This window comes from Caulobacter sp. 17J80-11 (genome assembly GCF_014349105.1).
Taxonomy (GTDB): domain Bacteria; phylum Pseudomonadota; class Alphaproteobacteria; order Caulobacterales; family Caulobacteraceae; genus 17J80-11.
In genome coordinates, this window is the sequence record NZ_JACSJI010000003.1 from 217296 (window position 1) to 274053 (window position 56758).

Consider the following 56758-nt stretch of genomic DNA (forward strand, 5'->3'; position numbering starts at 1 on the left):
CGCCGCCTGGCGCGCCGGCTGGTCGACGTGGACCTGCTGAAGCCGGCCGCCGAGCTGCTGCAGTACCAGGTCGACAACCGCCTGGACGGGGTGGCCAAGGCCCAGGTCGCGGCCGACCTCGCCACCGTCCACCTGATGGACCGCGATCCGGAAGGCGCGCTGAAGGCGATCTGGGGCACCCGCACCACCGTCCTGCCCAACGCCCTGCTGGCCGAGCGGCGCGGCATCGAGGCGCGGGCGCTGATGGAGCTGGGCCGCTACGACCACGCCCTGGAGGTTCTTGGCCGCGACGCCACGCCCGAAGCCACCGACGTGCGCGCCGAGATCGCCTGGCGCGAGAAGGACTGGGCCGGCGCCGCGCCCATGCTGGAACGCCGCCTCGGCGACCGCTGGAAATCCACCGCCGAGCCGCTGTCGGGCGACGACGAGAGCCGCCTGATCCGGGCCGGCGTGGCCTATTCGCTGGCCGGCGACGGCAAGGCGCTGGCGCGCCTGTCTGAGCGGTTCGGCGGCTTCATCGACCGCGCTCGCGCGCCCGACGCCCTGCGCGTCGCCCTGTCGGGCCTGGACGGCGAGAATCTTAAGCCCTCCGATTTCGCAAGGGCGGCGGCTCAGGCCGACAGCTTCGCCGGCTGGGTGGCCACCGTTAAGAAGAAGCTTCGCGACAAGACGCCTCCGCGCACTACGGGGCTTGGCCTTCCCATCCGCGGAACCGCGCCGGCGGCCCAGCCCGCGCCGGCGCGTACGGCGGCGCTTCAGCCGTCCGGGAAGCCTTCGCCGCAGGGCGCCAAGGGCGAGAATCTGTTCTTCTGATCCGACCGGGAGGGGGCGCTGCGACGCCCTGTCGCGGGAGTCGCGGGGCGAGCAATCGTCGTGTGGAGAACATCCACAGAACAGACTCACCTCTCGTTAACTAAGCGGTGGTCGACTTCGCGACTCGGCTTAAGGCCCGGTAACGGTCCCTTAAGGTTGGTGGTTTTCCATTAACTCTCGCCCGGAGAGCGCGCCGAATCAGGCGGCGGCTGGCCACGGGCAGGGTGTCTAGAGGTCGGTGATGGCTATTCATTTGTCGGCGCCCCGCGCCACGGAATTGAAGCCCCGCATCGTGGTGTTCGGCGTCGGCGGCGCAGGCGGCAACGCCGTGAACAACATGATCGAGGCTGAGCTGGAGGGGGTGGAGTTCGTCGTCGCGAACACCGACGCCCAGCAGCTCCAGTTCGCCAAGACCGACCGACGCATCCAGCTCGGCGTGGAGATCACGCAGGGTCTGGGCGCCGGCGCTCATCCCGAAGTCGGCATGTCCGCCGCCCAGGAGTCCGAAGCCGAGATCGGCGAGCACCTGGAAGGCGCGCACATGGTGTTCATCACCGCCGGCATGGGCGGCGGCACCGGCACCGGCGCGGCCCCGGTCATCGCCAAGTGCGCGCGCGAGCGCGGCATCCTGACCGTCGGCGTCGTCACCAAGCCGTTCACCTTCGAAGGCCGTCACCGCATGCGTCTGGCCGACGCCGGCATCCTGGAGATGCAGCGGTACGTCGACACCCTGATCGTCATCCCGAACCAGAACCTGTTCCGCGTCGCCAACGAGCGGACCACCTTCGCCGAAGCCTTCGGCATGGCCGACCAGGTGCTGCACTCGGGCGTGCGCTCCATCACCGACCTGATGGTGCTGCCGGGCCTGATCAACCTCGACTTCGCCGACGTGCGCACGGTCATGTCCGAAATGGGCAAGGCCATGATGGGCACCGGCGAGGCCGGCGGCGAGGACCGCGCCCTGATGGCGGCCCAGAACGCCATCCAGAACCCGCTGCTGGACGAGACCTCGCTGAAGGGCGCCAAGGCGGTGCTGGTGAACGTCACCGGCGGCCTGGACATGACCCTGCTGGAGGTCGACGAGGCCGCCAACGCCATCTCGGCCGAGGTCGACCCGGAAGCCAACATCATCTTCGGCGCGGCCTTCGATCCGTCGCTGGAAGGCAAGATCCGCGTGTCGGTGGTCGCCACCGGCATGGACTCCGCCGCCATGCAGAAGCCGGTCCCGCAGGCCCCGGCCCAGCCGACCCGCGCGGTCGGCGGCTCGACCCTGTCGCGGCAGCCCGAGCCGGTTCGCCAACCGGAGCCGGTCCGTTCGGCCTTCGGCGCCCGTCCGGAGCCGCGCGTGGAGGCCGCCCCGGCCGCCCGTGAGCCGATGTTCGCCCGCCCGGCCGAACCGGAGCGCACCCTCGACACCGGCGGCCGCCGCGTCGACATCCGCGAGCCCCGCGTCGAGGAGCCGCGCATCGTGGCCGCCGACGCCGAGCGCGCGATCGCCCGCATCGTCGACCCGCTGGTCGCCGACGAGGACGACGCCGGTCAGCCTGACCTGTACTTCGACGCTCCGGCCCCGCAGCCGGCCCCCCGCGCCATGGCCCCGCGCCAGCCGGAGCCGCGCATGGAGCCCCGCGAAGAGTACGCCGAGCCCGAGCGCAAGGGCGGCTGGCGCAGCCTGTTCGGCGGCCGTCCGCGTTACGAAGCCCCGGCCCAGCCGGCCCCGAGCTTCGGCCGCAGCCAGCCCCAGATGCGCCAGACCCAGCAGGCGCAGCCGGCCCCGCAGCCGGAAGCCGAACCCCAGGACGACTTAGAAATCCCGTCGTTCCTGCGGCGTCTGGCGAACTGACGTTCGCGACTGACATCGCCTAGAGAGAACGGGCGCGGGGGCTTCCCCCGCGCCCGTTTCCGTTTCGGCGTGAAACAAAGCGAAACCCGACTTTAGTTGAGCTGGCCCCGCCTGGGGCCTAGTGGTCCGATGGGCCAAAACTCCCGCGTCAAGTCGGGCGAACTAACCAGGATTTTCGTCTTGATCGCATCGTCGGATCTCAATGAACACACCCTCGCCGCGCCGGCCATCTGCGCGGGCGTGGGCGTGCACACGGGCGTCCGAGTGCGCCTGTCGATCCGTCCGGCCGCGAGCGGGACGGGCATCGTGTTCGTGCGCACCGACATCAAAGACCGTGACAACCGCATTCCGGTTTCCGGCGACGCGGTGGTCAAGACCCAGCTCGGCACGGTGATCGCCAACGCCGCGGGCGCGACCGTCTCCACCATCGAGCACCTGATGGCCGCCCTGGCCGCGCTCGGCGTCGACAACGCCGTGGTCGAGCTCGACGGTCCCGAAGTTCCCATCATGGACGGCTCGGCCCTGCCGTTCGTGCAGCTGCTGGACCGCGCCGGTTTCCGCCGTCAGGAAGGCCCGCAGCGTTACATCGAGGTTCTGGAGCCGATCCTGGTGGAGGACGGCGACAAGTTCGCCGCCCTGCTGCCGTGCGATCGCTTCGAGGTGTTCTTCGAGATCGAGTTCGCCAGCCCGGTGATCGGCCGCCAGGCGGTCGACCTGGTGCTGACCGAGGACAGCTTCCGCGAGGAGCTGGCCGCGGCGCGCACCTTCGGCTTCGCCCACGAGGTCGAGGCCCTGCGTCAGATGGGCCTGGCCCGCGGCGGCTCGCTGGAGAACGCCGTGGTCATCGACGGCGAGCGGATCCTCAACCCGGAGGGCCTGCGCTTCGTCGACGAATTCGTGCGTCACAAGGCGCTGGACGCCATCGGCGACCTGTACGTCCTGGGCATGCCGCTGCTGGCCCGGTTCGAAGGCCGCAAGGCCGGCCACGCCATGAACAACGCCCTGGTTCGCGCCCTGCTGGCCCGCCCGGAAGCCTGGCGCGTGCGCATCCCGGCCGCCGAGCTGGCCGAGGCGGTCTGACGCGCGACATCCGCCGTGTTGGCCGTCGCGATCACGTCGTGTAGAACCGATTAACGAGCTTCGGGGGGAAGCCTCCCGGGGGCGCTCAATCGAGAGGTCGCATCGGTGCGTCGAGAACTCTTCCGCCGCGGTTCCATCATCGCGGCCGTCCTGGTGGCGGCGGCTCTGTCGGGCTGCGCGGGCAAGCAGAACAAGCCGAAGCTGGCGTACGAAGAGCGTCCGGTCGAACTGCTGTACGCCACCGGCGCGCAGCGCATCGACCAGGGCCGCTGGTCGGAAGCCATCGACTATTTCGAAGAGGTCGAGCGCCAGCACCCGTATTCGGAGTGGTCGCGCCGCTCGATCCTGATGCAGGCCTACGCCTATTACGAGGGCAACCAGTACGCCGACGCCGTCGCCGCGTCGGAGCGCTTCATCCAGCTCTATCCGGGCAGCCCCTCGGCCTCCTACGCCTATTACCTGAAGGCGATCTGCTACTTCGAACAGATCGTCGACGTGGGCCGCGACCAGGGCTCGGCCGCCAGCGCGCTGGTCGCGCTGCGCGAAGTGGCCCAGCGCTATCCGAACAGCGACTACGCCCGCGACGCGCGGGTGAAGATCGACATGGTCAACGACCAGCTGGCCGGCAAGGAAATGGCGGTGGGTCGCTGGTACCTGCGCCGCAACCAGCCGCTGGCCGCGGTGAACCGCTTCAAGACCGTGGTCGACAAGTATCAGACCACCTCGCACACGCCGGAGGCCCTCTACCGCCTGGTCGAGGCCTACCTGACCCTGGGTCTCAACGAAGAGGCCGAGCACAACGGAGCGGTGCTGGGCGCCAACTTCCCGGGCGACCCCTGGTACAGCGACGCCTACAAGCTGCTGACCGCCAAGGGCCTGGAGCCGGTGGCCCCGACCGAGACCGCCGAGAAGGCGAAGAAGAAGGAAGGTTGGCTCGGGAAGATCATCCCGGGCTGATCCGCCCCGAATCCCGCTAAACCGCGGTCATGCTCATCGGCCTGACCATCCGTGACGTCGTGCTGGTCGAGTCCCTGGACCTCGTCGTGGGTCCGGGACTGACCGTCCTCACCGGCGAGACCGGCGCGGGCAAGTCCATCATTCTCGACAGCCTGGGCCTGGCGACCGGCGCGCGCGCCGACGCAGGCCTCGTGCGCGCGGGCGCCGACCGGGCGGTGGTCACCGCCGGCTTCGCCCTGCCGGCCGGACACCCGGCCTGGGCCGTGCTGGCCGAAAAAGAACTCGACTTCGATCCGGGCGAGGACCTGGTGCTGCGCCGCCAGCTCGGCGCCGACGGCCGCTCGCGCGCCTTCGTCAACGACCAGGCGGTCAGTGTCGGCGTGCTGAAGGAGCTGGGCGAGGCCCTGCTCGAGGTGCACGGCCAGCACGAGACCGTGGGCCTGCTGGACGCCCGCACCCACCGCAGCCTGCTGGACGCCTACGGCGGCCTGGAGCCGAAGGTCGCCGCCGTCCGCGCCGCCTGGAAGGCCTGGCGCGACGCTGTCAGCGCGGCCGAGAGCCTGCGCGAGCGCGCCGCCAGGGCCGCCGCCGAGGCCGAGGAACTGACCGCCCGCCTGGCCGAGCTGGATCGCCTCGACCCCAAGGTCGGCGAAGAACTGCAGCTGGCCGAGGAGCGCGCCATCCTGGGCGCTTCGGAAAAGGCCCTGGCCGACATCGCTTCGGCCCGCGAGGCGCTGGGCGGCGACCAGCTGTCCAGCCGCATGGCCCAGGCCTTCCGCGCCCTGGAGCACGCCCGCACCCGCGCCGTGCAGGCCGGTGCGGGCGAAGACAACGTCGTCGTCCAGCGGCTGCGCGCCGCCGCCGAGGCCGTCGACCGCGCCCTGGTCGAAGCCCAGGAGGCGATCGCCGCGGTCGACAACGCCGCCGACGCCTTCGACTTCGAACCGGGGCGGCTCGACAAGGCCGAGGAGCGGCTGTTCGCCCTGCGCGCCGCGGCCCGCAAGCTGGGCGTCCTGACCGACGACCTGCCGGCCGAGCGGCTGCGCATCGCCGAGGCCCTGCGCCTGATCGAGGACTCGGAGACCGCCCTGAACCACGCCGCCGCCGCCGCGGCCGCCGCCGAAGGCGCCTATCGCGACGCCGCCGGCGCGCTGTCCGCGGCCCGGGCCGAAGCGGGCGCGCGCCTGGCCGAAGTGGTGATGGGCGAGCTGACGCCGCTGAAGCTGGAGAAGGCGCGCTTCCGCGTGGCGGTCGAGCCCCTGGCGCCCGAACGCGCCGGGCCCGACGGCGCCGACCGGATCGAGTTCGAGATCGCCACCAACCCCGGCGCGCCGTTCGGCGGCCTGGGCGCGATCGCCTCCGGCGGCGAACTGGCCCGCTTCGCGCTCGCCCTGAAGGCGGCCCTGGCCGGCCGTGGCGCGGGGGCGACCATGATCTTCGACGAAGTGGACCAGGGCGTCGGCGGCGCCGTGGCCGACGCGGTGGGCCTGCGCCTGAAGCGCCTGGCCGGCGCTGGTCAGGTGCTGGTGGTCACCCACTCGCCCCAGGTGGCGGCCCGTGGCGACGCCCACTGGAAGGTGGCCAAGCGCGAGGCCTCGGGCGTCGTGCGCACCTCGGTGGCCACCTTGACCGCCGAGGAACGCCTCGAGGAGCTGGCGAGAATGCTGGCCGGCGCCGAGGTCACCGAAGCCGCGCGGGCGGCGGCGCGGGCGTTGATGGCGTGAATTCCTTCTCCCCCAAGGGGAGAAGGAATTAGAATTTCGGCCGGAACAGCGGGCTGGCGGTGAAGATCTCGATCCCGTCCTCGGTCACGCCGACGGAGTGCTCGCACTGGGACGACAGCGACTTGTCGCGGGTGACCGCGGTCCAGCCGTCGTTCAGCACCTTCACCTGCGGCTTGCCCAGGTTCACCATCGGCTCGACGGTGAAGAACATGCCCGGCTTCAGCACCGCGCCTTCGCCCTTGCGGCCGAAGTGCAGGACGTTCGGATTGTCGTGGAACACCCGGCCCAGGCCGTGGCCGCAGAAGTCGCGCACCACCGAGCAGCGCTGGCTTTCGACGTACTGCTGGATGGCCCAGCCGATGTCGCCGAAGGTGTTCCCGGGCTTCACCTGAGCCAGGCCCAGGTCCAGCGCTTCGTAGGTGATGTCGATCAGGCGGCGCGCCTTGGGCGCGATCTCGCCGACCGGGTACATGCGGCTGGTGTCGCCGTGCCAGCCGTCGACGATGACGGTGACGTCGATGTTGACGATGTCGCCGTCGCGCAGGTTCCGCTCGCCCGGAATGCCGTGGCAGACTACGTGGTTGGGGCTGATGCAGACCGTGTGGTTATAGCCGCGGTAGCCCAGGCAGGCGGGCAGGCCGCCGTGGTCCAGCACGAACTCGCGGGCCAGCTTGTCGAGCGCCTCGGTGTTCGCCCCCGGCACGACGTGCGGGGTGAGCATGTCCAGGCACTCCGCCGCCAGTTTGCCGGCCCGGCGCATGCCCTCGAAGTCCTCGGGCTTGTGCAGCTTGATCCCGTGGGTGCGGGTGGTCGCTTCGGCGGACGCTTCGACGGTTTCCATGACGGCTTCCGGTGACTTACGGGCGCGACCGCCAGCGGAGCGGACGCTCCAGGCGGATGGCTTCGGGGCTCAGATGGCATCCGTAGCACAGAACTTCCACCCCCCGCGCGGCCGCGTCGCGCAGGGCCGGGCCGTAGGCGCGGTCGATGTCGTCGGCCGTGTCGAACAGATCGCAGTCGGTGCGCTGCACGACGAACAGCATGACCGCCCGGTGGCCCGCCTCGACCATTCGCTCCAGCGCCTTCAGGTGCTTCACGCCGCGCACGGTGACGCAGTCGGGAAACTCCGACACGCCCGGCTCGCGCAGGAAGTGGCTGTTCTTGATCTCGACGTAGCAGGGGGCGCGCGCGTCGTCCTCCAGCAGGATGTCGATGCGGCTGTCGCCAGCGTACTTCACCTCGCGCCGTAGCCGGGCGTAGCCGGCCAACTCGGGGATCAGGCCGGCGGCGATGGCTTCGGCGCCCAGCCGGTTGGGATGCATGGTGTTGACCCCGACCAGCCCGGGGCCGGCCTCCACCATCTCCAGCGTATGGGCCAGCTTGCGTTTAAGATCGTCGGACTTCGACAGCCAGACCGCCTGGCCGGGCTCCTTCAGGCCCAGCATGGCGCCCGGGTTGGGGACGTGGGCGGTGACCAGCCCACCGGCGTCCAGCTCGACGTCGGCGAAGAAGCGCTTGTAGCGCTGGACCAGGCGGCCGCGGACCAGGGGGGAGGCGAATTGCATGGCTGGGTGTTAGCCCCCCCTATTCGTCCCGTCATCCCCGCCTGACGACGCGGCCCGGCGTCGCCCCGACCTCTCCTTTGGCCGCTACCCCCGCTTCGTCGAGGGGGGCGTGAAGCGGGTGGTCGGCGGCCGCGACCCCGCGGCGGTGGACGCGGCCACCCGGGAACTGCTCGACCTGCTTCGCGAGGCCGGCAACCCGCCGCGCTCGATTGCGGTTGAGCTCCTCGCCGACGGGACTGGAGGAGCGGACATGGCCCAGGGATCACGCCGGGCTGCGGCCGCCCTCGCCGTGAGCCTCGCCGCCTCACCCGCCCTGGCGGGAGGCTTCTACACGCCCGAGGCGTCGGCGCGGGCCGTCGGCCGCGCCTTCTCGAGCGAGGCCGCCGACAGCGGCGCCGCCTCGCTGTGGTGGAATCCGGCGTCGATCGGCCCGAGCGGGGGCGAAATCGCCGGCGATCTTTCGGCGATCGTGGCGGACTCGCAGGCCGACGACGGCGGATCGACCCTGACCCGCTTCCTGCCGCGCGGGGGGCCCGCCTTCACTATTCCAGTCCGTGGCGAGCCCCGCGTGTTCGGCCCTGTCGATAACGCGTGGCTCGCCAGTGCGGCGGCGGCCGTGCCGGTCGGCGACCGGTTCGTGCTGGGCATGTCGGCGACACAGCCCTTCGGATTCACGACCAATTATCCGGTCACCTCGTGGGCCCGGTTCGGCGCGGCGAAGTCGCGACTCGACACCGTCGACGTGCAGGCGACCGCAGCGTGGAGGATCAACGGCCGTTGGACCCTCGGCGCGAGCGCCGACGCCCAGTACGCCGACCTGCGCCTGACTCGTCTCCCCTTCATCTTCGGTCCGACCGAGGATCGTCTGGAGACGTCCGGGGACGGATGGGCCTGGGGGTGGAGCGCCGGCGTCCTGGGCCGGGTCGGCGACGTCCACCTCGGCGTGAGCTACAGATCGAGCCTGGATCACGAACTCAAGGGCGACTTCGCCTTTTCGGGGGTTCCTCGAGAGCTGTCTGTGACCAGCGGCACGCGTCCCGCCCGGATCGCCTTCTCGACACCCTGGATCGCCACCGCCGCCGTGCGCTGGGCTGTCGACGACAAGGCGACGCTAGGCCTTCAGCTCCAGCGGTTCGGCTGGAGCGAGTTCGAAGGGTTCGACGTGGACGCCGATTTCGTGGAGGACGGGGACAAAGGGTTCACGGACACCACCTCGGTGGCGTTCGGCGTGGATTACGTGCTCTCGCCGGGCGTCACGGGCCGGGCCGGCGTGCAGTACGACCCGACGCCGACGTCGGGCGGGATCACCAGCCTGCAGGCGCCCGACGCCGACCGTTGGGCCTTCGGCTTGGGGGCCGGTTTCACCGTCCAGCCCGCCTTCCTGGTCGACGTGTCCGTGGCCTATGTCGCCTTCGACGACCTGGAGATCGACGCCACCACGGTGTCGTTCGGATCGACGCCGCTGCAGGCCACCCTCGACATGCGGGGCGAGGGCGACCTGGACGAGGTGTTGATGTCGGTCGGCGCGAGCTGGCGGTTCTGAGCGCCGCGCCGTGTGCGTCCGTCGCGCAACAGGCGACCCGCCTCCGACGTACTCACGCGCAACCGGCGCCGAGTCGCGGAGGTTTGTACCTCACTGCGAGCGTAGGGGGCGCGCCCGGCCATAGGATGGAGCGCCCCTGTGTCTCGTCTCGTACGTCGATCCGTCTGCGTCGCCGCTCTGATCGGCGGCGCGACGCTTCTCGCCGGTCAGGCCCACGCGGCCGGCTTCTACATCCAGGAACAGTCGGTACGCGGCCTCGGTCGGGCCTTCTCCGGCGAGGCGGCCGACGCCGGCCCGGCCTCGCTGTGGTGGAACCCCGCCGCGATCGGCGGCGCTCCGCGTGAGGTTTATGGCGGCGTGCACGCCGTCCTGCCGGACACCGAGGTCGACGATCGCGGCTCGACCATCGACCGGCCGGTCGTGCCGGTGGCCCCGGTGGGCGGCGAGCCGCGGGCGTTCGGGCCGCTCATGAACGGCCTCGTGCCGAACCTGGCCGTCTCCACCCCGGTCGGCGACCGGTTCGCGCTGGGCCTGTCGGTCAACGCGCCGTTCAATTTCACCACCAAGTACAATTTCCAGTCCTGGGCCCGCTATGAGGCGGTGAAGTCGCGCCTGAACACGGTCGACATCCAGATGACCGGCGCCTGGCGGATCACCGACGCCTGGACCGTGGCGATCGCGGCCGACGCGCAGTACGCCGACGCGACCCTGTCCAACGCCTCGCCGAACCTGCCGCAGCTCGTGCCGGGCCGGGGCTTGGTCATCCCCAACGACGCCTTCGTCGAACTGTCGGGCGACGGCTGGGAATGGGGCTGGACGGCCGGCGTGATGGGCAAGATCGGCTCGGTGGACGTGGGCGCCAGCTACCGGTCGAGCCTGGACCATGAGCTGGACGGCACGGCGACCTTCGCCGGCTTCGTGGGGCAGCTGGCCGGCCAGAACGGCTCTCGCGCGGCGACCGCCACCTTCTCGACCCCGTGGATCGCCACTCTGGGCGGCCGCTGGGCGGCGACCGACCAGGCCACCATCAGCCTGCAGGTGCAGGAGGTCGGCTGGAGCGAGTTCGACGCCATCCGCATCGACCTGGGCACGATCCAGCAAATCTCGCCGCAGGATTACGACGACACCACCACCGTGGCGCTGGGCGTCGACTACGCCTTCACACCGACGGTGACTGGCCGCGCCGGCATCCAGTACGACCCGACCCCCACGCCCGACGGCAATCGCTCGCCCCGCGTGCCGGACGGCGATCGCGTGCTGTTCGGCGTCGGCGGCACCTTCACGCCGGTCGAGAACGTGCTGGTCGACGCCGGCCTGGCCTACGTCCACTTCGACGAGTCGAATATCAACCGCGAGACCACCTTCTACGCGGGCACGCCGGCGGCCACGCCGGTCGTGCTCGCCGGCGACGTCGAGGGCCACGCCGTGGTCATGGCGGTGGGCGGGCGCTGGCGGTTCTAGGCGGTCGCCCCAGGCCAAAAGAAAAGGCGGCGAGATCGCTCTCGCCGCCTTCTCATTTTCAGCAGGGGATCAGTCCGCCGCGGTGCGACGGCCTTGGCCGCCGCCGCCGCCGCCGCCGCCGCCTTGGCCGAAGCGCCGGCGCTTGGGACGGTAGCTGCCGCCGCGCTTGGGCGCGCGTTGGCCTTCGGGACGCCCGCCTTCCGGCTTGGCCGCGCCGAACTCGCCGGCCATCGGGTCGTACTTGGCCCGCGGGGCGCCCTCGGCGTGGTGGGTGCGGTCGCGCTTGGGACGGCCGTGGCCGCGCGGTTGCTCGACCGGCTCCGGCGTCTTGGCCTTGCGGCCCGGGTTGGCGGCCAGGATGGCCGCGTCCAGGGCGCCCAGCGCGCGGTCGTTGCGACGATCCCACGAAGGGATGGTCTGGCGGGTGACGCGCTGGATGTCCTTCAGCAGCTTGCGCTCGTCGTCGGCCACCAGGCTGACCGCCACGCCCGAGGCGCCGGCGCGCGCCGTGCGGCCGATGCGGTGGACGTAGGCTTCCGGCACGTAGGGCAGCTCGAAGTTGACCACGTGGGTGACGCCGTCGACGTCGATGCCGCGGGCGGCGATGTCGGTCGCCACCAGGGCGCGGACGCGGCCGTCCTTGAACGCCTGCAGGGCCCGCTCGCGCTGGCTCTGGCTCTTGTTGCCGTGGATGGCCGCCGCCTCCACGCCGCCGGCCTCGAGATAGGCGGCGACCTTGTCCGCGCCGTGCTTGGTCTTGGTGAAGACCAGGGTGCGGGTGAACTTCGGATCCGAGAACAGCTCCGACAGCAGGGCGCGCTTGCGCACCTGCTCGACGAACAGCACCTGTTGCTCGACCTTCTCGGCGGTGGTGGCGGCCGGCTTCACCTCGACCTTGGCCGGGTCCTTCAGGAGTTCGGCGGCCAGCTTGCCGATCTCGCCCGGCATGGTGGCCGAGAAGAACAGGTTCTGGCGGTTCTTCGACAGCTTCGAGACCACCTGGCGGATCGGCTTCACGAAGCCGAGGTCCAGCATCTGGTCGGCTTCGTCGAGCACGAAGATCTCGGTGGCCGACACGTCGATGGTCTTTTGCGACATGTGGTCGAGCAGGCGGCCCGGGGTGGCCACCAGCACGTCCACGCCGCGGCTCATGGCGCGCTCCTGCGGGCCGTACTTCACGCCGCCGAACACCACCGCGACGCTCATGCCGAGGTTGCGGCCGTAGGACTTGAAGCTCTCGGCGATCTGGCTGGCCAGTTCGCGGGTCGGCGACAGGATCAGCGCCCGGCAGGTGCGCGGCAGCGGCGCCTTACGGTCCGCCGCCAGCCGGTGCAGCATCGGCAGGGCGAAGGCCGCGGTCTTGCCGGTGCCGGTCTGGGCGATGCCCAGCAGGTCGCGGCCGGAGGCCACCAGCGGGATGGCCTGGGTCTGGATCGGGGTCGGGGTCTCGTAGCCTTCCTGGGCCAGGGCCTGGAGGATCGGCTTGGACAGGCCGAGGTCTTGGAACGTTTTCAAATCAATGTCTTTCGCATCGCCGAACGCGCACGCAGGCGCGCCGGCGTCCCCGCTGGCTCGCAATCTGCGGGCGTCGGGGCGTTTCGGGGCGACGCCCCGCGTGCATGGGCGATCGAAGCTATGGGACGAATACGGGGCTCGACAGGCAAGTCGACGATACGTCGTCGACCCTCACGCGGCTGGAGCACCGAAGGCTCGCAAAATGCGATGGACGGCCAAATGGACCCTGCAGCTCGAAAAGTCAAGGAAAGCGCCGCCTGCGCGCTCTCGGACGCTTGCGGCGCAGGCTGAAGGGCATAGGTTGCCGTCCACCAGATTCCTAAGGGGGAGGGCCCAGGTGTCCGCTTTCGTTTCCCGTCTCGCCCTGGCGCTCGCCGCCGGCGCCGTGCTCGCCGTTCCGGTCGCCGAGGCCAAGCCGAAGAAGACCGCGCCGGCCGCGGCCGCCGCCCCGGCGCCGCTGCCCTACGTCGAGACCGCCAGCCAGCTGCGCGACAAGGCCATGCAGGGCTCGATCGCCTATTCGCTGGTCGAGGAGATCACCACCCGCTTCGGCCCGCGCCCGGCCGGCGGCCCGGCCGAGCGTTCGGCGGCCGAGTGGGGCGCCCAGGAGCTGAAGAAGCTGGGCTTCACCAACGTCGAGATCCAGGACTTCCCGCTGCACACCTGGGTGCGCGGGGCCGAGCACGGCGAGATCGTCGCGCCCTTCCCGCAGCCGCTGGTGATCACCGCGCTCGGCGGCTCGCCGGCCACCCCGGCCGGCGGCATCGAGGCCGAGGCCGTGCTGTTCGACACCTACCAGGCCCTGCTCGACGCGCCGAAGGGCTCGCTCACCGGCAAGATCGCGGTGGTGCTGCAGCCGATGGCGCGGGTGACCGACGGCGCCGGCTACGGCCCCATCTCCAACATCCGCTCCAACGGCCCGGAAGCCGCCCGTGAGCGCGGCGCGATCGCCTTCGTGCTGCGCTCGGCCGGCACCGAGGACCACCGCTTCCCGCACACCGGCTCGACCAAGCGGGTCGAGGGCGGCATTCCGGCCTTCGCCGTGTCGCCCCCGGACGCCGAGCAGCTCGCCCGCGTCGCCGCCCGCGGCGGCCCGGTGAAGCTGCGCCTCTACTCCGAAGCCAGCTCCCCGGCCCAGATCGGCCGCTCGCAGAACGTCGTGGCCGAAATCCGCGGCCGCGAACGTCCGGACGAGGTGATCGTCATCGGCGGCCACCTGGACAGCTGGGACAAGGGCACCGGCGCGATCGACGACGCCTCGGGCGTGGCCATCACCACCGCCGCCGCCAAGCTGATCGCCGAGCTGCCGCAGGCGCCCAAGCGCACCATCCGCGTGGTATGGTTCGGCTCCGAGGAACTGAGCCAGCCGTTCCCGCTGCCGGGCCTGTCGGGCGGCAACGCCTACGCCAACATGCACAAGGACAGCCTGGGTAAGCACGTCGCCGCCAGCGAGAGCGATTTCGGCGCTGACGTCATCTACAGCTTCGGCCTGCCGGCCGGCGCCCCGGCCGACTTCGCCAAGACCGCGGCCCAGGTGCTGGCTCCGATCAAGGTGATCCCGAGCAACGAGCCGGGCGAGGGCGGCGGCCCCGACATCGGCCCGATGGCGAAACTGGGCGTGCCGGCCTTCCGTCTCAACCAGGACGGGTCTGACTATTTCGACGTACACCATACGCCCGACGACGTAATCGACCGGGTCGATCCTAAGTCTCTGGACCAGAACGTCGCCGCGTGGGCCGCCCTGTTGTGGCTCATCGCCGACAGCGACGTGGACTTCCGCAATGCGGCGCCAGCCCCGGCGGCTGGGCACTAGAAATCGCAGGTAATCGCGGAACGCTCCGAGCCGTCGGGCGTTCTGAGGGCGCTGTGCATAAACTCTCCGAGGCTCCGGCGCCCTAAGCGTATCGGGCCTCTTTTTTTGCCCGGGCTTCAGCCGTCGCCCCGCTTCCGCCGGGCGGGCCGTCCTGCTAGCGTCCGCGCCGCACGGCTCCGGTGTGATCACCGGAGCCGTGGGCCTCAGCGGACGTGGCGAAATGGTAGACGCAGCGGACTTAAAATCCGCTTCGCGTAAGCGAGTGTCGGTTCGAGTCCGACCGTCCGCACCACCTGAGAACTGAGCGCTATTTCGCCCGCCGCGCGGCGCGTAGCGCCTCGTCCATGGCCGCGGCCAGCACCTCGACCTGGGGCGACTTGAGCATGGAGCCGTGGTCGCCGGGCAGGTCCAGCGCGGAGTAGGGGCCGCGCACCAGCGGCGCCCAGGCCCGCCCGGGATCCTCGACGTCGGGCCGCTCCTCCGGAATGAACAAGGCGACGGCGCCATCGTAGGCTTGCGGTTCGTAGCGCAGGCAGGCCTTGCCGATGGTGGCGCCGAAGCGCGACTGCTGGCCGACCTCGGCGGGATCCAGCGCCTCCTCCAGGCGGCCGACCGCGCCGTCCAGCCGGTCGCGCAGATAGGCCCAGCGCTCGGCGCCGCGCCGGCGCGCGATCTGGCCGGCGTGCAGGCGCAGCTTGCTGGCGGCCATGGCCATGCGGCTCACGGCGCGCCGCTCGCCCGGATGCGGCGGGTCCAGCATCAGTACCAGCCCGACCTCCTGGCCCTGCGCCTTCAACTGGCGGGCGGTCTCGTAGGCCAGCACGCCCCAGGCGCACCAGCCACCGACGAAGTAGGGGCCCTGTGGCTGGATCGCGCGCATGGCCTGGATCATCTGCGGGGCCAGGTCGGCCAGGCTGAAGTCGTCAGGCAGCGGCACGGCGGTGTCGCGGCGCAGGCCCAGGAAGGGCTGGTCTTTACCCAGCGCGTTGGCCAGCGGCCAGAACAGCGCCCCCCCGTTCAGCCAGAACAGCGGCGGGCGCGTTCCGCCGGGCTGAATGTCGTTCACCCGCGGCCGCGCCGGCGCTCCGGCGGCGGCCAACAGGCCCGCCATGCGGCGCACGTCGGGCGCGCGGAACACGTCGGACAGGCTCAGCCGCTTGCCGAACGCGACCTCGATGCGGCGCAGCAGCTTGGCCGCCAGGATCGAGTGGCCGCCCAGCGCGAAGAAGCTGTCCAGCGCGCCGACCCGGGGCACGCCCAGCACCTCGGCCCAGATCGCCGCCAGCTTGCGTTCCACGGCGCCCTTGGGGGCGATGAAGTCCGCGGCCGGCGCGGCGGTCGGCTCGGGCTCGCACAGCGCCTGCCGGTCGACCTTGCCGCTGCTGGTCGTCGGCAGGGCCGGCAGCACCACGACGCGGGCCGGGACCATGTAGTCGGGCAGGGCTTCGGCCAGCCGCCGGCGCAGTTCGGCGGGGTCGGGCGTGGCGGCGCCGGGGCGGCCGGACACGAAGGCGGTGAGGCTCAGCGCGCCGCTGACGTCGGGAGAGGCCTTGATCGCGGCGGCGCCGACCTCGGGGCAGGCGGCCACCGCCGCTTCGACCTCGCCGAGCTCGATGCGGAAGCCGCGCACCTTCACCTGGTCGTCGCGGCGGCCCAGGCACTCGATGGTCCCGTCGGCGCGCCAGCGGGCGATGTCGCCGGTGCGGTAGAGCGTGCCGCCGGGCGCGACCGCGCGGGTGACGAACCGCTCGGCCGTGAGGTCCTCGCGATTGCGGTAGCGCAGGCCGACGCCGGCGCCGGCGATATAGAGCTCGCCCGGCACGCCGACCGGCGCCGGCGCGCCGCCCGCGTCGAGCACGAACAGCCGCGCGTTGGCGATCGGCCGGCCGATGGGCACGGGGCCGGCCTCGCCCGCCGTGACCCGCTGGATGGCCGAATAGACCGTCGCCTCGGTCGGACCGTACATGTTCCACAGCTCGGCGCAGCGGGGCAGCAGCAGCTCGGCCAACTCGCGCGTCAGGGCCTCGCCGCCGCAGAAGATCCGCAGGCGCGCGCCGCCGGCCCAGCCTTCGTCCAGCAGGGAGCGCCAGGTGGTGGGCGTGGCCGCCACGGTGGTCACGCCGGTGGCCTGGATCAGGGTCGCCAGGCGGGCCGGATCGGCGGCGGTGTCGCGCGTGGCCAGGATGGTGCGCCCGCCCGTGACCAGCGGCAGGAACAGCTCGGCCACCGAGGCGTCGAAGGTCAGGGGCGCCAGCGCCAGCATGGTGTCGGCCGGCCCGAAGCCCGGCGTCTCCTGCAGGGCGCGGGTCAGGTTGACCACCGCCCGGTGCGGGATCTCGACTCCCTTGGGCTTGCCGGTCGAGCCCGAGGTGAACAGCACGTAGGCGACGTCCTCCGGCCCGACATCGGCGCCAGGCCGGCCCAGAGCCGGCAGGGCGGCTCGCGCGTCACAGAGCACGGTGCGCACGGCCTTCGGGAGGTTGTCGGCCAGACTGCGCTGGGTCAGGGCGAGCGCGGCGCCGGCCTCCTCCGTCAGCAAGGCCAGGCGGGCCGGCGGCAGGGCGGGATCGAGCGGCAGGTAGGCGGCGCCCGTCTTCATCACCGCCAGTAGGCCGGCGACCTGGTCGAACGAGCGCTCCAGGCACACGGCGACGAGCTGCCCGCGCTTCGCGCCCGCCGCGGCCAGCCGAGCCGCGAGACGCTCGGCCCGGGCGTCCAGCTGGGCGTAGGTCCAGGTCGCGCCGTCCTCGAATTCCACGGCGACGGCGTCGGGCGTCCGCAGCGCCTGCGCCTCGATCGCGCCGTGTACGGTGGTCTGCGGGCAGGGGCGGGCGGTGTCGTTCCAGTCGACCAGCAGCCGCCGGATCTCCTCGTCCGGCGCAACGGGCAGGTCGCCCAGCGTCCGGTCGGGGCTGGCGACGGCCGCTTCCAACAGGGTGGTCCAGCCGTCGATCATGCGCCGCACGGTGGCCGTCTCGAACAGGTCCGCGCTGTAGACGAACCGGCCGATCACAGTCTCCGGGCGCTCCTCCACCTCAAGGAACAGGTCGAACTTCGACACCCCGGTGTCGACCTCCATCTGGGTCAGGTCCCAGCCGTCGATGCTGGGCGCCTGGGGCTGCATGGAGAACATCACCTGGAACAGGGGATGGCGGCCGGGATCGCGCTGCGGCGCCAGCTCGCGCACCACCCGGTCGAACGGCGCTTCGGCCGCGGCCATGGCGGCCAGCGCCGTCTCGCGCACCTCGCCAAGATAGTCCCGGAACGAACGCTCTCGCTGCGGGCGGGTGCGCAGCACCACGCTGTTCAGGAAGTAGCCCATCAGCCGCTGCAGCTCGGGGCGCGTGCGGGTGTCGACGACGCTGCCCACGGCCAGGTCGTCCTGGCCGGTGTAGCGGTGCAGGAGGACCTTGAAGGCGGCCAGCAGGGTCGCGTAGGCGGTGACGTTCTCGCGCCGGCAGAACTCGCGCAAGGCCGCGGTGAACTCCGGCGACAGGCTGAAGGTCTCGGACCCGCCCGCATGGGTGGTCGCGGCGGGGCGCGGCCGGTCGCCGACCAGCTCCAGCGCCGGCAGTCCCGCCAGCCGTTCGCGCCAGTAGGACAGCTGCATTTCCAGGGCGGCGCCTTCCAGCCGCTCGGCCCGCCAGTGCGCGTAGTCCCCGTACTGCAGGGGCAGCGCCGGCAGGTCCGGCTGGCGGCCGGCGGCCAGCGCCTCGTAGATGGCCGCGAATTCGGGCAGCAGCACCCGGTTCAGGGTCACGCCGTCGAACACCAGATGGTGCAGCGGCAGGAACAGCCGGTGGTCGTCGACCGCCAGCCTGACCAGCCGCGGATGCATCAGCGGCGCCCGGCTCGGGTCGATCGGACGGCGCGCGTCCTCAGTCGCCAGCCGCACGGCCTCGGCCTCGCGCTGGTTCTCGGGCAGGTGCGTCAGGTCGGTGATCGGCAGCTCGACGCGCAGCTGCGGGTGCACGACCTGCACCACTTCGCCGTCGGTGGCGACGAAGGCGGTGCGCCAGATCTCGTGGCGGCGGATCAGTTCGTTGAAGGCGGCTTCGAACACCGCGTGGTCGAACAGTCCGCGGCGATGGATGGTGATCGGCTCGTTGTAGAGCGGCAGGTGCGGGGCCATCGACCCGTGCAGCCAGACGTGGGTCTGCTCGGGCGTCAGCGGGACAGGTTCGTCGGCCGGCCGGGCCGGCAGGACGTCGGCCGTCCGCGCGCCCTCGCCGCGCCGAAGCTTCTCCAGAAGGAGGCGCTTGCCCGCCGAAAGCGCGATCGACTCCGTCATGCCAGCCCCGTCGCAAGATCCCCGGCGGCACGCCGCCCAACCTCGTACGCCACGTCAGTCCAGCTGCAGCTGTTCGACCCGCACGGCGCAGCGTCCCTGCGCGACCACGCAGGCCTGGAAGGCCGCGGCCGGTTCGAACGGATGGGTCGTCCAGTCCTGGCCGTCGGCGTCGTCCGCGCCGTCCGCCGCCGCCTCCGCCAGGCCGACGCCGCGGGCCTTGCCCAGCGCCTCCATCAGCGTCCAGTTCTCGAAGAACCGGCGCAGGCGCCCGCCCGGCTCGAGGATGTGCAGCGCCCGCGCCTCCGCCGGCGGGAACCAGCGCTCGGCGATCTCGGCCGAGGCGTGACGCGGATCGCGCCGCTCGACGTCGCAACCGACCTCGCGACCGCGCGCGACGGCGAACAGCGCCAGGCCGTGCGAATGGGAGAGGTTGAAGCGCACGTCGCTGCCGGGCAGCGACGGCTTGCCGAAGTCGTTATGGTCGAAGACCAAGCGCTCGGGGGCGACGTCGACGTAGCGCGACAGCAGCTCGCGCAGCAGGCCGCGCCGCAGCAGGAACCGGCGCCGGTCGCGGTCGAAGCGGAATCGCTCGGCCCGATCGTGTTCGTCGCGGCTGAGGCGGGCGGTGAAACGGTCGAGATCGCCGCGCATCGCGTCGAGGTCGACCCAGTAGGCGTGGACGGCGGCGGCCACCGGTCAGGCCGCGGGCAGGGCCGGGCCGAACGACACGTGCAGCGCCTTCAGCCCGCGCAGCGCCAGGTTCTCGCGCCAGTGCAGCGGCTCAGGCGCCAGCGCCAGGTCTGGCAGCCGCCGCAACAGGGTGGTGAAGGCGATCTGCCCTTCCATCCGCGCCAGCGGGGCGCCGAAGCAGAAGTGCGCGGCCCAGCTGAACGCCAGGTGCTTGTTGTCGGCGCGCGTCAGGTCCAGCTCGTCGGGATCGTGGAAGCGCGCCGGGTCGCGGTTGGCGGCGGCCATCACCGCCATCACCGCGTCGCGTTTGCGCAGCAGCTTGCCGCCGATCAACATGTCTTCCGAGACCATGCGGGCGGTGTGCTGGGTCGGGCTTTCGAAGCGCAGCAGCTCTTCGATCGCCGTCGGCATGATGGCCGGACAGTCGCGCAGCCGGGCCAGTTGGTCGGGCCGGCGCAGCAGGGTCAGCAGGCCGTTGCCGATCAGGTTGGTGGTGGTCTCCTGGCCGCCGGTCATGATCAGGATCGCGTTGGCGACCACTTCCTCTTCGCTGAGCCGCGCTCCGTCGACCTCGGCGGTCGCCAGCGCATGCAGCAGGCCTTCCCGCGGCGAGCTCTGCTGGTCGCGCAGGGCCGCGCGGAAGTAGGCGGTCATCTCCTCGATCGAGCTCAGGCTGCGTTCGGCCCGGTCTGGATTGTGCTGCAGGTTGCCGAGCACCTCGGCGAAGTCGGTGGACCAGCTCTTCAACTGCTCCCAGTCGGCGGCCGGCACGCCGAGCAGGCCGGCGGTGACGATCGCCGGCAGCGGGCTGGCGAAGTCGGCGATCACGTCCATGCGGCCCTTGCCGGCGACCTTGTCGATCAGGCCGTCGGCGATGTCCTGGACCTGCTGGCGCATGGCCGCCACGCGCTTCGGCGTGAAGGCGGCCAGGCACAGACCGCGCAGCCGGACGTGGGCGTCGCCGTCCTTGAACAGCATCTGGCGCACCAGCACCTGGGCTATCGGGGTCAGGGCGTGCAGCCCCATGCCCTCCAGCTGCTCCGGGGTGGGCGTGCGCTCGGCCGAACACTTCTGCAGGACGGTCTGCACCTCGGCGTAGGCGGTCACCACCCAGGCGTGCAGGAACGGGTCCCAGTGGACGGGATCGCGTTCGCGCAGGGTCCGGTAGAGCGGATAGGGATCGGCCAGCACCTGCGGGTCGAGCAGCTGGTAGAGGCTCAGGGCGGCGTCGTCCGACCGGGCGCGCGGGTGAATGTTCATTCGGTCCGGCTCCGTCAGTCCGCCGCCGCGAGGCGCAGGGCTTCTTCGTCGCTCATGCCTTCCAGCGCTTCGAGCAGGAGGCCCTCCACGGCCTCGGCCAGCCGGGTCACGGTCTTGGCCTCGAACAGGTGGCGGAGCGTCACCTCCACCCCGAACGCCTCGCGGGCGCGCATCACCACCTGGGTGGCCAGCAGGGAGTGGCCGCCGAGCAGGAAGAAGTTGTCGTCAATCCCGACCCGCTCCAGACCCAGCACGGCCGCGACGATCTCGGCCAGGCGGGCTTCGGTCGGGGTCTGCGGCTCCCGCGAGGGCGCGAGGCCGGCGAGGTCGCCGTAGCCCGGCTCCGGCAGGGCCGCCTTGTCGAGCTTGCCGTTGGCGGTGAGCGGCAGGGCGGAGAGCGAAGTGAAGCTGCCGGGCAGCATGTAGTCCGGAAGCAGGGCCGCCAGGAACTCGCGCAGCGCGGTCGGATCGGGCGGGGCCTGGGCCGGGACGACGTAGGCCGCGAGGCTGCGCTGACAGCCGGTCTCGCGCGCCACGACCGCGCTCGCGGCGACGGCCGGATGGCGGTTCAGGGCGGCGGCGACCTCGTCGGGCTCGACCCGGTGGCCGCGGATCTTCACCTGGTCGTCGATCCGGCCGTGGAATTCGATCTGGCCGTCGGGGCGCCGCCGGCCGAGGTCGCCGGTGCGGTAGAGCCGCGCGCCAGGCCGGTCGCTGAACGGATCGGGCACGAACCGCTCGGCGGTCAGCTCCGGACGGTTGCGATAGCCGCGGCCCACGCCCGTCCCGCCGATGAAGATCTCGCCGACCCCGCCGTCGGCCACCGGCTGGCCGTCCGAGTCGAGCAGGTGGATCTGGGTCTCGGCGATCGGGCGGCCGATCGGCGGCAGGACGGCGCCGTCGGCGTCGGGCGCGATCACGCCGGAGGTCGCCACCACCGTGCATTCGGTGGGGCCGTAATTGTTGACCACGGCGAACGGCAGGTCGGCGGGCGGGTAGCTGTGCAGGGTGTCCGCGCCGGTCAGCAGGAAGCGCAGGGCGGTGTCGGCGGGCCAGGGGTGGGCCAGCAGCGGCTCGGCCAGGGTGGTCGGCACGAAGGCGGTGGTGATCTGCCGCCGGACCAGCCAGTCTCCCAACGCCTGGGGCGAGGTTCGCACGTCGTCGTCGGCCAGCACCACGGTGGCGCCGGCGGCGAGGGCGGGCCAGAGTTCCCACACCGCGGCGTCGAACCCGAGGCCGGCGACGTGGCTGGCGCGGTCGTTCGGGCCGGTTCCGAAGGCGGCCTTATGCCAGAGCACGAGATTGAGCAGGGCGCCGTGGGTGATCTCCACGCCCTTGGCGGCGCCGGTCGAACCGGAGGTGTAGACCAGGTAGGCCAGGTCGTCGGCCTTGGGCGGGGCGGCCTCGAACGGCGGGCAGGCGTCGATCGCCGCAGCGTCGCGTTCCAGCACCACGGACGCGCGGCCCGGACCGGCCAGTTGGTCGGCGACGTACGGCTGGGCGACGACCACCGGCGCGCCGGCGTCGTCGAGGAGGGCGCGGAGCCGGTCCTTCGGCCAGGCCGGGTCGAGCGCCACGAAGGCCGCGCCGGCGCGCCAGACCGCCAGGGCGGCGACGACGCGCTCGAACGAGCGAGGCAGGCACAGGCCGATCGGCACGTCCGGCCCGGCGCCCAGGCGGCGCAGGTAGGCCGCCAGCCGGTCGGCGGCGCGGATCAGTTCGCCGTAGGACATGCGTCCGGCGTCGGACTCCAGGGCCGGCGTGTCGGGCTCTTGTCTGGAAAAGGCCGCAACCCTTTGCGGAACGGTCGCTTCGAGCGATTCAGGCGCGAACTCCTTTGGCGCCGCCGCCCGGATTCCGGCCGCGAGTCCCCCTGAAAGCATGCGGAACGCCCCTCTGTACGGGTTTGAACGCGGCCTGCGATGCGACTGAAACCGTGCTGCTAACCGTCGCTGAAAGCGGCGGGTTCCACTCTTGCGGGAGTTCATCCGTGGGGCGGCGCGGGCGCCACAGTGTTACGTGTCTTGCAGACCGTAACGCGCCCTACCGGCCGGTCGGCGCTTCAGGGGCGCTGCGCCGCGCGGCGCCTGAACGACCGCGCGGCGTAACAGTAGGCTGACGGACGGGGCGCTCAGCGCCCGGTCAGCTCCTTCACCAGACGCTGCTGGCCGTAGACCTTGTCGAGCGCCTCGGTGATGGCCGCGGCCGAGACCACGACCGAGCGGTTCACCCGCGGGTCGTAACCGAAGGCGTTGCGCTGCGTCAGGAAGGTCGAGTCGAAGTTGGCCCCGATCAGCTCGCCCTTGGCGTTGACCGCCGGCGAGCCGGAGCTGCCGCCGATGGTGTCGGTCGACACGGTCATGTCCATCACGCCGTCGGCCGGGAGCTTGCCCTTGGCCGCTTCGATCTGCTTGGCCAGCACGAAGGGCTCCGAGCCGGTGGCCCGGTCGAACAGGCCCGACCAGGTGGTGAACGGACCGATCATCCGTCCGTCCTGCTCCCAGCCTTCGATACGGCCCCAGCTCAGGCGGAGCGTGCCGGTGGCGTCCGGATAGACCTCGGTGCCGTAGACGGCGAAGCGGGCGCGGGCCAGCTGCTCGGCGGCGCGGTCGGTCGGGCCCTGGACGCGCTCCTCCCACTGGCTGCGGGCGGCGCGGGCGTCGTCCTGCATGGCCAGCGCCAAGCGGATCATCGGGTCTTCGGAGGCCTGCACGGCGGCCAGTCCGCCGTCCCACAGCGCCTTGCGGAAAGCCGGGTCGCCGACCTTGGTGCCTTGCGTGGCGCGCTGGGCCAGGGCCTCGGGCGATTCCTTGCCGAGCAGGTGGCGCACGCGCGGATCGTCGGCGGTCAGGAACTCGCGGGTCTTGGACAGCCAGAAGCCGAGCTGCAGCGCCTCCAGCTCCGGATAGGACGGCTTGGCGTCCAGCAGTTGCTTCTCGAGCAGGGGCAGGCGGGAGTCGGCGTATTCCGGCAGGCGGTCGGCCGACGGCTTGGCCCGCTCCTGGGCGGCGCGCACCAGGTCGCGCGCCTTCGCGAACAGGTCAGACCCGCCGCCAGCGCCCGACTCCAGGAAGTAGTAGGCGGGATACAGCTCGGCGTAGTCGTCCTGCACCGCGGCGATGTCCGTCCACGGGTCGCCGATCTCGGCCTTGAGCGCCGGGTCGGCCTGGACGCGGGCGATCAGGTCGGCCTCCTCGCGCGCCTTGCCGGCCATGAAGGCCGGGTCGATCAGGGCGCGCTGCTGGCCGCGGCCGCGCTTGTAGCGGTTCTCGACGCCGTCCAGCGTGTCGGCCGAGATGAAGCGGTTCTGCTCGCTTTCCTCGCGGAAGCGCAGCAGCCGGCCGCGGAACTCCGAGCGGGTGGTCTGCTCCAGAGGCAGGGTGACGTCGCGCAGGGTGGAGAGCTGGCTCTGGGTCAGCAGGCGCGAGGTGGCGCCCGGGTTGCCGGCGATGAACACCGGCTCGCCCGGCGTCGGCTTCGAGGCGTTCCACTTCAGGTGCACGGGCGTCGACAGCGGCTTGCCGTCGGCGCCGTAAATGCGCAGGAAGCCGGCGTCGACCGCGAAGCGCGGGAAGTTGAAATTGTCCGGATCGCCGCCGAAGGCCGCCGCCGCGTGCTCCGGCGAGAAGGCCAGGCGCACGTCGGTGTGGCGCTTGTAGCGATACAGCTTGAACTGGCCGCCGCGGTACAGGCTGACCACCTGGCAGCGGGTGGTCTTGTCGGCGCCGCAGGCCTCCTGCTCGATCGCGGTCATCTCCGCGTCGCGGGCCTTGGTGAAGGCCTTGCCGGTCTTGCCGGCGGCCGCGCCCTGCACCCGGGCGGTCACGTCGGTGATTTCGGTCAGCACCTCCGCGGTCATGCCGGGGCACTTGCGCTCCTCCTCGCGGGTCTTCGGCGAGAAGCCGTTCGCCACATAATCCTGCTGCGGCGTCGACAGGTTCTGGGCGCAGGAGATGACGCAGTGGTTGTTGGTCAGCACCAGGCCGTCCGGCGACACCAGCGAGGCCGAGCAGCCGGGGATACGCACCGACGAGGCGCGCACGTGGTCCAGCCAGGCCTGGTCGATCTTCGTGCCCAGCGCCTGATTCACCTTGGCGATCGGGAAGGCGTCGAAGGTCCACATGCCTTCCCCGGCTAGGGCGGGGGCGGCGAAGGCGAGCAGGGCGGCGGCGGCGGCGAGGGTGCGAACGGTCATGCCGTCTGCTTAGCGTGGCCGGACGGTCGCCGCCAGCGTGGCCGCAAACCCCCAATGCTCAAGGTGTTGCGATTGTGACGGCCAAGGAACCTGTGCTCGTCTGCTCCGGTTAGACTGCCTGCGCCGCACGAATGTGGCGGCCAAGTGGCGAACGGTGAAGCTTAAGCTTCCAGTACGGCCATGGTTCTTCGTGAATGACCTTGGTTCCTTTTCCGCTTTCAGGTGGATGGAGAGAAAGTTCATGCTGAGCCGGGAGCCGCAACTGCTCGCTCAACTCACCCAGCGGGAGTCACAGGTGTTGCGCCTGCTGGCGGCCGGCCTCTCGTCCAAGGAGGTGGCGCAGGAACTGGCGATCGCGCCCCGGACGGTGGAGCGCTACATCGACCAGGTCCGCCTGAAGACCCGCGCGCGCAACCGCACCCACATGGTGGTCGAGGCGATCCGCATCGGCCTGATCACCCCGGCCTGATCTCGACCTCTTCGCCGCCCCGACGCTAGACAGGGGCGACTGGGGGAGGCGAGGCGATGCTGGACATCACACCGGAGCGGCAGGCGAAGGCCCTGCGCCATCTCGAGGCGGCCGAGCGCGCCGCCCGCACCCTTCCCGGTTGGACCGCGCCGAAAGCGCCGCCGGTCCGGCGCGTGGGCGTGGTCGGGGCCGGCACCATGGGCGCCGGGATCGCGGCCAGTCTCCTCAACGCGGACTTCGACGTCGTCCTGCTCGACGTGGACGCGGCCGGCCTGGCGCGCGGCCAGAAGGCTGTCGCCGCGATCTTCCAGCGCTCGGTCGAGCGCGGCCGGCTGACCGCCGAACAGGCGCAGGCTCGCACGAGCCGGCTGGAGGCGACCCAGGACTGGGCGCGCTTCGCCGACGCCGACCTGGTGATCGAGGCGGTGTTCGAGGGCATGGCCCTCAAGAAGGAGGTGTTCGCCAAGCTCGAGACGGTCTGCCGTCCCGACGCGCTTCTGGCCACCAACACCTCCAGCCTCGACGTCGACGAGATTGCGGCGGCGACTGAGCACCCGGAGCGGGTGCTGGGCCTGCACTTCTTCAGCCCCGCCAACGTCATGCCGCTGGTCGAAATCGTGCGCGCGGCCAAGACGTCGGACGCCGCCCTGGCCGCGGCCTTCGCCGTCACCGAGGCGATCGGCAAGGTCGGCGTGGTCTCCCGCGTGGGCTTCGGCTTCATCGGCAACCGCATGCTGCAGCCCTACGGCCGGGAGGCGCAGCGCCTGCTGCTGGAAGGCGCCTCGCCCGCGCAGGTCGACGGCGCGCTGGAGGCGTTCGGCATGGCCATGGGCCCGCTGGCGGTGGCGGATCTGGCCGGCATCGACGTCGGCGTGCGCGTGCGCGCCGAGCAGCCGAACCCGCCGAGCGACCCCAGCTTCTTCCTGCCGGCGCGGCTGATGTTCGACCGCGGCCGCTACGGCCAGAAGACCGGCGCCGGCTTCTACCGCTACGACCCGGCCACCCGCGCCCGCACGCCGGATGCGGAGGTCGACGCCGTGCTGGCCGAGGCCGCCGCCGCTCTCGGCATCGAGCGACGCACGGTGTCGGACGAGGAGATCCGCGAGCGCTGCCTCTTCGCCCTGATCAACGAAGGCGCGCAGCTGCTGGAGGAGGGGATCGCGCTGCGCGCCTCGGACGTCGACGTCGTCTGGACCCGCGGCTACGGCTTCCCCAAGGCGCGCGGCGGTCCGATGTTTTACGCCGATACGATTGGCCTGCGGACGGTGGCGGAGCGGGTGCGGGCTTACGGCTGGCGGCTCGCGCCGCTGCTGGAACGGCTGGCGGCGGAGGGCTCGGCCTTCGAGGCGTGGGACCAACGAAACCCTCTCCCATAGGGAGAGGGAGGGGCCCAGCCGAAGGCTGGGGGGTGAGGGGTTACGCGGCTGGCCGCCTTACCCTCATCCCTCCCACCCGCTGCGCGGGCGGGCCCCTCCCTTCTCCCGACCGGGAGAAGGGACAGAGGCACTGGACGACTCGCGTGCAGATATTTTAGGCTTAAACTATCTCCACGCTCGTCGGAGCCACGGATGAAGATCGCCTGCCTCGGCGGAGGTCCCGCCGGCCTCTACTTCGCGATCTCGATGAAGCTGCGCGACCCCGGTTGCGCGGTCACCGTCTACGAGCGCAATCGGCCGGACGACACCTTCGGCTGGGGCGTGGTGTTTTCCGACCAGACGCTGGAGAACCTGCTGGCCAACGATCCGGTCAGCGCCCAGTCGATCGCCGACGCCCTGGCGCACTGGGACGACATCGACGTCTTCTACCGCGGCGCGAAGGTCACCTCGTCGGGCCACGGCTTCTCCGGGATCGGCCGCAAGCGGCTGCTCAACCTTCTGCAGGACCGCGCCCGCGCGCTGGGCGTCGAGCTGAAGTTCGAAACCGACGTCGGTCCGGACCTCTCGCAATTCGCCGACTGCGACCTGGTGGTCGCCGCCGACGGCCTGAACAGCAAGGTGCGCAACGCTCACCCCGAGGTGTTCGGCGCCGACGTCGAGGTGCGGTCCAACAAGTTCGTCTGGCTGGGCACCCACAAGGCGTTCGACGCCTTCACCTTCATTTTCGAAGAAACCGAGCACGGCTGGATCTGGGCCCACGCCTACCGCTTCGAGGACGGCGCCTCGACCTTCATCATGGAGTGCTCGGAGGCGACCTGGCGGGGCCTGGGCTTCGATCGGATGGATCAGGACGAGACCTGCCGGGCGGGCGAGCGGATCTTCGCCCGCTGGCTGGACGGCCACGCCCTGATGTCCAACGCCCGGCACCTGCGCGGCTCGGCCTGGCTGAACTTCCCGCGCGTGCTGTGCCGGACCTGGCGCGACGGCAAGGTCGTGCTGATGGGCGACGCCGCCCACACCGCCCACTTCTCCATCGGCTCCGGCACCAAGCTGGCCCTGGAGGACGCCATCAAGCTGGCCGAGGTGCTGCAGGGGCCGGGGACGCTGGACCAGAAGCTCGACGCCTATCAGGCCGAGCGCGAGGTCGAGGTGTTCAAGCTCCAGAGCGCGGCGCGCAACTCGACCGAATGGTTCGAGCACCTGGAGCGCTACACCGCGCTGCAACCCGAACAGTTCGCCTACGCCCTGCTCACCCGCAGCCAGCGGGTCAGCCACGAGAACCTGCGGGTGCGCGATCGCGGCTACCTGGAAGGGGTGGAGCGCTGGTTCGCCGAGCAGGCTACGGGAAGGCCCCCGGCGCGGCCGACGCCGCCCATGTTCGCGCCGCTCAAGCTGCGCGAGATGGAGGTGAAGAACCGCGTCGTGGTCTCGCCCATGTGCATGTACTCGGCGGTCGACGGCGCTCCGAACGACTTCCACCTGGTGCACCTGGGCGCGCGCGCCATGGGCGGAGCGGGCCTGGTGTTCACCGAGATGACCGACGTCTCGGCCGACGGGCGCATCACGCCGGGCTGCACCGGCATGTACGCGCCCGAGCACGTGCCCGCCTGGAAGCGCATCGTCGACTTCGTCCACGCCAATTCCGACGCGAAGATCGTCCTCCAGCTCAGCCACGCCGGCCGCAAGGGCTCCGTGCAGGTTCCCTGGGAGGGCGGCGCCGACGACCTGCCGCTGGCCGAGGGGAACTGGGAGCTGATCGCGCCCTCGCCGATCCCCTGGGCGCCGCACAACCAGGTTCCGCGCGAGATGACCCGCGCCGACATGGATCGGGTGAAGGCCGATTTCGTACGGGCGACCGAAATGGCCGAGCAGGCCGGCTTCGACATGGTCGAGCTGCACTGCGCCCACGGCTACCTGCTGTCGTCATTCCTGACGCCGCTGTCGAACCGGCGCACGGACGAGTACGGCGGCCCGGTCGAGAACCGCCTGCGCTTCCCGCTGGAGGTGTTCGAGGCGATGCGGGCGGTGTGGCCGGCCGACAAGCCGATGTCGGTGCGCGTCTCGGCCACCGACTGGGTCGACGAGGGCCTGAGCAACGAGGACTCGGTGGCCATCGCCAAGGCCTTCGCGGAGGCCGGGGCCGACCTGATCGACGTCTCCTGCGGCCAGACCTGGCCGGAGGCCAAGCCGGTCTACGGGCGCATGTTCCAGACCCCGTTCGCCGACCGCATCCGCAACGAGGGCGGCGTGCGCACCATGGCGGTCGGCAACATCTTCGAGGCCGACCACGTCAACAGCATCCTGGCCGCCGGCCGCGCCGACCTGTGCGCGCTGGCCCGGCCGCATCTGGCCGACCCCGCGTGGAGTCTTCGGGCGGCCGCCGAGCTCGGCTTCGACGGCCTGAAGCCGCCGGTGCAGTACGCCGCCGGCCACGCCCAGTTGAAGCGAAACCTGACGCGGGGGGCGTCATGAGCCAGCAACCACTGAAGAACAGACACGCGGTGATCACCGGCGGGGGCGGGGGGATCGGCGCGGCGATCGCGGAGCGGCTGTCGGCGCTGGGGGCGTCGGTCAGCCTGCTGGGCCGGGACCTCGCCAAGCTGGAGCGCCAGCACGCGCGCATGCCCCACGCCTTCGCGGCGGTGTGCGACGTCACCGACGGCAGCGCTGTCAGCCACGCCTTCGCCGCGGCGGTCGAGCGGTTCGGGCCGGTGTCGGTGCTGGTCAACAACGCCGGTGCGGCGCCGTCCGCGGCCTTCGCCAAGACCTCGCGCGAGACCTGGGACGAGGTGATGGCGGTCAACCTGACCGGCGCCTTCCTGTGCGCCCAGGCGGCGCTGCCGGGCATGCAGGCCGCCGGCTGGGGCCGCATCGTCAACGTCGCCTCGACCGCCGGCCTGAAGGGCTACCCGTACGTGTCGGCCTATGTCGCGGCCAAGCACGGCCTGGTCGGCCTGACCCGCGCGCTGGCGCTGGAGGTGGCCCGGAGCGGCGTGACCGTGAACGCGGTCTGCCCCGGCTTCACCGACACCGACCTGGTCGGCCGCGCGGTGGAGGCCATCGCCGCCAAGACCGGCCGCGAACCCGAGGCCGCCAAGGCTGCCCTGGCGGCGAGCAATCCGCAGGGCCGGCTGGTCGAGCCGGCCGAGGTGGCCGCCGCGGTCGCCTGGCTGTGCCTGCCGGAAAGCGCGGCGGTGAACGGCGCGGCCATTCCGGTCGCGGGCGGCGAGGTCGGCTGATGGAGGCCGCGTTCAGCCCTCCCGACAAGCTGGGCGGCGCGCCGGACGGCAAGCGCTCGCTGCGGGTGTGGCTGCGCCTTTTGACCTGTGCGTCGATGGTGGAGCGCCGCGTCGCCGCGCGCTTCCGCGACGAGTTCGACACCACCCTGCCGCGCTTCGACTTCCTGTCGGCGCTGGACCGGGCCGGACCGGAAGGACTGCCGCTGGGCGAGGTCTCGCGCATGCTGCTGGTCACCAACGGCGCGGTCACCGGCCTGGCGACCGGGCTGAAGGCCGACGGCCTGATCGAGACCCTGGAGACCGCCGACCGGCGGGTCCGGCGCGTACGCCTGACCGCGCTCGGCCGCGCCCGCTTCGCCGCCATGGCCCGGGCCCACGAGGGCTGGATCGAGGCCCTCTTCGCCGATCTGGCCGAAGGCGAGGCTGAACAGTTGATGACCCTGCTGGACCGCACCAAGCGGTCCCTGCAACGCACCACCCCCGAGGAGCTCGCCGGATGAAGGCCGCCGACTACCAGGCTGAACACTTCCTCTGGAGCTTCCAGGACGGGGTGGGGACCATCACCCTCAACCGTCCGGAGCGGAAGAACCCGCTGACCTTCGAGTCCTATGCGGAGCTGCGCGACCTGTTCCGTAACCTTGTCTACGCCGACGACTGCAAGGCGCTGGTCGTCACCGGTGCGGGCGGCAACTTCTCGTCCGGCGGCGACGTGCACGAGATCATCGGGCCGCTGACTGAAATGCGCATGCCCGAGCTGCTGCGCTTCACCCGCATGACCGGCGACCTGGTGAAGGCCATGCGCGGCTGTCCGCAGCCGATCGTCGCCGCCATCGACGGGATCTGCGTCGGCGCGGGGGCGATCATGGCCATGGCCTCGGACCTGCGGATCGGCACGCCGAAGGCCAAGACGGCCTTCCTGTTCACCCGCGTGGGCCTGGCCGGCTGCGACATGGGCGCCTGCGCGATCCTGCCCCGCATCATCGGCCAGGGCCGCGCCAGCGACCTGTTGTTCACCGGCCGGGTGATGAGCGCGGAAGAGGGGGAGCGCTGGGGCTTCTTCAACCGCCTGGTCGAGACCGACGCGGTCCTAAGCGAAGCCCAGGCGCTGGCGAAGACCCTGGCCTCGGGCCCGACCTTCGCCCACGGCATGACCAAGAACCAGCTGAACCTCGAGTGGGACATGAGCCTGGACGCGGCCATCGAGGCCGAGGCCCAGGCCCAGGCCATCTGCATGCAGACCAACGACTTCCGACGCGCCTACGAGGCCTTCGCGGCCAAGCGCGAGCCGGTGTTCGAGGGCGACTGATGGCCGACCGCAGCTTCCTCGCCTGGCCGTTCTTCGAGGACCGCCACCGCGCGTACGCCGACAAGCTGGACGCCTTTGCGGACGCCGAGATCGCGCCGCTGGAGGGCGACCACCCCGAGGCCGACCTCGACCACGCCTGCCGCGAGATTCTGGGCCGTTTGGCCGCCGGCGGCTGGCTGCAGAACGCGGTGCCCGGCGAAGGGCGGCCGCTGGACGTGCGCACCCTGTGTCTGACCCGCGAGACCCTCGCGCGCCGCTCCGGTCTGGCAGACTTCGTCTTCGCCATGCAGGGCCTGGGCTCCGGCCCGATCAGCCTGTTCGGCACGGATGAGCAGAAGGCGGCCTACCTGCCGGCCGTCGCCCGCGGCGAGAAGATCGCCGCTTTCGCCCTGTCCGAGCCCGAGGCCGGATCGGACGTCGCCGCCCTGGCCATGACCGCGCGCGACGACGGCGACGCCTACGTGCTGGACGGGACCAAGACCTGGATCTCCAACGGCGGCCTGGCCGACTTCTACGTGGTGTTCGCCCGCACCGGCGAGGCGCCCGGGGCCAAGGGCCTGTCGGCCTTCATCGTCGACGCCGACACTCCCGGCTTCAGCGTGGTCGAGCGCATTCCGCTGATCGCTCCGCACCCGCTGGCCACCCTGCGGTTCGACGGCTGCCGGGTGCCGAAGGACCGGCTGATCGGCGCGCCGGGCGAGGGCTTCCGGCTGGCCATGGCGACGCTGGACGTGTTCCGTTCGACCGTCGGCGCCGCGGCGCTCGGCTTCGCTCGCCGGGCGTTCGACGAGGCGCTGGCGCGCACCTCGAGCCGCCAGCTGTTCGGCGCGCCGATGGCCGACCTGCAGCTGGTGCAGGCCAGCCTCGCCGACATGGCGCTCGACATCGATACGTCGGCGCTCCTGATCTACCGCGCGGCCTGGGCCAAGGATTCCGGCGCCACGCGGGTCACCCGCGAGGCCGCCATGGCCAAGCTGCACGCCACGGAGACCGCCCAGAAGGCGATCGACGCCGCCGTCCAGCTGCACGGCGGGCTCGGCGTCATGGCCGGCCATCCGGTCGAGCGGCTCTACCGCGAGATCCGGGCGCTGCGGATCTACGAGGGCGCCTCGGAAGTGCAGAAGATCGTCATCGCCCGCCAGGCGCTCGCCGCCTGGGCCGGGCGGGCCTGAGGGAGAAGGTCCATGGGCGAGTACACGGCGCACGTCGACACCTTCGTCCGGGACCATCTGCCCTCGCCCGACCAGCTGCCCCAGTTCCGCTTCGACCTGCCGGAGCTCAACTACCCGCCGCGGCTGAACGCCGGGGCCTTGCTGGACCGGGCGGTCGCCGCCGGCCTCGGCGACAAGGCCGCGGTGGTCTGGGGCGACCAGGCCTGGAGCTATGCCGAGCTGCTGGTCCACGCCAACCGGATCGCCCGCGTGCTGGTCGAAGACATGGGACTGGTCCCCGGCGGGCGGGTGCTGCTGCACGCGCCCAACTGCGCCTGGGCGGTCGCGGCCTGGTTCGGAATCGTCAAGGCCGGCGGGGTGGTGGTCGCCACCATGCCCATGCTGCGCGCCGGCGAACTCTCCGTCGTGATCGACAAGGCCAAGGTGACGCTGGCCATCGCCCACGCCGCGCTCGCGGAAGCGGTCGAGGGCGCTAAGGCGCAGACCGGCCTGGAGCAGGTCGTCTATTTCGACGGCGGCGAGCTGGAGGCGCGCGCGGCGGCCAAGCCCGCCGACTTCGCCAATGTCGACACCGCCTCGGACGACCCGGTCCTGGTCGCTTTCACCTCCGGCACGACGGGCAAGCCGAAGGGCTGCGTGCACTTCCACCGCGACGTGCTGGCCATGGCCGACACCTTCTCGCGCCATGTGCTCAAGCCGCAGCCGGACGAGGTGTTCTGCGGCACGCCGCCCATGGCCTTCACCTTCGGCCTGGGCGGGGTGGTGATCTTCCCGATCGCGGCGGGCGCGACCATGGCGCTTCCGGAAAAGCCCGGCTTCGACGCCCTGGCCGAGACCATCGACCGGCACGGGGTGACCACCCTGTTCACCGCGCCGACCGGCTATCGCGCCCTGCTGAAGCTGAAGAACGGCCATCACCTGAAGTCGCTCAGGAAGTGCGTCTCGGCCGGCGAGGCCTTGCCGGCCGTCACCTCCGACGCCTGGTTCGAGGCCACCGGCGTGCGGATTATCGACGGCATCGGCTCGACCGAGATGATCCACATCTTCATCTCCGCCGCCGGCGACGACATCCGTCCCGGCGCGACCGGCCGGCCGGTGCCGGGCTTCGAGGCGCGCGTGCTGGACGAGGCCGGCCGGCCGCTGCCGCCGGGGAGCACGGGACGCTTGGCGGTGCGCGGGCCGACGGGCTGCCGCTACCTCGCCGACGAGCGGCAGAAGGTCTACGTGGCCGGCGGCTGGAACCTGACCGGCGACGTCTACCGCCAGGACGAGGACGGCTGGTTCTGGTTCGTCGGCCGGGCCGACGACATGATCGTGTCGTCCGGCTACAACATCGCCGCCGCCGAGGTGGAGAACGCGCTGCTGCAGCACCCGAAGGTGGCCGAGTGCGCCGTCATCGGCGTGCCGGACGAGGAGCGCGGCCAGATCTGCAAGGCCTACGTCGTGCTCCACGCCGGCGTCGAGCCGGGCCCGGAGCTGGCGGCCGAGCTGCAGGCCTTCGTCAAAGGCGCCATCGCCCCCTACAAATACCCGCGCGCGGTCGAGTTCGTCCGCGAGCTGCCCAAGACCCAGACCGGGAAGCTGCAGCGCTTCAAGTTGCGTGAGACCGCATGAACGCCTTCACCGTCCAGATCCCCATCCGCTTCGGCGATTGCGACGCCGCCGGCATCGTCTTCTACCCGCGCTACTTCGAGATGCTGAACCGGGTGGTCGAGGACTGGTTCGCCCAGGAACTCGGCCGGCCGTTCCGGGCGCTGCACCTGGAGGAGGGATTCAGCGTTCCGACCGCCCGCTTCGAGGTCGACTTCCGCAAGGCCTCGCGCATGGAGGACGTGCTGGACTTCGCGCTGGCGATCGAAAGCCTGGGACGCGCGTCTTGCGGCCTGCGCATCCAGGTCCGCTGCGGCGCCGAACTGCGGATCGACGTGAAGCAGACCATCGTCTTCGTCGAGCAGTCGAGCATGAAGCCCACGCCCTGGCCGGACGACCTGCGCGCCGCCATGGCCCCGTTCCTCGTCCTGGAGACCGCCTGATGCAGACCCTGCTGCCCGAGGGCTGGCCGCGGCCGAAGGGCTACGCCAACGGCGTCGCCGCCGAGGGGCGGATGATCTTCGTCGCCGGCCAGATCGGCTGGACGCCGGAAGGCGTGTTCGAGGCGACCGACTTCGCCGGCCAGTTCCGCCAGACCCTGCTCAACACCCTTGCGGTGCTGAAGGCCGGCGGCGCGGGGCCCGAGCACGTCGTGCGCATGACCTGGTACGTGGTCGACAAGCGCGAGTACCTGGCCAGCCTGCGCGAGGTCGGCGCCGCCTGGCGCGAGCTGATGGGCGCGAATTATCCGGCCATGGCCGTGGTCGAAGTGAAGGGCCTGGTCGAGGACGCCGCCAGGGTGGAGATCGAGACGACGGCGGTGGTTTAGGCGGCTCAGGCCGGGATGGCCTGCGCCCAGGCCAGGGCGGCCTCGCGCTCGTCCGGCGCGAAGGTCCGGATCTCGGTGTGGCGGTAGATCGGGTCGACTAGGCCGACCAGGGCCTTCACCCAGCCGCGGTCGGTGACCACCGCCTCACGCGGGAAGCGCTTCAGCTCGCCGAACTTGCTGAAGGCGTAGCGGATGTCCTTGATGAGGGCCTCGGCCGTCATGTCGGTGAAGTCGACCATGTCGACGTAGACGCCCAGCCTGTCGTGCCGGGCCAGGCGCGCTTCCAGGTCGACGACGACCTTGTCGTAGTCCTCCCCGGTGAGCTCGCCGCTCAGCCGATAGGCGGCGACGTGGTCGGGGGCGGGCAGGATCTCGATCATCGGGCTTCTCCGGGAGCGCTGGAGTTCGCCGCCACCCTAAGGCCGCGCCGGCCGCGGCCGCATCCCCGGAAAAACGCGTAGCTCAGCCCTTGCCCGGCAGGAACGGCGAGAAGGTGATGACCGTGAAGGTGTCGCGGATATGCGGGCGGGTCTGGACCTTCTTAGTCACGAAGGTGCCGATGTCCTCGTCCTTGGCCAGGTGGAACTTGGCCAGCAGGTCGTACTGGCCCGAGGTCGAGTAGACCTCCGACACGTTCTCGACGTTGTCGACCATGTCGGCCGCCACGTCGTTGGCCTTGCCCAGCTCGCATTTGATGAAGACGAAGATGGCCGTCATCATGACGTGTGGTTCTCCCGGTCCTGCGGGGGAACCCCTATCGCAAGGTCCGCCATGCACCAAGCCGATCCGGTCGCCGACCTGGACCTCGAGGCCGAATACAACAACCGCGCCCGCGTGCCGGAGCACCCCGGGATCATGCAGGGCTGGGCCGCCGACGCGGCCGCGTATCGCGCCGAGCGGCCGCCGGTGGCGCTGCGCTACGGCTCAGGCGAGCGCGAGGTCATGGACCTGTTCGAGGCCGGCGAGGGACCGACCGTCCTGTTCATCCACGGCGGCTACTGGCAGGCGCTGGATCGCTCTTGGTTCAGCCACATGGCGCGTGGCCTGAACGCGCGGGGGATCGGCGTCGCGGTGCCGAGCTACGACCTGTGCCCGAACGTCGGCGTCGGACGGATCGTCGAGCAGATGCGCGCCGCCGGCCAGGCCTTGGCCGCTCACACCGCCCGCTCGTTCGTGGCCGCCGGGCATTCGGCCGGAGGACACCTGTCGGCCTGCCTGCTGGCCACCGATTGGGCGGAGCTGGGCACGCCGGTGCGGCCGGTGAACGCCGCCTACGCTATTTCCGGCCTGTTCGACCTGAACCCGCTGGTGCCGACCTCGATCAACCGGGCGCTGGGCCTCGACGCCGCCGAGGCGACCCGGCTCAGCCCGTTGCACTGGTCGCCGCCGGCCGGCAGCCGCCTGGACGCGGTGGTGGGCGGGGCGGAGAGCGGCGAGTACCTGCGCCAGAGCCGCCGCATGGCCGAGCGCTGGAGCGCCCAGGGCGTGACGACCCGCTACGAGGCGATCGAGGGCGCGAACCACTTCACGGTCATCGCGGGCCTGGCGGATCCGGACTCCGCGATGGTGGCGCGGGTGGCGGAGCTGGCGGCGCACTGACTGCCCCACTGTCGTCATCCCGGCCGGAGCGCAGCGGAGAGCCGGGACCCAGCAAGCGCGAGGGTCGTTGCAGCGCGTGATCGCAGCGTTGCTCGCGAGCTTGCTGGGTCCCGGATAAGCGCTACGCGCTTTCCGGGATCACGGAATTAAGCGGCCGTCCGCGCCCAACCCCCGCCCAGCGCCTTAAACAGGGCGATCTGCTGGTTCGTGAGCTCCGCGTCGCTGCGGGCCAGTTCGGCCTCCAGCACCGCCAGGCTGCGCTGGGCGTCCAGCACGGACAGGAAGCTGTCCGCGCCTTCTTCGTAGCGCAGGCGGGCCAGGCGGGTGGCTTCGGCCGATTGGTCGCGGGCGGTCTGCAGAGCGGCGTGGCGCTCCAGTTCGTCGGCGTAGCGGGTCAGGGCCCCTTCGACTTCCTCCAGCGCGGTCAGCACCGTCTTGTCGAACTGCGCCAGGGCCATGTCGGTCCCAGCCCGCGCCTGGGCGATCCGCGAGCGCGCGACGGCGACGTTGGGGAAGCTCCAGGAGATCAGTGGCCCGGCGCTGAAGTGCAGGGCGCGGTCGTCGTTCAGGTCGCTCACGCCCGGCGCGACGCTGCCGACCGAGGCCCCCAGCACGACGCTGGGATAGAGCGAGGCGGTCGCCACGCCCACGCGGGCCGAGGCGGCGGCGAGCTGGCGTTCGGCCTGGCGCACGTCGGGCCGGCGGCGCAGCAGGCTGGCCCCGTCGCCGACGGGAAGGATGCTGGCCACCTTCGGCGCCTGGGCGCAGTCGGCGACGCCGGCCGGGACCTCGGCCGGCGGCTTGCCGGTCAGCACTGCAAGGCGGAACAGGGCCGCGTCGCGCTGGCTGTTCAGCGGCGGCAGGGTGGCGCGCGCGCTCTCCAGCTGGGTGCGGGCGCGGGCGACGTCCAGGCCCGTGCCCTTGCCGGCCGCCAGCTGGCGTTCGGTCAGGTCGTAGGTCTCCTGCTGCAGCTCCAGCGTACGCTTGGCGACCGCGATCTGGGCGTTGGCCGAGCAGGCGTCGGCGAAGGCGCGGGCGGTCTCGGCCGCGACGCTCACACGGGTGACGTCCAGCATGGCCTCGGCCGCGTCGGCGTCGGCGCGGGCCGCCTCGATCGAGCGGCGCACCCGGCCGAACAGGTCGACCTCGTAGGAGACGTCGAGCCCCGTGCCGTAGGTCTCCACCTCGTCCAGCGGCGCGGGCGCGCCAGTGGTGGTGGCCGCCGTCCGGCCCCAGTCGCCCGAGGCCGACAGGGTGGTGGAGGGCAGGCGCGCGGCGCGGCTCTCGCCGAGCACGGCGCGCACCCGGGCGAGGTTGGCGGCGGCGATCTCCAGGTCCTTGTTCTTCTGGAGGGCCTCGGCGATCAGGCCGTCCAGGGTCGGGCTCTGGAACAGCCGCCACCAGTCGTCCCGCGGGGCTTCCGCCGAGTACGGTCCCTGGGCCGCGCTGACGAAGGCGCCCTGGGCGCTGATCGGGGTGAGCGGGGCCTTGTGGTCGGGGCCGACCGCGCAGGCGCCCAGGGCCAGGACGGAGGCGGAGACGAGGGCGAAGAGGGGGCGGCTCATCGGGCGATCCGTCCTTCCTTGGTCATGCGCAGTTCGTAGTCGGGCTCGTCGTTATCGGCGGCCGGCGAGAGGTCTTCGGGCTCGTACGGAGCGTGCACCGCCTCGCCGAAGGCCGAGGGGATCTCCCGCTCCTTCGCCGCCTTCTTCGGCAGCAGGCCGGCCAGCTTGCGGCAGACCACGTAGAACACCGGCGTGAACACCAGGCCGAACAGGGTCACCCCGATCATCCCGAAGAACACCGCGGTGCCGAGCGCCTGGCGCATCTCCGCGCCGGGCCCGGTGGCGACGGCCAGCGGCAGCACCCCCAGGATGAAGGCGATCGAGGTCATCAGGATGGGGCGCAGGCGGGTGCGCGCGGCGCTGATGGCGGCGTCGAACCGGTCCTGCCCCTGATCCTCCTCGGCCTGCTTGGCGAACTCCACGATCAGGATGGCGTTCTTGGCGGCCAGGGCGACCAGCACGATCAGACCGATCTGGGTCAGGATGTTGTTGTCCATCCCGCGCAGGTTCACGCCGATCATGGCCGCGAGGATGCACATCGGCACGATCAGGATGACCGCCAGCGGCAGGGTCAGGCTCTCGTACTGGGCGGCCAGCACGAGGAACACGAACACCACCGCCAGCAGGAACACCAGGGCCGAGCCCGAGCCGGCCTGCTTCTCCTGCAGGGCCAGGTCGGTCCACTCGTAGCTCATGCCGTCGGGCAGGCGCTGGGCGGCCAGGTCTTCCATGGCCTTCAGGGCCTGGCCGCTGGACACGCCCGGCGCGGCGGAGCCTTGCAGCTCGGCGGCCGGGAACAGGTTGTAGCGAACCACGCGCGAGGGGCCGCTATCGTCCTTCAGGGTCGCCACCGAACCCAGCGGGACCATGCCGCCGGAGTTGGAGCGCACCTTCAGGGCGGCGATGTCGGAGACGTCGTCGCGGAAGGCCGGCTCGGCCTGGGCGGTCACCCGGAAGGTGCGGCCCAGGAAGTTGAAGTCGTTGACGTAGGACGAGCCCAGATAGACGCCCAGCGTGTCGAACACCTGGCCGGGCTGCACGCCCAGCAGCTGCGCCTTGTCACGGTCCACGTCGGCGGTGATGCGGGGCGAACCGGTGTTGAACAGGGTGAAGACCTGCTGGACGTCCTTCACGCCCTGGGCCGACATCATCATGTCCATGGTCGCCCCCTCCAGCGCGCGGTAGCCCGCGCCGGAACGGTCCTGGACCATCATCTTGAAGCCGCCGCCGTTACCGAGGCCGGGCACGGCGGGCGGGGCGATGACCATGATGTTGGCGGCCTCGATCGAGCCCAGCTTCTGGCTCAGGGCCTGGGACAGGGCGTTCGCGGTCAGCTCGGCCTTTTCGCGATTTGCGAAGTCGTCGAGCTTCACGAACATGGTGCCGGCGTTGGACTGCATGGAGAAGCTGGCGCCGTCGAGTCCGGCGAACACCGAGGCTTCCTTGACGCCGGGCGTCTGGCGGACCAGCGACACGGCCTGCTGCAGCACCGCGTCGGTGCGCTCCAGCGAGGAGCCCGGCGGCAGCTGCACGACGCCGATCAGCACGCCCTGGTCCTGCTCCGGGATGAAGCCGGTCGGGGTGGCGGCCAGACGCCAGCCGGTGATCGCCAGCAGGCCGACATAGACGGCCAGCACGATGGCGCCGGTGCGCACCAGCCGCGCGGTCATGCGGCCGTAGTTGTCCGACAGCCAGTCGAAGCCCGAGTTGAACTTCTGCGCGGCGACGCGCAGCGGCTTCAGCCAGCGCGGGCCGTGGTCGGGACCGTGGGCGGCGTGCGGCTTCAGCAGCAGGGCGGCCAGCGCCGGCGACAGGGTCAGCGACACCAGCAGCGAGAAGATCGAGGCGGCCGAGATGGTCACCGCGAACTGGCGGTAGAAGATCCCGGGCACGCCCGGCAGGAAGGCGCTGGGCACGAACACGGCGGTCAGCACCAGGCCGATGGCGACCAGCGCGCCGGACACCTCGTCCATGGTGCGCCGGGCGGCTTCGCGCGGGGTCAGCCCCTCGCGCATGTTCCGCTCGACGTTCTCGACCACGACGATGGCGTCGTCGACGACGATGCCGACGGCCAGCACCAGGGCGAACAGGGACAGCGAGTTCAGCGAGAAGCCGAGGCCCAGCAGCACGGCGAAGGAGCCGACCAGGGCCACCGGAATGGCCAGGATCGGGATCAACGCCGCCCGCCAGGATTGCAGGAACACCACGACCACCAGCACGACCAGGAGGACGGCCTCCAGCAGGGTGTGCTGCACCGACTCCACCGAGGCGGCGACGTATTCGGTCGGGTTGTAGGGGATGGAGTACTCGAGGCCCGGCGGGAAGTCGGCCTTGGCCTCCTCCATGCTCTTCAGCACGCGGTCGGCGGTGGCCAGGGCGTTGGAGCCCGGCTGCTGGACGATGGCCAGGGCCACGCCCCGCTCGCCGCTGAAGTAGGCGCGGATGCCGTAGTCCTGGGAACCCAGCTCGACGCGGCCGATGTCGCGCACGCGGGTGACCCGCCCTTGCGCGTCGGTCTTCACGACGACGTCTTCGAACTGGCGCGGGTCGCTCAGGCGGCCTTGCACCTGCACCGGCAGCTGGAAGGCCGCGGCGTTGGTGGCGAAGGGCGGCTGGCCGATCGCGCCGGCGGCGACCTGCACGTTCTGGCCGCGCAGGGCGGTCACGATCTCGGGGGCGGTCAGGTCGTGGGCGGCCGCCTTGTTCGGGTCGATCCAGACCCGCATCGAATAGTTGCCGCCGCCGAACACGTTGACCCCGCCTACGCCGTCCAGGCGCAGCAGGCGGTCACGCAGGACCGAGTTGGCGTAGTTGCCGACATAGTCGACGTCGAGACCCGGGTCCTTGGACTTCAGGGCCACGATCATCAGGAAGCCGGTGGACTGCTTGTTCACCGTCACGCCGATCTGGCGCACCTGCTCGGGCAGGCGCGGTTCGGCCAGGGCGACGCGGTTCTGGACCAGCACCTGGGCGGCGTCGAGATCGGTGCCGGGCTTGAAGGTGACTGTGACCGTGGCCGTGCCGTCGGAGGTCGAGGACGAGGACATGTAGAGCATGTCCTCGACCCCGTTGATCTCCTGCTCCAACGGCGCGGCGACGGTCTCGGCCAGGGTCTCGGCCGAGGCGCCCGGATAGGCGGCGCGAATGGCGATGGTGGGCGGCGCGATCTCCGGATACTGCGCCAGCGGCAGCAGCGGATAGGCGAAGGCGCCGATCAGGGTGATGAACACCGCGATCACCGCCGCGAAGATCGGCCGGTCGATGAAGAACCGTGAGAGACGCATGATTGTCCGTTCGCCTCAGATCAGAGGGCGGGCGTGGCGGAGGCGGCCGGGGCGACCGAGGCGACCGGCAGGGGCGCGTCGGCCTTGGCGTCGGCCTTCACCGCCGTCGGCTTGGGCGTGACCTTCTGGCCGGGGCGGGCGCGCTGCACGCCGTCCACGATCACCTTGTCGGTGGGGGCCAGGCCGCCGCGCACGACGCGCAGGCCGCCCGAGCTGAGCGGGCCCAACTGCAGCGGCTTGGCCGCCACCGTGCCGTCGGGACCGACCACCAGGGCCACCTTGCGGGGGCCGTCGGTGACGACCGCGGCGTCAGGGATCAGCATGGCCTTGTAGGCGCCCGAGCCCTGCAGCTTGGCGTGGCCGAACATGCCCGGCTTGATGAAGCCGCCCGGGTTGTTCACGACCGCGCGCAGCCGCACCGTGCCGGAGCTGGCGTCCAGCGCGTTGTCGGAGAAGTCGAGCTGGCCGCTCCAGCGGTAGTCGCCTTCGTCCTGCAGGCGGATGCGCACGGGCGCGGCCTGGGCGGCGCGGCTCTGGCGCTGGTATTTCAGCAGCAGGGCTTCCGACGCTTCGAAGGTGAAGTGGATCGGCTCGGTCGAGACCACGGTGGTCAGCGGCTCGCCGGTGGTGCCCACCAGGTTGCCGGCGTCGACCCGGCGATCGGACACGCGGCCCGAGACGGGGGCGACGACGCGGGTGAACTCGACGTCCAGCGCGCGCGCCTGCACGGCCGCCTGGGCGGCGGCGAGGCCGGCCTCGCTCTGGGCGACGGCGGCCTGCTTCTGGTCGACCTCCTGCTGCGACACCGCCTTGGCGTCGAGCAGGCGCCGCGCGCGCTCCAGTTCGGCGCGGGCGAGCGTCAGGCCGGCGCGGGCGCGGGCCTCCTCGGCCTTGGCGGCGGACAGCTGGGCCTGGAAGGGCCGGGCGTCCAGGCTGAACAGCAACTGGCCCTTCTTTACGAACTGGCCGTCGCGGAAGTGGATCTGCTGCAGGTAGCCCGACACGCGCGGGCGCACCTCGACGCGCTGCACCGCTTCGAACCGGCCGACATAGTCGTCCCAGTCCACCACGTCCTGCACCAGAGGGGCGGCCACGGAGACCGGCGGGGCCATGCCGCCGGCCGGCGGCCCGTCGGCCTTCTTGGCGCCGCAGGCGGAAAGGGCCGTGGCGGCGAGCAGCGCGCAGGCGATGGTGGGGAGCCGTCGCATCAGCGAAGTCCTGTATTGCAAAGGGAAGCCCGCCCGACGCGCGCTCCTTGGGGGACCCGGGGGAGGGGGCGGAGCTGTCGTTGGGCGGGCTAAGTCAACGGTTGGTGACGTAACAATTGCCGAGTGCCGCGCCGTTTGTCAACGGACGTTGACAATGCTAGAGCGCGAAACGTGAAACCGGCCGTCCCGACCGCCCGAACCCGCAATTCCGCCGAGACCCGCGCGGCTATCCTGGTCGCCGCTCGCCGCCTGTTCGCGCGCGACAGCTACGAGCAGGTGGGCCTGCGCGACATCGGGGCGGCGGCCGGCGTGGATGCGGCGCTGATCATCCGCTACTTCGGCGGCAAGGAGGGGCTGTTCGCCGAGGTGCTGTCCTCGACCGGAGATCCGGGCGAGCTGTTCTCGGGCGACCGGGACACCTTCGGCCGCCGCATCGCCCACGCGGTGGCGACCGACGACAAGGGGCCGGAGGGGCTGGAAGGCCTGCTCATCGCCCTGCGCTCGGCCTCGTCGCCCAAGGCGTCAGGACTGTTGCGGCAGTCGGTGGAAGCCCGGTTCGTCGAGCCGCTGGCCGCGTGGATGGGCGGGCCTGAGCACATGACCCGCGCGCGGCTGATCTTCGCCTACGTGATGGGGGTGGCGGTGACCAAGGCGATGATGTCGCCTGGCGCGCCGCCGACGGCCGAGCAGGTCGAGGCCTTCACGGAGCGGTTCGCCCAGGACCTGCAGGCCTTGCTGGAACGGGAGTAGCCCGGCCTCAGCCGGCGGCGCGGCGTTGACCGCGGCCGGCGTCTTCGACCTCGACTTCGGCCTCCGCCTCGCCCGCCAGGGCAAGGTTCATGGCCGCGCGCAGGCGCTCCGGCTTGATCGGCTTTTCGACCACGCAGGCCATGCCGATCGAGGTGTAGTGCTTGGCGTCGTCCGGATCGGCGTTGGCGGTCAGGGCGATGATCGGCACTTCGCGTTCCGGGCCGGTCAGGGCGCGGATGGTCTTGGTCGCCTGGACGCCGTCCATGCGCGGCATCTTGATGTCCATCAGCACCAGGTCGAAGCGGCGGCTCTTCACCGCCTCAACGGCTTCCAGGCCGTCCTCGGCGCACTCTGAGGTGCAGCCGAACATTTCGCACAGCGCCTGGGCGACCACGCGGTTGGTGGCGTTGTCGTCGACGATCAGGATGTGCGGCTGAGCCTGCAGCTGAAGCTCTTCGAGCTGGGCCACGTTGCTGTCGCCGGCCCGTTCCAGCCGCGCCAGCGGAGCGCGGGCCTCGAAGGCGAAGGTCGAGCCGCGGCCCGGGTTGGAGTCGGCCCAGATGCGCCCGCCCATGGTCTCGGCGATCTGGCGGCAGATGGCCAGGCCAAGGCCCGAGCCGCCGTACTGCTGGCCCGGCGCGTGGACGAAAGGCTCGAAGATGGTCGCCAGCTTGTCCTTCGGAATGCCCGGGCCGTTGTCGCGGACGCTGCCTTCCAGGCGCACGTCGGCACCGTCGGCCACCGCGCGCAGGCTGGCCTCGACCACGCCGTTGCGGGCGAACTTCAGGGCGTTGCCGATCAGGTTGTTGAACACCTGCTTCAGGCGGGCGGAGTCGAAGCTGGCCGCCAGGTCCGGGTCGCCGTCGAAGCTGACCAGCAGCGAGACGTTGTCCTGGGCCGCGCGCGGCGCCCACAGGGCCTGCACGTCGTCCATCAGCTCGCGCACGAAGGTCGGCTGCGGCGAGAAGGCGAGCTCGCCGGCCTCGGCGCGCGACAGGTCCAGCGCGTCCGACAGGATGCGCAGCAGGGTCTCCGAGGAGTCCACGATGGTCTGCACGTACGCCTGGGCGTCGCGGCCCAGCGGCTGGCGCTGCAGCAGTTCGGCCACCGCCAGAACGCCGTTCATCGGCGTGCGGATCTCGTGGCTCATCACGGCCAGGAACTGGCTTTTCGCCCGGGCCGAGGCCTGGGCCAGGGTCTGCGCCTCGCCCAGCGAGCGGACCACCTCGGATAGTTCGTCGGCGCGCGCGCGGCTGGCGGCGCTGGTCGCCTGCAGCAGCGACAGCACCGTGCCGACGCCCAGGTAACGGCCCTGGTCGGTGACGATGAAGCCGCGCATCAGGGTCGAAGCGCGCTCGGTCAGCATGGCGTCGCAGAAGGTGGAGATGGCGGTCGACGCCTCCACCACCACGGGTTCGACGTCCATCAGGGCGGTGATGGCTCGCTTGCCGAACAGTTCGCGGCCGAACTGGGCCGACATGCGCACGAGGAAGGCGTTGCGTTCGACCAGGCCGACCGGGCGGTCGCCTTCGACGACGGGGATGACCAGGGTGTCGGGTTCACGCTCGAAACGAGCGTAGACGTCCGCGCCGAGCGTCTCGGGCGAAATCGGCGTCGCCCGCTCCGTCAAGGTGTCGATCGTCGGCATCTACTACGCCCGCCGTTCCCCAATTACCGCCTGATCTAACTGGGACACTTTTGCAGAGTGGTTAAGTCGGCGGCCCCGACTGGTGGATTTCCCACGGAAATTCGTTCGATTTTCGACGGAAAGGATGAACGGGCGTAAATATTCGTGTGGCGGTTGTAATTTCCCCCGCTCAGGCGGCCGTGTCGTCCGGTCCGGACGCCTCGTCGAGGATCCAGTCCAGGAAGGCCTCGTGCGAGCGCGCGCGATCGACCGGCAGGGCCAGCACGCAGGGCGTCTCGTAGGGATGGCGTTCGAGCAGGCGCGCCTTCAGCGCCTCGGCCGCCGCGGCGCTGGTTTTAAGCAGCATGGGCGTCTCGACCGAGCGCTCGATCGCGCCCTGCCACCGATAAACCGAGCGTATGGCGCCGAGCACGTTGGCGCAGGCCGCCAGCCGGTCGGCCACGGCTTCGGCCGCGAAGGCCTCGGCCGTTTCGGCGTCGGGCCAGGTGGTGTAGAGGAGGACGACGTCCGACATATCCGTTTCCGCTCCGGTCCGTCCCTATATGAACGGCGGACCCGCGACTGCCCATGACCTTGCAAGCATCTGAATTCGATCCCGCCGCCGCGGCGCTCGTCCTGTTTTCCGGCGGCCAGGACTCCACCGTCTGCCTGGCCTGGGCGCTGAAGCGCTACGGCCGGGTCGAGACGGTCGGCTTCGACTACGGCCAGCGCCATTCGGTGGAGCTTGAGGCCCGCGACACCGTGCGCGCCCACATCCTCGAGGTTCTGCCCGAGGCGGCCGAGCGGCTCGGCCCCGACCATCGCATCGACATCCGCGGCTTCGGCGAGGTGGCGGAGTCTGCGCTGACCCGTGAGCGCGCCATCGAGATGGACGCGCGCGGCCTGCCCTCGACCTTCGTGCCGGGCCGCAACCTGGTGTTCCTGACCTACGCCGCCGCGCTCGCCGACCGGCGCGGGATGGACGTGCTGGTCGGCGGCATGTGCGAGACCGACTTCTCCGGCTATCCCGACTGCCGGCGCGACACCATGGACGCCATGGAGCAGTCGCTGCGGCTGGGCATGGCGCGGCCGTTCCGCATCGAGACGCCGCTGATGTGGCTGACCAAGGCGCAGACCTGGGCCCTCACCGAAGAGCTGGGCGGGCGGGCGCTGGTCGATCTGGTGCTGGAGGACACCCACACCTGCTATCTCGGCGAGCGCGGCGAGCGGCGGGCCTGGGGCTACGGCTGCGGGACCTGCCCGGCGTGCGAGCTGCGCGCCAAGGGCCATGCCGAGTGGGCGGCGGTGAACGCGTGACCTACACCGTCAAGGAGATGTTCCTGACCGTCCAGGGCGAGGGCGGCCAGGCCGGCCGGCCCGCGGTGTTCCTGCGTTTCGCCGGCTGCAACCTGTGGAGCGGGCGCGAGCAGGACCGGGCCACGGCGGTCTGCACCTTCTGCGACACCGACTTCGTCGGCACGGACGGCGAGGGGGGCGGCAAGTTCGCGACCGCCGAGGCCGCCGCCGACGCGGTCGCGGCCAAGTGGCTGGGGCCGGACGGCGAGCCGAAGCTGGTGGTCTGCACCGGCGGCGAGCCTCTGCTGCAGCTGGACGCGCCCCTGATCGACGCCCTGCACGCCCGCGGCTTCGAGATCGCGGTGGAGTCCAACGGCACGCTGAAGGCGCCGGCGGGGATCGACTGGATCTGCGTCAGCCCCAAGGCCGACGCGGCCCTGGCCCAGACCTCGGGCCAGGAGCTGAAGCTGGTGTTCCCGCAGAAAGGCGTCGATCCGGCCCGCTTCGAGGGGCTGGATTTCGAGCGCTTCTACCTGCAGCCGATGGACGGCCCGGACCGCGACGCGAACACGCACGCGGCGGTCGCCTATTGCCTCGCACACCCGCGGTGGCGTTTAAGCGTCCAGACCCACAAATACATCGGAGTTCCGTGAGCGCCGGCGCGCCCGCGGACCTGCAGACTTGAAGTTATGACCGAGCCGCTTTTCGAGATCACCAAGGCCGCCCACTTCGACGCGGCCCACCACTTCCCGAACGGGCCTGAAGAGAGCCCGTACCGGCGGCTGCATGGTCACTCGTTCAAGGTCGAGGCGACGGTGCGCGGCCCGGCCCAGGGCGTGATGGGCTTCGTCGCCGACCTGGGCGAACTGGACGCCGAGCTGCGCGCGGTGGCCGGCGAGCTGGATCATGGCCTGCTCAATGAGAAGCCCGGGCTGGAGGTGCCGAGCCTGGAGCACCTGTGCCTGTATTTCGCCGAGCGCCTGAAGCCGCGCTTCCCGGGCCTGTGCCGGGTGGTGCTGTCGCGCCCGACCATCGGCGAGAGCTGCGCGCTGAATCTGTGAGCTTAGGTCCTCCCCCTCTGGGGGAGGGGGACCACGCGAAGCGTGGTGGAGGGGGCTGAGTTCGCGCGTCGGAAGCCGCGCACTCCGCTGGAGCCCCCCACGGCGGCTTTCAGCCGCCCGCTTCCCCCCAGCGCTCCGCTCGGGGGGAGATCTACGACGCTCAGTCGTCGCCCTTTTTCTTCTTGTCTTTCTTGTCCTTGTCGGAGCCGGGCGTGACCACGTCGATGCCGGTCTCGACCACCGCGCCGGTGACCTTCACGCCGGTGACCACGACGTCGCCGGCGACCTTGACGGCCGAGCCCACCAGGCAGCCCTGCAGGCTGAGGCCCCCGCCGATCAGGGCGGCGGCGAGCAGGAGGCGGGCGAGGGGACGGTTCATGGCGGACCTCCGGCGAGAGCAGACCAGAACCTACCCGCAGAACGTTAAGGTTCGAAGGCGGCCGATCCGCGCGCCCTAGACCCGGCCCGGAACGAAGCTCGCCCCGCCGGTCTGGGCCCGGTGGCGCAGCCAGGCGTCGGCCAGCACGCAGGCGGTCATCGCCTCCATCACCGGGGCGGCGCGCAGGCCCACGCAGGGATCGTGGCGGCCCTTGGTCACCACCTCGACGTCCGAACCGTCCTCGTCGATCGAGCGGCGCGGGGTGAGGATGGAGGAGGTCGGCTTGAAGGCGGCGCGGGCCACGATCGGCTGGCCGGTGGAGATGCCGCCCAGCACGCCGCCGGCGTTGTTGGACAGGAACAGCGGGCCGGTCGGGCCGGCGCGCATCTCGTCGGCGTTGTCCTCGCCGGACAGCTCGGCCGAGCCGAAGCCGGCGCCGATCTCCACGCCCTTGGCGGCGTTGATCGACATCAGGGCGGCGGCCAGTTCGGCGTCCAGCTTGCCGTAGAGCGGCGCGCCCCAGCCGGCCGGCACGCCCTCGGCGACCACCTCGACGATCGCCCCGGCCGAGGAGCCGCGCTTGCGGGTCTCGTCGAGGAAGGCCTCCCACGCCTCCACCACGCCTGGGTCGGGCGAGAAGAACGGGTTGCGCGCGGTCTCGGCCCAGTCCCAGCGGCTGCGGTCGATCCTGTGCGGGCCGACCTGGACGACCGCGGCGCGGACGGAGACCGCCTCGCCCAGCACCTTGCGCGCCACCGCGCCGGCGGCCACGCGGGCGGCGGTCTCGCGCGCGGAGGAGCGCCCGCCGCCGCGCGGGTCGCGCACGCCGTACTTGGCGAAGTAGGCGTAGTCGGCGTGGCCGGGCCTGAACTGGCGGGCGATGTCGCCGTAGTCCTTGGAGCGCTGGTCGACGTTCTCGATCATGATCGAGATCGGCGTGCCGGTTGTGACGCCCTCGTGCACGCCCGAGAGGATGCGCGCCGCATCCGGCTCGCGCCGCTGGGTGACGAAGCGGCTGGTGCCGGGCCGACGCCGGTCCAGCTCGACCTGCAGGTCGGCTTCCGTGAGCGCCAGCCCCGGCGGGCAGCCGTCGACCACGCAGCCCAGCGCCGGGCCGTGGCTCTCGCCCCAGGTGGTGACGCGGAAAAGGTGGCCGAAGGTGTTGTGCGACATGGACTGACCGTTAGCGCATTTTCCGCCGAAGTGGACGCCGGTTCGGCGGAGAAAATGCGCTCATTCAAAGTCTTCGAACTAACCCGATCCAACCGGATCGGGTTAGTTCTGGGCCACGCAGGGGCCGGTCACAAACAGGCGGCGGCGCGAACGTCCGCCCAGGCGCTGGCGAACCGGCGCAGCCGTTCGCGCGCGCCGCTGATCACGCCCGCCTCGGCCGGTTTGAGCTTGAGGAAGAGGTGGCCGCGCTCGTGGCCGCCGGAAGCCGGCAGGCCCAGCCCTTTCAGGCGAAGCCGCGCGGGTTCGGCCAGGCCCTTGGGCACCCAGACCGACTGCGGGCCGGCCAGGGTCTCGACCTCGATGCGGCCCCCGTCGCGCAGGGTGCGCGGGTCGACCTCGACGGTCAGCCACAGGTCGTCGCCGGTCACCGACCAGCCGTCCTCGGCGGTGATCCGCACCTTCAGGAACAGGTCCTCGCCGCCCGTGGCCTGGCCCTTCAGGCGCACGGGCGCGCCGTTGCGCAGGCCGCCCGGCAGGCGCAGGCCCAGCTTGCGGCCGTTGGGCAGGCGGATGTTGCGCGCCAGTCCGGCGTAGGCTTCGCGCGGGGTGATCTCCAGCGCCTCGCAGGCCGGTTCGGCCGCCGCCGCGGTCGCACGTGCGACGGTGGCGCGGGCGTCGTCGAGCCGCTGCAGCGTCCGGTAGGCTTCGATGACCTGGCGGAAGCGCTCCGGGTCGCCGCCCTGGTCGGGGCGCGCGGCCTTGGCCGCCGTGCGGAAGGCCGCCGCGGTCGCCTCGCGCGAGGCGCTAGCGGGAAGGCCGAGCAAGGTCCGCGCTTCCTGCGCGGTCATACCGGAGGTCTTCGACATCTCCGCAGATTTGCGGCAGCGATCGTCAACGCCGCGTTAAGCGTGAATCCCCCGTTGCGCCTGCGGTCATGGCGTGGCGACTCGAGCTGCCTCCTGGACGCGAGCGGAATGTCCGCTTTGGGTGGAAAGCGGACATCGCCCTCGCTAGCGTCAGCGCATGCCTTACCCGGCCAAGATTCTCATTGTTGGCCCACTTCAGAGCCAGCCGGCACTGGCTGCCTTCGTCGAGGACTGTTTACGCGATGGCGTTGAACTGATCGCTGCGGTCGGTCCGGACGCATCCCGCATCGAGCTCGAGGTCGATCTGTTGATCGTCGGTGACGCCTCGGATGAGAGCCGTTTCATCTGCACTACTTCACACGAAGACGAGACCTTCGGAGAGGCCTACCAATTTGCCGACATGTGGGTCCCTGAAGGCACCGGGGAAAACCGAGTCGAGGTGGTTCGGCTCTAATGTCCGCTCTGGGTGGTCTGGAGCCGCCGCGGCTCTTGGCTTTGTGCTTGCGATGGTGCGAACCTCGCATTCTCGATGGGGAGCTCGCGAGCACGTGTTGAAGTTTGCTGTTTGCGGAGCAATCGCCGCGTTTTCCCTCGCGGGCTGCACGAAGGTAGTCGATCAACGTCCACCGGCAGACCGGGAACGTGCGAGTACTGCCGAGGACCAAGCCGATCTTTCCGACTCTTGGGAGACTGCATCGGCAAGTCGGCCGCAGGGTCCGTGTACGGAGATCGACAGGACCTTTATCCTCCCTGTCCCTGTGAAGGAGCGGCCGGCGGCCATTGCGCGCCTGGCCGATGTCGACGCGGTTTTGCTCAGCGATGCTGATGTGGAAAAGATCGTCGGTATCGAGCTTGAGGCTAAAGCCGGAAACCTGCCGAGCGCGCTCCTGCGCCGTGAAATCGAGCGCTTGGAAGCTGAGAGGCGTGCGGCCTATGAACAAAATGTCGGAAGCTGGAATGTGGCCAGCCAAGAACGCTTGGAAGGTCTCGTCGAATATTCGAGAGCTGGCAACGCGAAAAAGCTAAGCCCGTTCCTCATTCGGGCGATCGCGAAAAACGAGTTTACGGGCGGCTTCGTCGCGAGTGTCTGCGGGGACGCCCTCTCGATCGCGCATGTCTCGCTCGGCCATTCCACGCCAAGGTCACAGCGCCTTCCGGTCATCGTGTTTGTCGAGCGCACGCCAGCGAAGGTTCATATCGACTGGGGCATGGCGGAGTAGGTCGCGAGGCGGGCGGCGTCCAATGTCCGCTATGGGTCGAAAGCGGACATGTGCCATCTCATGTTCCGCCGAAGTAGGTGCCGTAGGTATCCATGCCGAGCACATAGACTTGGCGCCCTTCGTCGCCGAGGTCTTCAGCATAGTCCTCGATGCTTACGCCTGCGCATTGCACGAGTGAGCCGCTGGGCTCGCGCGCGGTCAGCTCTGCGACTTTCGGACCAGAGTGGAGCGTGGGCGAATAGACGGCATTTGGGCGGAAAACGCCTCCGGCGACGCCCATCGAGGGATCGCTTGGGCGCAGCACAGCCGTCCCGATCTCTTGATCGCCTACAAAAATCGAAACGTTCAGCTCGTCCATTTGCCGACGTTAGCCTGCACGAGCCAATGTCCGCTATGGGTCGGAAGCGGACGTCATCCTGACTGAGAGGCCATTGCGGCTCTAGCGCAGTCCCTCACCCGAATTACGATAGCGTCCAGCCTGGCGTTTACAGCGACATGATCATCGCCGTCCTCAGGATAGATGTACTGATCTCGAAGCGAACCCATTGAGCCGGTGCTCTCGATGAGAGCTGTTTGGATCGCGTCGATGTCCCCGGCGTCCAGCCGATGGGTCAGATCTAGAAGCCTGTCGGAAACCGCTATGTGGCCGTGCAAGCGCAGCAGGGCCTCGGCTTCACGGAGGGACGCTAGTAGGCCAGTGACTGCATCTTCCGAGGGCATGGCGCATCACTCGCTTCGCACTGAAGCGAGATCTTACAGCCTAGTTGCGGGAAACGTCCGCTATGGGTCGAAAGCGGACATTCTCGACCCCTATCCGGCTAGGCCGATCTCTGTTTGTCGAGGCGCTCTTAACGCGCCGGACCTGCAGCGCGCCGAGCGAGCCGCTATATGCTCTCCGTCATGACTCGCTCGCCCCTGATCCCGCCCAGCCCGTCGGACGCCGACTACGAGAGCGCCCACGCCGAGCACGCCGACGAGGCGATGTTTGAGCGGCACGAGCCGTTCGGCCTGTTCGGGGCCTGGCTGGAGGACGCCAAGCGCAAGGAGCCGAACGACCCGAACGCCATGGCCGTGGCCACCGCCGACGCCGACGGCCTGCCGGACGTGCGCATGGTGCTCTTGAAGGCGCTGGACGAGCGCGGCTTCGTCTTCTTCACCAACACCGAGAGCGCCAAGGGCCGGCAACTGGCCGCCAATCCGCAGGCGGCCCTGCTGTTCCACTGGAAGTCGCTGCGCCGCCAGGTGCGGGCGAGGGGGCCGGTCGAACCGGTGACCGAGGCCGAGGCCGACGCCTACTTCGCCACCCGCGCCCGCGACAGCCGTATCGGCGCCTGGGCCTCGGAGCAGTCCCGGCCCATGGAGGGGCGCTTCGCGCTTGAAAAGCGCATCGCCGAGTACGGGCTGAAGTACGCGCTGGGCGAGGTGCCCCGGCCGTCGCACTGGTCGGGCTACCGGGTGCTGCCGCTGGAGATGGAGTTCTGGCGCGACCGGCCGTTCCGCCTGCACGACCGCCTGGCCTTCCGGCGCGAGAGCGTCGACGCGGCCTGGCGGACCGAGCGGCTGTTCCCCTAGAGTCTGATCCGATCCGTTCGGATCGGGTCAGGCTCGGAAGACTCTGAATGAGCGCATTTTCTTCGCCGAACCGGCGGCCACTTCGGCGGAAAATGCGCTATGCGGCTTCGGCGCCCACGCCTTCGCGCACGCCGTAGCGCGCCAGGAAGGTCTCGACCGCTTCCTCGCAGATGTCCTCAAGCGGCCGTTCGACCGGCGCGTCGTCGCCGGCGACCAGCGGGACCAGGAAGGTCGGGTGCTCGATCATTCCCATCAGCTGACCGGCCGCCCAGGAGGGCTTGGTCTGGCTGACCCGACCCTCCGCCTGCAGACGGCGCAGTATGCCGATCAGCACCCCGCCGAATTCGTCTCTCAGGCGAGTATGGAAGCGGCGCGCGACGCTCTCGAAACGGCGGCGCTCGGCCGCGACGAGGCGGAAGATCGCGCGCACGAACGGGTCGCTGATGAACCGCGCGTAGGCCAGGGCGAAGGCCCGCAGCTGGGTCGCGCCGTCGCCCTGGACGTGGGCGGTCTCGCCGGCGCGGCGCATGAACACCTCGGCGGCTTCCTCGACCACGACGTTGAAGAGGTCGGATTTGCTTGGAAAATACGCGTAGAGCGTGGCCGTTGAGACGCCGGCGTCCCGCGCTACCGCCTCCATGCCGGTCGAGGCGTATCCTTCCGTCATGAAGCGTCGGCGCGCGGCGTCGAGGACGTCCTGGCGCTTGCGCTCGGAACGGGCGTCCCGCTCGTCTTCGATCGGCATTCCCCAGAACCGCTGCGGCGCTCCCCACGCCGCAGGCGGCCTCCCTATCGCCTGTTAACCTTTGGTTTATATTTCCCCCTTCAGGCGTGCAAGGCGCGCGTCCACACGCTGGAATTCAAACCATCTCGGGTGGTGCGGACGGGCCACGCCGTGGTAGCCCGCCGGCGTGAAATTCGTCGAAGATCCCGCCTGGCGCCGCGCCGAGGCCCGCCTGAGAGCGGAGGCCGAACGCGTCATCGAAACCCACTGCGCCGTGGTGTTCCTGGCCGGCCGGCGCGCGCGCAAGCTGAAGAAGCCGGTCGACCTGGGCTATCTCGACTTCTCCACCCTCGAGAAGCGCCGCTGGGCGATCGGCCGCGAGCTGGCCTTCAATCGCGAGACCGCGCCGGAAATCTATCTGGCCACGGACGAGGTGGAGGGCGAGCCGGTGCTGGAGATGCGCCGGTTCGACGAGGACGCGGTGCTGGCGCGCACGCCCGAACGGGTGGACGGCGAGCTGGCCGAACAGCTGGGCCGCGCGGTCGCCCGTTTCCACCTGGGGGCCAGGGTGACGCCGGGCGGCGCGAACCTGCGCTACGTGCTGGATTCCAACGCGGGTATCGTGCGCGCCCTGGACCTGGGCCATGAGCGCACCGAGCGCTGGGCGGCGGCCACCGAGGCGGCCTTCGCCGACTGCGAGGACCTGCTGGAGGAGCGCCGGCGCGCAGGGCTGGCGCGCCGCTGTCACGGCGACCTGCACCTGGGCAACCTGTTCGTCGAGGACGGGCGGCCGGTGATGTTCGACTGCATCGAGTTCAGCGACGTGCTGAGCGAGATCGACGTGCTGTACGACCTCGCCTTCCTGCTGATGGACTTGACCTTCCGCGGCCGGGTCGAGGCGGCCAACCGGGTGATGAACGCCTGGCTGGACGAGGCCGCCCGCGGCTTCGGCGACGCCGCCTTCACGGGGCTTCGGGCCCTGCCGCTGTTCCTGTCGGTGCGGGCGGCGGTGCGCTGCCACGTCTCCGCCCAGATGGGGGACCGCGACCTGGCCGGCCGCTACCTGGACGCGGCGATCGCGCACCTGGCGCCCGCGCCGGCCTCGCTCGGCGCGGTCGGGGGATTGTCCGGCTCGGGCAAGACCACCTGGGCGCGGCGCATGGCGCCCAGTTTGGGCACTTCTCCAGGCGCGGTGGTGCTGCGCTCCGACGAGATCCGCAAACGCCTGTGGGACAAGGGCGCGCTCGACCGGCTGCCGCCCGAGGCCTACGCGGCGGGGCAGAGCGAGCGGGTCTACGCGAAGATGTTCCACGAGGCTGGGTTGTGTCTCGCGGCTGGACGGTCGACGGTGCTGGACGCGGTTTTCCTCAAGCCGGAAGAGCGTTCGGCGGCCGAGGCGCTCGCCCGTGAGGCCGGCGTTTCCTTCGACGGCGTCTGGCTCGAGGCCCCGGTGGAGGTGATGCACGCGCGGGTGTCCGCCCGGGTCGGGGACGCCTCCGACGCCGACGCCGCCGTGCTGGAGGCTCAACTGGCGCGCGATCCGGGCGCGATCGGCTGGGCGCGCAAACGGCTATGATCCCCATGCGTTGCTTATCACTGATAAGCTAACTAGCTTGCCTCCAGAGCGCTGCGTTTGAGACGGCGCCAGGGAGGTTGCTGATGCTGGGCCTGATGCAGGACTGGCCGCTGACGGTCGACAAGATCCTCGACCACGCCAAGAACTGGCACGGCCAGCGGGAGATCGTGACACGTACGGTCGAAGGGCCGATCGTGCGGACGACCTACGCCGAGGTCCACGACCGGGCCAAGCGCGTGTCCAACGCGCTGAAGGGCTGGGGCGTGAAGCTGGGCGACCGGGTCGCCACCCTGGCCTGGAACACTCACCGGCACATGGAGTGCTGGTACGGCATCATGGGCATCGGCGCGGTCTGCCACACGCTGAACCCGCGCCTGTTCCCCGAGCAGCTGGCCTACATCATCAACCACGCCGGCGATAAGGTCATCTTCGTCGACCTGACCTTCGTGCCCCTGCTCGAAGCCATCATCGCCAAGTGCCCGACGGTCGAGCGGGTGGTCGTCATGACCGACGACTGGCACATGCCGCAGACCAAGCTGCCGCGCGCCGACTGCTACGAGCGCGTCGTTCGCGACCAGTCGAACGAGTGCGCGTGGGGCGGCTTCGACGAGAACACCGCCTGCGGCCTCTGCTACACCTCCGGCACGACCGGCAATCCCAAGGGCGTGCTGTACTCGCACCGCTCGAACTTCATCCACGCCCTGGCCGGCCTGCAGGCCGACGTGCTGGGGGTGTCGGTGAAGGACTCGGTGCTGCCGGTGGTGCCGATGTTCCACGCCAACGCCTGGGGCATCGCCTTCGCCGCGCCGGCGGTCGGCGCCAAGCTGGTCATGCCCGGGGCCAAGATGGACGGCGCCTCCATCTACGAGCTGCTCGACACCGAGCAGGTCACCTATTCGGCCGCCGTGCCCACCGTCTGGCAGATGCTGCTGCAGCACATGCAGGCCTCGGGCGAGAAGCTGCCGACGCTGAAGCGCGTCACCATCGGCGGGGCGGCGTGTCCGGCCAGCATCATCGAAAGCTTCTGGAACGACTACGGCGTCGAGGTGGTGCACGCCTGGGGCATGACCGAGACCTCGCCGCTGGGCACGGTCTGCAATCTGACGCCCGAGATCGCCAGCCTTCCGTTCGAGCAGCAGATGCCGATCCGCCTGAAGCAGGGCCGTCCGCCGCTGGGCGTCGAGCTCAAGCTCACCGACGATCACGGCAAGAAGCTGCCGCACGACGGCAAGACCTTCGGCCACCTGATGGTGCGCGGCCCGTTCATCGCCGGGGCCTACTTCCACGGCGAGGGCGGCCACATCCTCGACAAGGAAGGCTTCTTCGACACCGGCGACGTCGCCAACATCGACGACGACGGCTTCATGCAGATCACCGACCGGTCCAAGGACGTGATCAAGTCGGGCGGCGAGTGGATCAGCTCGATCGACATCGAGAACATCGCCGTCGGCCACCCCAAGGCCGCCCTGGCCGCGGTGATCGGCGTGCCGCATCCCAAGTGGGACGAACGCCCGCTGCTGCTGGTCAAGCTGAAGGACGGCGAGAGCGCCAACCGCGACGAATTCCTCGACTTCCTGAAGGGCAAGATCGCCAAGTGGTGGACGCCCGACGACGTGGTGTTCGTCGACGACATCCCGCTGGGCGCCACCGGCAAGATCGATAAGAAGGTTCTACGGGAGCGGTTCAAGGATCACAGGCTTCCCGAACCGGTGAAGTGAGGCGGTCATGACGCGGATCGAACGACAGTCGAAGGGGCGTAAGGCGGCCGGGCTGGTCGTCTGGTTGGCGTTGGTGATCGGCCTGGTCGCGCCGATCCTGTTGGTGGTCGCCGCGCTCGGCACCAAGGCGGGCGCCTTCGACTGGAAGTTCGGCTTCGGGGTGATGTCCCGCAGCTGGGCCTCGACCGCGGCCATGATCGGCGTGGCGACGGGGCTGGTGGCCTTGCTGGCGGCGTTCACCGACTTTCGCCGCCTGGGGATCCCGGCCCTGATCGCCCTGCTGCTGCCGGCCGCGGTGCTGGGCGGCTACTTCCACCTCAAGCAAACGGCCCAGTCGGTTCCGCCGATCCACGACGTGTCCACCGACTGGAACGACCCGCCGGGCTTCAGCAAGGCCTTCATGAAGCGC

49 protein-coding genes and 1 tRNA gene (2 of these 50 only partly in view) are annotated in these 56758 nt (G+C 70.8%); 30 read left to right on the forward strand and 20 right to left on the reverse strand.

Annotation, left to right across the window (positions count from 1 at the left end):
* From H8B08_RS05155 to recN, 5 genes are all read left to right on the forward strand, one after another.
* Window positions 1–813: the end of a tetratricopeptide repeat protein gene (locus tag H8B08_RS05155; RefSeq protein ID WP_370545400.1), read on the forward strand. It extends 2121 nt beyond the left edge of the window; the window shows 813 of its 2934 coding nt (coding positions 2122–2934); its start codon lies beyond the left edge, outside the window; it ends in the stop codon at window positions 811–813.
* 241 nt (window positions 814–1054) lie between these two features.
* Window positions 1055–2656 carry a cell division protein FtsZ gene (ftsZ, locus tag H8B08_RS05160; protein ID WP_187449129.1) on the forward strand — a complete coding sequence of 534 codons (1602 nt, stop codon included), beginning with the start codon at window positions 1055–1057 and terminating at the stop codon, window positions 2654–2656.
* 180 nt (window positions 2657–2836) lie between these two features.
* Window positions 2837–3736, forward strand: a complete 900-nt coding sequence (lpxC, locus tag H8B08_RS05165; protein WP_255500666.1) for a UDP-3-O-acyl-N-acetylglucosamine deacetylase — start codon at window positions 2837–2839, stop codon at window positions 3734–3736.
* 105 nt (window positions 3737–3841) lie between these two features.
* Complete coding sequence (locus tag H8B08_RS05170) at window positions 3842–4693, forward strand: outer membrane protein assembly factor BamD (protein ID WP_187449131.1); 852 nt, start codon at window positions 3842–3844, stop codon at window positions 4691–4693.
* 29 nt (window positions 4694–4722) lie between these two features.
* Window positions 4723–6417, forward strand: a complete 1695-nt coding sequence (recN, locus tag H8B08_RS05175) for a DNA repair protein RecN (RefSeq protein ID WP_187449132.1) — start codon at window positions 4723–4725, stop codon at window positions 6415–6417.
* Window positions 6418–6445: 28 nt separating this feature from the next.
* Here recN and map read toward each other — a convergent pair whose 3' ends face one another.
* Window positions 6446–7258 (reverse strand): type I methionyl aminopeptidase, encoded by an 813-nt coding sequence (map, locus tag H8B08_RS05180; protein ID WP_187449133.1) that lies wholly within the window; start codon window positions 7256–7258, stop codon window positions 6446–6448.
* Window positions 7259–7274: 16 nt separating this feature from the next.
* On the reverse strand, window positions 7275–7982 hold the full coding sequence (gene sfsA / locus H8B08_RS05185; protein WP_187449134.1) for a DNA/RNA nuclease SfsA: 708 nt from the start codon (window positions 7980–7982) through the stop codon (window positions 7275–7277).
* 109 nt (window positions 7983–8091) lie between these two features.
* On the opposite strand from sfsA, the gene H8B08_RS05190 reads away from it, so the two are divergent.
* On the forward strand, window positions 8092–9525 hold the full coding sequence (locus tag H8B08_RS05190; protein ID WP_187449135.1) for an outer membrane protein transport protein: 1434 nt from the start codon (window positions 8092–8094) through the stop codon (window positions 9523–9525).
* A 138-nt stretch (window positions 9526–9663) separates the two neighbouring features.
* Window positions 9664–10986, forward strand: a complete 1323-nt coding sequence (locus H8B08_RS05195; protein WP_370545401.1) for an OmpP1/FadL family transporter — start codon at window positions 9664–9666, stop codon at window positions 10984–10986.
* A 69-nt stretch (window positions 10987–11055) separates the two neighbouring features.
* Here the strand turns inward: H8B08_RS05195 and H8B08_RS05200 are convergent, their stop codons facing one another.
* A complete protein-coding gene (locus H8B08_RS05200; protein WP_187449136.1) occupies window positions 11056–12501 on the reverse strand; it encodes a DEAD/DEAH box helicase in 1446 nt (481 codons plus the stop codon).
* 337 nt (window positions 12502–12838) lie between these two features.
* Here H8B08_RS05200 and H8B08_RS05205 point away from each other — a divergent pair, with 337 nt between their 5' ends.
* The gene (locus tag H8B08_RS05205; protein ID WP_370545402.1) at window positions 12839–14314 is read left to right on the forward strand and encodes a M20/M25/M40 family metallo-hydrolase; all 1476 of its coding nucleotides are present in this window, start codon (window positions 12839–12841) and stop codon (window positions 14312–14314) included.
* Window positions 14315–14520: 206 nt separating this feature from the next.
* Window positions 14521–14606 (forward strand) — tRNA-Leu (locus tag H8B08_RS05210).
* A gap of 15 nt (window positions 14607–14621) precedes the next feature.
* On the opposite strand, the gene H8B08_RS05215 is transcribed toward H8B08_RS05210, so the two are convergent.
* The 5 genes from H8B08_RS05215 to H8B08_RS05235 form a co-directional block, all read right to left on the reverse strand.
* Complete coding sequence (locus tag H8B08_RS05215; RefSeq protein WP_187449138.1) at window positions 14622–18605, reverse strand: non-ribosomal peptide synthetase; 3984 nt, start codon at window positions 18603–18605, stop codon at window positions 14622–14624.
* A gap of 54 nt (window positions 18606–18659) precedes the next feature.
* Window positions 18660–19298, reverse strand: coding sequence for a 4'-phosphopantetheinyl transferase superfamily protein (locus H8B08_RS05220; protein ID WP_187449139.1), 639 nt, complete (start codon window positions 19296–19298; stop codon window positions 18660–18662).
* Between the two features lie 3 nt (window positions 19299–19301).
* Complete coding sequence (locus tag H8B08_RS05225) at window positions 19302–20555, reverse strand: cytochrome P450 (protein WP_187449140.1); 1254 nt, start codon at window positions 20553–20555, stop codon at window positions 19302–19304.
* 14 nt (window positions 20556–20569) lie between these two features.
* Window positions 20570–22543 (reverse strand): amino acid adenylation domain-containing protein, encoded by a 1974-nt coding sequence (locus H8B08_RS05230; protein WP_370545403.1) that lies wholly within the window; start codon window positions 22541–22543, stop codon window positions 20570–20572.
* A gap of 143 nt (window positions 22544–22686) precedes the next feature.
* On the reverse strand, window positions 22687–24750 hold the full coding sequence (locus H8B08_RS05235) for a S46 family peptidase (protein WP_187449142.1): 2064 nt from the start codon (window positions 24748–24750) through the stop codon (window positions 22687–22689).
* Between the two features lie 241 nt (window positions 24751–24991).
* On the opposite strand from H8B08_RS05235, the gene H8B08_RS05240 reads away from it, so the two are divergent.
* The 10 genes from H8B08_RS05240 to H8B08_RS05285 all read left to right on the forward strand — a co-directional run bounded on the left by H8B08_RS05240 (window position 24992) and on the right by H8B08_RS05285 (window position 34731).
* Entirely contained in the window at window positions 24992–25219 is a 228-nt protein-coding gene (locus H8B08_RS05240) for a response regulator transcription factor (RefSeq protein WP_163259085.1), read from the forward strand.
* A gap of 56 nt (window positions 25220–25275) precedes the next feature.
* Window positions 25276–26595 (forward strand): 3-hydroxyacyl-CoA dehydrogenase, encoded by a 1320-nt coding sequence (locus tag H8B08_RS05245; RefSeq protein WP_187449143.1) that lies wholly within the window; start codon window positions 25276–25278, stop codon window positions 26593–26595.
* A 192-nt stretch (window positions 26596–26787) separates the two neighbouring features.
* Window positions 26788–29067, forward strand: a complete 2280-nt coding sequence (locus H8B08_RS05250; protein WP_187449144.1) for a bifunctional salicylyl-CoA 5-hydroxylase/oxidoreductase — start codon at window positions 26788–26790, stop codon at window positions 29065–29067.
* Complete coding sequence (locus H8B08_RS05255; protein WP_187449145.1) at window positions 29064–29834, forward strand: SDR family NAD(P)-dependent oxidoreductase; 771 nt, start codon at window positions 29064–29066, stop codon at window positions 29832–29834. Before H8B08_RS05250 ends, H8B08_RS05255 begins: the two co-directional genes overlap by 4 nt.
* Complete coding sequence (locus H8B08_RS05260; protein WP_187449146.1) at window positions 29834–30334, forward strand: MarR family winged helix-turn-helix transcriptional regulator; 501 nt, start codon at window positions 29834–29836, stop codon at window positions 30332–30334. Before H8B08_RS05255 ends, H8B08_RS05260 begins: the two co-directional genes overlap by 1 nt.
* Window positions 30331–31140: an enoyl-CoA hydratase family protein gene (locus H8B08_RS05265; protein ID WP_187449147.1), complete on the forward strand. Its 810-nt coding sequence runs from the start codon at window positions 30331–30333 to the stop codon at window positions 31138–31140. Before H8B08_RS05260 ends, H8B08_RS05265 begins: the two co-directional genes overlap by 4 nt.
* Complete coding sequence (locus H8B08_RS05270; RefSeq protein WP_187449148.1) at window positions 31140–32312, forward strand: acyl-CoA dehydrogenase family protein; 1173 nt, start codon at window positions 31140–31142, stop codon at window positions 32310–32312. The genes H8B08_RS05265 and H8B08_RS05270 overlap by 1 nt, the downstream gene beginning before the upstream one ends.
* A 12-nt stretch (window positions 32313–32324) precedes the next feature.
* Window positions 32325–33926, forward strand: coding sequence for an AMP-binding protein (locus H8B08_RS05275; protein ID WP_187449149.1), 1602 nt, complete (start codon window positions 32325–32327; stop codon window positions 33924–33926).
* On the forward strand, window positions 33923–34345 hold the full coding sequence (locus H8B08_RS05280; protein WP_187449150.1) for a thioesterase family protein: 423 nt from the start codon (window positions 33923–33925) through the stop codon (window positions 34343–34345). Before H8B08_RS05275 ends, H8B08_RS05280 begins: the two co-directional genes overlap by 4 nt.
* Complete coding sequence (locus H8B08_RS05285; RefSeq protein ID WP_187449151.1) at window positions 34345–34731, forward strand: RidA family protein; 387 nt, start codon at window positions 34345–34347, stop codon at window positions 34729–34731. Before H8B08_RS05280 ends, H8B08_RS05285 begins: the two co-directional genes overlap by 1 nt.
* Before the next feature lie 5 nt (window positions 34732–34736).
* Here the strand turns inward: H8B08_RS05285 and H8B08_RS05290 are convergent, their stop codons facing one another.
* Window positions 34737–35111 carry an STAS/SEC14 domain-containing protein gene (locus H8B08_RS05290; protein WP_187449152.1) on the reverse strand — a complete coding sequence of 125 codons (375 nt, stop codon included), beginning with the start codon at window positions 35109–35111 and terminating at the stop codon, window positions 34737–34739.
* Window positions 35112–35193: 82 nt separating this feature from the next.
* Window positions 35194–35451 (reverse strand): Lrp/AsnC family transcriptional regulator, encoded by a 258-nt coding sequence (locus tag H8B08_RS05295; protein ID WP_163259096.1) that lies wholly within the window; start codon window positions 35449–35451, stop codon window positions 35194–35196.
* A 51-nt stretch (window positions 35452–35502) separates the two neighbouring features.
* Between H8B08_RS05295 and H8B08_RS05300 the strand changes: the two genes are divergently transcribed.
* Window positions 35503–36330, forward strand: coding sequence for an alpha/beta hydrolase (locus tag H8B08_RS05300; RefSeq protein ID WP_187449153.1), 828 nt, complete (start codon window positions 35503–35505; stop codon window positions 36328–36330).
* 146 nt (window positions 36331–36476) lie between these two features.
* Here the strand turns inward: H8B08_RS05300 and H8B08_RS05305 are convergent, their stop codons facing one another.
* From H8B08_RS05305 to H8B08_RS05315, 3 genes are read right to left on the reverse strand one after another with little or no spacing between them, the layout of a single operon-like run.
* Window positions 36477–37895 carry an efflux transporter outer membrane subunit gene (locus H8B08_RS05305; RefSeq protein WP_187449154.1) on the reverse strand — a complete coding sequence of 473 codons (1419 nt, stop codon included), beginning with the start codon at window positions 37893–37895 and terminating at the stop codon, window positions 36477–36479.
* Window positions 37892–41179, reverse strand: coding sequence for an efflux RND transporter permease subunit (locus H8B08_RS05310; RefSeq protein WP_187449155.1), 3288 nt, complete (start codon window positions 41177–41179; stop codon window positions 37892–37894). Before H8B08_RS05310 ends, H8B08_RS05305 begins: the two co-directional genes overlap by 4 nt.
* Window positions 41180–41199: 20 nt before the next feature.
* The gene (locus H8B08_RS05315) at window positions 41200–42387 is read right to left on the reverse strand and encodes an efflux RND transporter periplasmic adaptor subunit (RefSeq protein ID WP_187449156.1); all 1188 of its coding nucleotides are present in this window, start codon (window positions 42385–42387) and stop codon (window positions 41200–41202) included.
* Window positions 42388–42558: 171 nt separating this feature from the next.
* On the opposite strand from H8B08_RS05315, the gene H8B08_RS05320 reads away from it, so the two are divergent.
* Complete coding sequence (locus tag H8B08_RS05320) at window positions 42559–43137, forward strand: TetR/AcrR family transcriptional regulator (RefSeq protein WP_187449157.1); 579 nt, start codon at window positions 42559–42561, stop codon at window positions 43135–43137.
* Window positions 43138–43144: 7 nt separating this feature from the next.
* On the opposite strand, the gene H8B08_RS05325 is transcribed toward H8B08_RS05320, so the two are convergent.
* Entirely contained in the window at window positions 43145–44785 is a 1641-nt protein-coding gene (locus H8B08_RS05325; RefSeq protein WP_187449158.1) for an ATP-binding protein, read from the reverse strand.
* Window positions 44786–44954: 169 nt separating this feature from the next.
* Window positions 44955–45299, reverse strand: a complete 345-nt coding sequence (gene cutA / locus H8B08_RS05330; protein WP_187449159.1) for a divalent-cation tolerance protein CutA — start codon at window positions 45297–45299, stop codon at window positions 44955–44957.
* A 53-nt stretch (window positions 45300–45352) separates the two neighbouring features.
* Between cutA and queC the strand changes: the two genes are divergently transcribed.
* Genes queC through H8B08_RS05345 form a run of 3 tightly spaced genes read left to right on the forward strand, consistent with a single transcriptional unit; the run spans window position 45353 to window position 47121 of the window.
* On the forward strand, window positions 45353–46081 hold the full coding sequence (gene queC, locus H8B08_RS05335) for a 7-cyano-7-deazaguanine synthase QueC (protein WP_187449160.1): 729 nt from the start codon (window positions 45353–45355) through the stop codon (window positions 46079–46081).
* Entirely contained in the window at window positions 46078–46713 is a 636-nt protein-coding gene (gene queE / locus H8B08_RS05340; RefSeq protein WP_187449161.1) for a 7-carboxy-7-deazaguanine synthase, read from the forward strand. Before queC ends, queE begins: the two co-directional genes overlap by 4 nt.
* A 36-nt stretch (window positions 46714–46749) precedes the next feature.
* A complete protein-coding gene (locus H8B08_RS05345) occupies window positions 46750–47121 on the forward strand; it encodes a 6-carboxytetrahydropterin synthase (protein ID WP_163259106.1) in 372 nt (123 codons plus the stop codon).
* 160 nt (window positions 47122–47281) lie between these two features.
* On the opposite strand, the gene H8B08_RS05350 is transcribed toward H8B08_RS05345, so the two are convergent.
* The 3 genes from H8B08_RS05350 to H8B08_RS05360 all read right to left on the reverse strand — a co-directional run bounded on the left by H8B08_RS05350 (window position 47282) and on the right by H8B08_RS05360 (window position 49521).
* Complete coding sequence (locus tag H8B08_RS05350) at window positions 47282–47500, reverse strand: hypothetical protein (RefSeq protein WP_187449162.1); 219 nt, start codon at window positions 47498–47500, stop codon at window positions 47282–47284.
* A gap of 75 nt (window positions 47501–47575) precedes the next feature.
* Window positions 47576–48673: a chorismate synthase gene (aroC, locus tag H8B08_RS05355; protein ID WP_187449163.1), complete on the reverse strand. Its 1098-nt coding sequence runs from the start codon at window positions 48671–48673 to the stop codon at window positions 47576–47578.
* A 128-nt stretch (window positions 48674–48801) separates the two neighbouring features.
* Complete coding sequence (locus H8B08_RS05360) at window positions 48802–49521, reverse strand: DnaJ C-terminal domain-containing protein (RefSeq protein ID WP_187449164.1); 720 nt, start codon at window positions 49519–49521, stop codon at window positions 48802–48804.
* Window positions 49522–49696: 175 nt separating this feature from the next.
* Here H8B08_RS05360 and H8B08_RS05365 point away from each other — a divergent pair, with 175 nt between their 5' ends.
* Together H8B08_RS05365 and H8B08_RS05370 are read left to right on the forward strand one after the other, a co-directional pair.
* Complete coding sequence (locus H8B08_RS05365; RefSeq protein ID WP_187449165.1) at window positions 49697–49993, forward strand: hypothetical protein; 297 nt, start codon at window positions 49697–49699, stop codon at window positions 49991–49993.
* Window positions 49994–50087: 94 nt separating this feature from the next.
* Window positions 50088–50759, forward strand: a complete 672-nt coding sequence (locus tag H8B08_RS05370; protein ID WP_187449166.1) for a hypothetical protein — start codon at window positions 50088–50090, stop codon at window positions 50757–50759.
* A 58-nt stretch (window positions 50760–50817) separates the two neighbouring features.
* Here the strand turns inward: H8B08_RS05370 and H8B08_RS05375 are convergent, their stop codons facing one another.
* Window positions 50818–51117, reverse strand: a complete 300-nt coding sequence (locus H8B08_RS05375) for a hypothetical protein (protein WP_187449167.1) — start codon at window positions 51115–51117, stop codon at window positions 50818–50820.
* 542 nt (window positions 51118–51659) lie between these two features.
* Here H8B08_RS05375 and pdxH point away from each other — a divergent pair.
* Window positions 51660–52331, forward strand: a complete 672-nt coding sequence (gene pdxH, locus H8B08_RS05380) for a pyridoxamine 5'-phosphate oxidase (protein ID WP_187449192.1) — start codon at window positions 51660–51662, stop codon at window positions 52329–52331.
* Between the two features lie 97 nt (window positions 52332–52428).
* On the opposite strand, the gene H8B08_RS05385 is transcribed toward pdxH, so the two are convergent.
* On the reverse strand, window positions 52429–53076 hold the full coding sequence (locus tag H8B08_RS05385) for a TetR/AcrR family transcriptional regulator (protein WP_187449168.1): 648 nt from the start codon (window positions 53074–53076) through the stop codon (window positions 52429–52431).
* Window positions 53077–53242: 166 nt separating this feature from the next.
* Here H8B08_RS05385 and H8B08_RS05390 point away from each other — a divergent pair, with 166 nt between their 5' ends.
* The 3 genes from H8B08_RS05390 to H8B08_RS05400 all read left to right on the forward strand — a co-directional run.
* Entirely contained in the window at window positions 53243–54631 is a 1389-nt protein-coding gene (locus tag H8B08_RS05390) for a bifunctional aminoglycoside phosphotransferase/ATP-binding protein (RefSeq protein WP_187449169.1), read from the forward strand.
* Window positions 54632–54714: 83 nt separating this feature from the next.
* Complete coding sequence (locus tag H8B08_RS05395) at window positions 54715–56349, forward strand: long-chain-fatty-acid--CoA ligase (protein ID WP_187449170.1); 1635 nt, start codon at window positions 54715–54717, stop codon at window positions 56347–56349.
* A gap of 7 nt (window positions 56350–56356) precedes the next feature.
* A protein-coding gene (locus H8B08_RS05400; RefSeq protein ID WP_187449171.1) for a DUF1499 domain-containing protein crosses the window boundary here: on the forward strand, window positions 56357–56758 show its 5' portion. 372 nt of this gene lie beyond the right edge of the window; only the first 402 of its 774 coding nucleotides appear in the window; the start codon lies at window positions 56357–56359; the stop codon falls past the right edge of the window.

Coding starts and splice junctions, on each gene's coding strand:
- ftsZ (WP_187449129.1), top strand. CDS start 1,055: ATGGCTATTCATTTGTCGGCGCCCCGCGCCACGGAATTGAAGCCCCGC.
- recN (WP_187449132.1), top strand. CDS start 4,723: ATGCTCATCGGCCTGACCATCCGTGACGTCGTGCTGGTCGAGTCCCTG.
- map (WP_187449133.1), bottom strand. CDS start 7,258: ATGGAAACCGTCGAAGCGTCCGCCGAAGCGACCACCCGCACCCACGGG.
- sfsA (WP_187449134.1), bottom strand. CDS start 7,982: ATGCAATTCGCCTCCCCCCTGGTCCGCGGCCGCCTGGTCCAGCGCTAC.
- H8B08_RS05215 (WP_187449138.1), bottom strand. CDS start 18,605: ATGACGGAGTCGATCGCGCTTTCGGCGGGCAAGCGCCTCCTTCTGGAG.
- H8B08_RS05225 (WP_187449140.1), bottom strand. CDS start 20,555: ATGAACATTCACCCGCGCGCCCGGTCGGACGACGCCGCCCTGAGCCTC.
- H8B08_RS05230 (WP_370545403.1), bottom strand. CDS start 22,543: ATGAACTCCCGCAAGAGTGGAACCCGCCGCTTTCAGCGACGGTTAGCA.
- H8B08_RS05235 (WP_187449142.1), bottom strand. CDS start 24,750: ATGACCGTTCGCACCCTCGCCGCCGCCGCCGCCCTGCTCGCCTTCGCC.
- H8B08_RS05240 (WP_163259085.1), top strand. CDS start 24,992: ATGCTGAGCCGGGAGCCGCAACTGCTCGCTCAACTCACCCAGCGGGAG.
- H8B08_RS05245 (WP_187449143.1), top strand. CDS start 25,276: ATGCTGGACATCACACCGGAGCGGCAGGCGAAGGCCCTGCGCCATCTC.
- H8B08_RS05250 (WP_187449144.1), top strand. CDS start 26,788: ATGAAGATCGCCTGCCTCGGCGGAGGTCCCGCCGGCCTCTACTTCGCG.
- H8B08_RS05255 (WP_187449145.1), top strand. CDS start 29,064: ATGAGCCAGCAACCACTGAAGAACAGACACGCGGTGATCACCGGCGGG.
- H8B08_RS05260 (WP_187449146.1), top strand. CDS start 29,834: ATGGAGGCCGCGTTCAGCCCTCCCGACAAGCTGGGCGGCGCGCCGGAC.
- H8B08_RS05265 (WP_187449147.1), top strand. CDS start 30,331: ATGAAGGCCGCCGACTACCAGGCTGAACACTTCCTCTGGAGCTTCCAG.
- H8B08_RS05270 (WP_187449148.1), top strand. CDS start 31,140: ATGGCCGACCGCAGCTTCCTCGCCTGGCCGTTCTTCGAGGACCGCCAC.
- H8B08_RS05275 (WP_187449149.1), top strand. CDS start 32,325: ATGGGCGAGTACACGGCGCACGTCGACACCTTCGTCCGGGACCATCTG.
- H8B08_RS05280 (WP_187449150.1), top strand. CDS start 33,923: ATGAACGCCTTCACCGTCCAGATCCCCATCCGCTTCGGCGATTGCGAC.
- H8B08_RS05285 (WP_187449151.1), top strand. CDS start 34,345: ATGCAGACCCTGCTGCCCGAGGGCTGGCCGCGGCCGAAGGGCTACGCC.
- H8B08_RS05290 (WP_187449152.1), bottom strand. CDS start 35,111: ATGATCGAGATCCTGCCCGCCCCCGACCACGTCGCCGCCTATCGGCTG.
- H8B08_RS05295 (WP_163259096.1), bottom strand. CDS start 35,451: ATGATGACGGCCATCTTCGTCTTCATCAAATGCGAGCTGGGCAAGGCC.
- H8B08_RS05300 (WP_187449153.1), top strand. CDS start 35,503: ATGCACCAAGCCGATCCGGTCGCCGACCTGGACCTCGAGGCCGAATAC.
- H8B08_RS05305 (WP_187449154.1), bottom strand. CDS start 37,895: ATGAGCCGCCCCCTCTTCGCCCTCGTCTCCGCCTCCGTCCTGGCCCTG.
- H8B08_RS05310 (WP_187449155.1), bottom strand. CDS start 41,179: ATGCGTCTCTCACGGTTCTTCATCGACCGGCCGATCTTCGCGGCGGTG.
- H8B08_RS05315 (WP_187449156.1), bottom strand. CDS start 42,387: ATGCGACGGCTCCCCACCATCGCCTGCGCGCTGCTCGCCGCCACGGCC.
- H8B08_RS05325 (WP_187449158.1), bottom strand. CDS start 44,785: ATGCCGACGATCGACACCTTGACGGAGCGGGCGACGCCGATTTCGCCC.
- cutA (WP_187449159.1), bottom strand. CDS start 45,299: ATGTCGGACGTCGTCCTCCTCTACACCACCTGGCCCGACGCCGAAACG.
- queC (WP_187449160.1), top strand. CDS start 45,353: ATGACCTTGCAAGCATCTGAATTCGATCCCGCCGCCGCGGCGCTCGTC.
- H8B08_RS05345 (WP_163259106.1), top strand. CDS start 46,750: ATGACCGAGCCGCTTTTCGAGATCACCAAGGCCGCCCACTTCGACGCG.
- H8B08_RS05350 (WP_187449162.1), bottom strand. CDS start 47,500: ATGAACCGTCCCCTCGCCCGCCTCCTGCTCGCCGCCGCCCTGATCGGC.
- aroC (WP_187449163.1), bottom strand. CDS start 48,673: ATGTCGCACAACACCTTCGGCCACCTTTTCCGCGTCACCACCTGGGGC.
- H8B08_RS05360 (WP_187449164.1), bottom strand. CDS start 49,521: ATGACCGCGCAGGAAGCGCGGACCTTGCTCGGCCTTCCCGCTAGCGCC.
- H8B08_RS05365 (WP_187449165.1), top strand. CDS start 49,697: ATGCCTTACCCGGCCAAGATTCTCATTGTTGGCCCACTTCAGAGCCAG.
- H8B08_RS05375 (WP_187449167.1), bottom strand. CDS start 51,117: ATGGACGAGCTGAACGTTTCGATTTTTGTAGGCGATCAAGAGATCGGG.
- pdxH (WP_187449192.1), top strand. CDS start 51,660: ATGACTCGCTCGCCCCTGATCCCGCCCAGCCCGTCGGACGCCGACTAC.
- H8B08_RS05385 (WP_187449168.1), bottom strand. CDS start 53,076: ATGCCGATCGAAGACGAGCGGGACGCCCGTTCCGAGCGCAAGCGCCAG.
- H8B08_RS05395 (WP_187449170.1), top strand. CDS start 54,715: ATGCTGGGCCTGATGCAGGACTGGCCGCTGACGGTCGACAAGATCCTC.